Origin of the sequence: Micromonospora sp. NBC_01392 (assembly GCF_045040125.1) — a bacterium.
GTDB lineage: Bacteria > Actinomycetota > Actinomycetes > Mycobacteriales > Micromonosporaceae > Micromonospora.
Window position 1 is genome coordinate 3,689,902 of the sequence record NZ_CP109549.1, and the last position, 57,671, is coordinate 3,747,572.

Genomic DNA, 57,671 nt, shown 5'->3' on the forward strand with positions numbered 1-57,671 from the left:
CCGCCGGGCCGCCGTCTCCTCGTTCGGCATGAGCGGCACCAACACCCACATCGTGCTGGAACAACCCGCCGACGAACCGGCGGCCCCGGCCACGCCGGCCGACCGGACCGCACCGGTGCTGCTCACCGGCCGCACCCGTACCGCGCTGCGCCAGCAGGCCGAACGCTGGTCCCGGCGGCTCGCCACCGAGCCGGGCCTCGCGCCCGCCGACGTGGCCTGGACGTCGGTGGTCTCCCGGTCGCCGCTGGAGCACCGCGCCGTGGTGCTCGCCGCCGACCGGGACGAGCTGACCGTCGCGCTGGACGCGCTCGCCGACGACCGGTCCGCCCCGCCGCTGGTCACCGGTGCCGCCGGCCAGCCCGGCGAGGTCGCGTTCGTCTTCCCCGGCCAGGGCTCGCAGTGGATCGGCATGGCCGCCGGGCTGCTCGACACCGCGCCGGTGTTCGCGGCGAAGCTCACCGCCTGCGCCGAGGCGCTGCGCCCGTACGTCGACTGGTCGCTGCTCGACGTGCTGCGCGGCGCGCCGGACGCGCCGTCGCTGGACCGGGTGGACGTGGTGCAGCCGGCGCTGTTCGCGGTCGGCGTGTCCCTCGCCGCGCTGTGGCAGTCCTACGGCGTGCAGCCGTCCGCGGTGATCGGCCACTCGCAGGGCGAGATCGCCGCCGCGTACGTCGCGGGTGGGCTCAGCCTGGACGACGCCGCCGCCGTGGTGGCGCTGCGCAGCCGGGTCATCGCGGAGCTGGCCGGCGACGGCGGCATGGTGTCCGTGGCGACCACCGCCGACGAGGCGACCGAGACGATCACCCGCTGGGACGGGCGGATCTCCCTCGCGGCGGTCAACGGCCCGACCGCGGTGGTGGTCTCCGGCGACATCGCCGCGCTGGACGAGCTGGTCGCCCACTACGAGGCCCGGGACGTCCGGGTACGCCGGGTGCCGGTGGACTACGCCTCGCACTCCGCGCACGTCGAGCCGCTCCGCGACCAGCTCCTGGCCCGGCTCGCCGACGTGACCCCGCGCAGCGGCACGGTCCGGTTCCGCTCCACCGTCACCGGCGACTGGCTGGACACCGCCGGCCTCGACGCCGACTACTGGTACCGCAACCTGCGCCAGACGGTCCACTTCGACGACGCGGTCCGCCGCCTCGTCGACGCCGGCTACCGCACGTTCGTCGAGGTCAGCGCGCACCCGGTGCTCACCATGGCGGTGCAGGACAGCGCCGAGGCCGCCGGCGGCCCGGACGCCGCCACCGTCACCGGCACGCTGCGCCGGGACGAGGGCGGCCTGGACCGGTTCCACCGGTCCGTCGCGGCGCTGCACGTCGCCGGCGCGACGGTGGACTGGCAGCCCGCGTTCGCCGGCCGGCCCGGTCGCCTGGTCGACCTGCCCACCTACCCGTTCCAGCGGCAGCACTACTGGGTGCCCGCCGACGAGCCGGCCGTCCCGGCCGCCGGCGCCGCCCTGCTCGACCACCGGTTCTGGGACGCCGTCGACCGCGCCGACCTGGACGCGCTGCGCGACACCCTGGCCGTCGACGACGCCGAGGCGGCCGAGTCGCTGCGGACGCTGCTGCCCGTGCTCGCCGGCTGGCGACGCCGGCAGCAGCAGCACGACCAGGTCGACGGCTGGCGCTACCGGATCGAGTGGCAGGCCGCGCCCGAACCGGCCACCGCCGCGCTCGGCGGCACCTGGTTGCTGGCGGTGCCGACCGGCCTCGACGACGACCCGGCCGTGGCCGCCGTCCGCGACGCGCTCACCGCCGCCGGCGCCGACGTGCGCCCGCTGACCGTGGCACCCGACGCCGACCGGCCCGCGCTCGCCGCCGCGCTCACCGACGCCACGCGGGTCGACGCCACGGATGCCGACGTCACCGACGCCGACGCCACGGATGCCGACGCCACGGATGCCGACGTCACCGACGCCGACGCCGGCCGCGACGGCCGCGTCGACGTCGGCGGGGTGGTCTCGCTGCTGTCCTGGGCGCCCGCCACCGACCCGGACCCGCTCCTGCCCGGCCTGGCCGCCACGCTCGCGCTCACCCAGGCGCTCGGCGACACCGGCCTGGCCGCGCCGCTGTGGCTGGTGACCCGCAACGCGGTGGCCGCCACCGCGTACGACCGGGGCACCGACCCGGCCCAGGGCGCGGTCTGGGGGCTGGGCCGGGTGGCCGGCGTGGAGGCCCCGCACCGCTGGGGCGGCCTCGTCGACCTGCCCGCCGAACCCGACGCGCGCGCCGCCGGCCGGCTCGCCGCACTGCTCGCCGCGCCGGCCGGCGAGGACCAGCTCGCCGTGCGCGGCCCCGGCGTCCTGCGCCGCCGCCTGGTCCGCGCGCCGATCGGCGACCGCCCCCCGGTACGCCACTTCACGCCCACCGGAACCGTGCTGGTCACCGGCGGCACCGGCGGGCTCGGCGCGCGCGCCGCCCGCTGGCTCGCCGACGCCGGCGCCGCACACGTGGTGCTGGTCAGCCGGCGCGGCCCGGACGCGCCCGGTGCGGCCGAGCTGGCCGCCGAGCTGCGCGAGCGGGGCGCCCGCGTCACGGTCGCCGCCTGTGACCTCGCCGACCGGGCCGCCGTCACCGCGCTTGTCGACCGGCTGCGCGCCGAGGGTCCGCCGATCCGCGCCGTCCTGCACACCGCCGGCCTGCCGCAGACCACCCCGCTGGACGCCGTCACCGCCGCCGAACTGGCCGAGGTGACCGCCGGCAAGGTGGCCGGCGCGGCCCACCTGCACGACCTGCTCGCCGACGACGAGCTGGACGCGTTCGTCGTCTACTCGTCCATCGCCGCCACCTGGGGCAGCGCCGGGCAGGCCGGGTACGCGGCCGGCAACGCCTACCTGGACACGCTGGCGCAGCGGCGACGCACCGACGGGCTGGCCGGCACCGCCATCGCCTGGGGTTCGTGGGGCGAGGGCGGCATGCACGTGGCCGACTCCGACCGGGCGCTGCGCCGCCGGGGCGTGCCGCCGATGGACGCCGACGTCGCGATGAGCGCGCTGCGGCAGGCCCTCGACCACGACGACGTGACGCTCACGGTCGCCGACGTGGACTGGTCCCGGTTCGCGCCCGCGTACGCGTCCGCCCGGCGTCGGCCGCTGCTGGAGGGCGTACCGGAGGCGAAGGCCGCGCTCGACGGCGGCGCGCCGGCCGACGGCGACGCCGACGACGGACCGGCGGCGACGCTGCGGGCCCGGCTCGCCGGCCTGGATCCGGCCCGCCGCGAGGAGACGCTCGCCGACCTGGTCCGGGAACTCGCCGCCGACGTGCTCGGCCACGCCGACGCCGCCGCGATCCCGGCCACCACCGCGTTCCGGGACCTCGGCTTCGACTCGCTGACCGCGGTGGAGCTGCGCAACCGGCTGGTCACCGCCACCGGCCAGCCGCTGCCCACCACGCTGGTCTTCGACCACCCCACACCGGTGGCGCTGGCCCGGCTGCTGCGGGACACGCTGCTCGGCGCCGACCCGGCGCCCGCCGGGACCCCGGTCACCACCGTCGCGTCCGGCGAGGAGCCGGTGGCCGTGGTGGCGATGGCCTGCCGCTTCCCCGGCGGCGTCAGCGACCCGGACGCGTTGTGGCGGATCGTCGCCGACGGCGTGGACACGGTCGGCGACTTCCCCACCGACCGGGGCTGGGACCCGGACACTCTCGTCGACCCGGCGGCGGCGTCGGCCGGCACCACCTACACCGACCAGGGCGCGTTCGTGGCCGACGCCGGCCACTTCGACCCGGTGTTCTTCGGCATCTCGCCGCGCGAGGCCGCCGCCATGGACCCGCAGCAGCGGCTGCTGCTGGAGGCGTCCTGGGAGGCGATCGAGCGGGCCGGCGTGGTGCCGGAATCGCTGCGCGGCTCCCGGACCGGCGTGTTCGCCGGCACCAACGGACAGGACTACCGCGCGTTGGTGCTGGTCGCCCCGGACGAGAGCTTCGGCGGCACCGACAACGCGGCAAGCGTGGTGTCCGGCCGGGTGTCGTACGCGCTGGGCCTGGAAGGACCGGCCGTGTCGGTGGACACCGGCTGCTCGTCGTCGCTCGTCGCGTTCCACCTGGCCGTGCAGGCGCTGCGCCGCGGCGAGTGCGACCTGGCGCTCACCGGCGGCGTGACCGTGATGGCGACACCCGGGCTGTTCGTCGAGTTCTCCCGCCAGCGTGGACTGGCCGCCGACGGCCGGGTCAAGGCGTTCGCCGCCGGCGCCGACGGCACCGGCTGGGGCGAGGGCGTCGGCGTGCTGCTGCTGGAACGGCTCTCCGAGGCCCGCCGCAACGGTCACCCGGTGCTCGCCGTGGTGCGCGGCAGCGCGATCAACCAGGACGGCGCGTCGAACGGCCTGACCGCGCCGAACGGCCCGTCGCAGCAGCGGGTCATCCGCGCGGCGTTGGCGGACGCGGGTCTGTCCACGTCGGACGTGGACGTGGTGGAGGCGCACGGCACCGGCACCACACTCGGCGACCCGATCGAGGCGCAGGCGCTGCTCGCCACGTACGGGCAGGACCGGGCCGAACCGCTGCTGCTCGGGTCGATCAAGTCGAACATCGGGCACACCCAGGCCGCGGCCGGCGTCGCCGGGATCATCAAGATGATCCTCGCGATGCGGCACGGCGTGGTGCCGCCGACGCTGCACGTGGACGAGCCGTCGCCGCACATCGACTGGTCGGCCGGCGCGGTGGAGCTGGTGACCGAGGCGCGGGAGTGGCCGGCGGTGGACCGGCCGCGTCGGGCGGCGGTGTCGTCGTTCGGCATCTCCGGCACCAACGCCCACGTCGTCATCGAACAGGCCGACGAGCCCGACGCGCGGCCGGCGTCCGCCGCCCCGGGCCTGGTGGACGCCGACGTCCGGCTGTGGCCGGTGTCGGCCCGTACCCGGGCCGGCGTCGCCGCGCAGGCCGCCCGGCTCGCCGCCCACCTGCGCGCCGGCGGGCAGCTCGACCCGGCGGCGGTGGCCTGGTCCCTCGCCACCACCCGCTCGACGTTCGAGCACCGCGCCGCAGTGGTCGGCGCCACCGGCGACGAGCTGTTGACGGCGCTGGACGCGCTCGCGTCGGGCACCCCGACGGGAAACGTGGTGTCGGGTTCGGTCGTCGAGCACGGTCCGGGTCCGGTGTTCGTGTTTCCGGGTCAGGGTGGTCAGTCGGTGCGGATGGCGGCCGGTCTGGTGGGTCGGTGTGCGCCGTTCGATGCGCGGTTGGCGGAGTGTCAGCGGGCGTTCGCGCCGTTCCTGGACGTGGATCTCGTGTCGGTGTTGACCGGTGACGACGACGCCTGGCTGGACCGGGTGGAGGTGTTGCAGCCGGTGTTGTTCGCGGTCGGTGTGTGTCTGGCGGAGGTGTGGCGGGCTGCCGGGGTGGAGCCGTCGTTGGTGATCGGGCATTCGCAGGGTGAGATGGCCGCGGCGTGTGTGGCCGGGGTGCTCTCGTTGGACGACGCGGCGAGGGCGGTGATTCTGCGGGCGCGGTCCCTGGCCACTCTGGCGGGTTCCGGTGGGATGTTGGCGGTGGATCTGCCCGAGCGCGAGGTGGAGGCGCGGATCGAGGGGATCGCGGGCACGGTGGTGGCGGTGCTCAACGGTCCCGGTCACGTGGTGGTGTCCGGTCCGCCCGAGACGCTCGCCGAGCTGCGTCAGCGGTGGGAGGTCGAGGGGGTGCGGGCGAAGCCGGTGCCGTTCAACTACGCCTCCCACAACCCGGCCGTGGAGCGGATCCGCGACCGGATGCTCACCGATCTGGCGGGGTTGTCGCCGCAGGCGGGTCAGGTCCGGATGGTGTCGACGGTGACCGGTGACTGGGCTGACCCGGAGGGTATGGACGGCGACTACTGGTACACGAATCTGCGGCAGCCGGTGCGGTTCGAGCAGGCGGTGCGGACCGCCATCGCGGCTGGGCATCGCACGTTCGTGGAGGTGTCGGCGCATCCGGTGCTCACGATGCCGGTGACCGCGATCCTCGACGACGCCGACACGGTGGGGCACACGTTGTCGACGTTGCGTCGGGGTGACGACGATCCGACCCGGCTGCTGACCAGCCTCGCGGTCGCGCACACCCTCGGCCTGCCCGTCGACCTGACCCGCGTCCTCGCCCCCGCGACCACCGTCGACCTGCCCACGTACGCGTTCGACCGGAAGCGGTACTGGCTCACCACGACCGCCCGACCCACCCACGACGTCGCCTCCGCCGGCCTCCAGGACGCCGGGCACCCGCTGCTCAGCGCCGCGCTGCCGGTCGCCGACGACCGGACCGTGGTGCTCACCGGACGGCTGTCCACGCGTACCCACCCGTGGCTCGCCGACCACGTCGTCGGCCGGACCGTCGTCGTCCCCGGCACCGCGCTCGCCGACATGGTGATCCGGGCCGGCGACGAGGTCGACGCCGGTCAGGTCGGCGACCTCACGCTGATCAGCCCGCTCGTGCTGCCCGCCACCGGCGCCGTCCAGGTGCAGGTACGCGTCGGCGCGCCCGACGACGCCGGCGAACGGGCCGTCACGCTGCACTCCCGGCCCGCCGACGACGGCGACGCCGACTGGACCCGGCACGCCGAGGGTCTGCTGCTGCCGCAGCTTTCCGAACCCGAACCCGGGCCGGGGGAGTGGCCGCCGGCCGGCGCCGTCGAGGTCGACGCGGACCTGGACGCCTGGTACGCCCGCACCGCCGAGGCCGGCCTCACCTACGGGCCCGCGTTCCGCTGCCTGCACCGCGTCTGGCGGCGCGGCGACGAGGTGTACGCCGAGGTGGCGCTGCCCGAGGCGCAGGCCGCCGACGCGTCCCGGTTCGGCCTGCACCCGGCGCTGTTCGACGCGGCCCTGCACGCCACCGGCCCCACCGCACTGCTCGGCACGCCCGCCGAGGCCGGCAGCGGCTGGCTGCCGTTCACGCTCCGCGCGGTCACGCTGCACGCCCACGGCGCCACCCGGCTGCGGGTGACGATCCGCTCGCTCGGCCCGGACACGGTCGCCGTCACGCTCGCCGACCCGGCCGGCCGACCGGTCGCCACCGTCGAGTCGCTGACGTTCCGCCCGGTCGCCGCCGGCCAGGACGACGCCGCCGCCGCGCTGCGCCGCACCGCCGTGTTCCACCTGGACTGGACACCGCTGCCGGCCACCGACACCCCGGCCCCGAACCGCTGGGCGCTGCTCACCGGCGACCGCACCGACCCGGCCGGCGCCGGCCTCGCCGACCCGGCCGCCCACCACGAGGCCGTGCCTGCCGCGCGGACCGAAGCCGGCCACCACGGCGCCGATCCGGCCGGCGGCGGTCAGGTCGGCGCGCCCGGCGGCGACCCCGCCGGGCTGGCCGGAGCGCTGAGCGGAGCCGGTCACCGGGTGACCGTCCACCCCGACCTGGACGCGCTGCTCGCCGCCGTGGACGGCGACGACGACGTACCGGAGATCGTGGTCGACCTGCGCGGCGGCCCCGGCCCGGACCTGGAGCGGGTGGACGCGGACGCCCACTCCGCCGCCCGCGACACGCTCGCGCTGGTGCACCGGTGGCTGACCGAACCCCGCCTGGAGGCCGCTCGCCTGGTGCTCGCCACCCGGGGCGCGGTCGCCGCCGCGCCCGGCGAGGCCCCCCGCGACCCGGCCCGCGCCGCGGTGTGGGGGCTGGTCCGCTCCGCCCAGTCCGAACACCCCGGCCGGTTCACGCTGCTCGACCTGGACGACGCCGCCGCCACGCTCGACGCGGTGCCGGCCGCGCTCGCGTCCGGCGAACCGCAGCTCGCGCTCCGCGACGGCGCTGCCCTTACCCCCCGACTGGCCCGGGCCCGGGACACCGGTGTGCTGACGCCACCCGGCGACCGGCAGCCGTGGCGGCTCGACGTCACCGAGAAGGGCACGCTGGAGAACCTGGCGTTGCTGCCGGTGCCGGTCGAGGCCGGCGCGGTGCCGGCCGGGCACGTCGCGGTCGAGATGCGCGCGTCCGGCCTCAACTTCCGGGACGTGGTGCTGGCGCTCGGCATGGTCCCCGGCCAGGAGGTGCTCGGCAGCGAGGGCGCCGGCGTGGTCCGCGAGGTCGGCCCCGGCGTCACCGACCTGAAACCCGGCGACCGGGTGATGGGCATCTTCGCCGGCTCGTTCGCCACCGTCGCGGTCACCGACCACCGCATGGTCACCCGCATCCCGGACGGCTGGTCGTACGCGGAGGCGGCCGGCGTGCCGGTGGTCTTCCTCACCGCCTGGTACGGGCTGGTCGAGCTGGGCCGGCTCACCGCCGGCGAGTCGGTGCTGGTGCACGCCGCCACCGGCGGCGTCGGCATGGCCGCGGTGCAGATCGCCCGGCACCTCGGCGCCGAGGTCTACGGCACGGCCAGCCCCGGCAAGTGGCCGGTGCTGCGCGCCACCGGCCTCGACGACGCGCACATCGCCTCCTCCCGCTCCCTCGACTTCGTCGACGAGTTCCGGGCCCGCCGCGCCGGGCGGGGCGTCGACGTGGTGCTCAACTCGCTCGCCGGCGCGTACGTGGACGCGTCGCTGCGGATGCTCGACAGCGGCGGCCGGTTCGTCGAGATGGGCAAGACCGACCCGCGTGATCCGGCCCGGGTCGCCGCCGACCACCCCGGCGTCAGCTACCAGGGCTTCGACCTGATGGCGGCCGGCCCGGCCGTCGTCGGGCGGATGCTGGCGGAGCTGATGGCGCTGTTCGCCGCCGGCACGCTGCGCCCGCTGCCGCGCCGCACCTGGGACGTCCGGCGCGCGCCCGAGGCGTTCCGCTTCCTCAGCCAGGCCCGGCACGTCGGCAAGCTCACGCTGACCATCCCGCCGACGCCCCGGCTCGACGGCACCGTCCTGGTCTCCGGCGCCACCGGCACGCTCGGCGCGCTGCTCTGCCGGCACCTGGTCGCCGCACACGGCGCCCGGCACCTGCTGCTGGTCAGCCGGCGCGGCCCGGACGCCGAGGGCGCCGACGAACTGCTGGCCGACCTCAAGGCCGGCGGCGCGGAGGTGCAGCTCGTCGCCGCCGACCTGGCCGACCCGGAGGCGGTCGCCGACGTGCTGTCCCTGGTGGACAAGCGGCACCCGCTGCGCGCCGTGGTGCACACCGCCGGCGTGGTCGACGACGCCACCGTCGAGAAGCTCACCCCGGAGCGGCTCGCCGCGGTGCTGCGCCCCAAGGTCGACGCGGCCTGGAACCTGCACCGCGCCACCCGCGACCACGAGCTGACCGCGTTCGTGCTCTACTCCGCCGCCGCCGGCCTGATGGGCGGTCCGGGCCAGGGCAACTACGCGGCCGGCAACGCGTTCCTCGACGCCCTCGCCGAGCACCGGCGCGCGTCCGGCCTGCCGGCGGTCTCCCTGGTCTGGGGCCTGTGGGCCACCGCCAGCGGGATCACCGGCCACCTGGGCGCGGTCGACCGGCGGCGGCTGGAACGCAGCGGCCTGGTGGCGCTCACCGACCACGAGGCGCTGGCGCTGTTCGACGCCACCTGGCGTTCCGAGCGACCCACGCTGATGCCCGCGAAGATCAGCACGCAGGGCACCGGCGGCCCGGTCCATCCGCTGCTCACCGCGCTGGTCCGCGCCGGCACACGCCGCGGCACCGTCACCGAGGCGGCCGGCGGCCCGGCGTACGCGGAGACGCTGCGCGGCCTGTCCGGCGAGAAACGCGAACGGGCGCTGCGCGACCTGGTGCTGGCGCACGTCGCCGTGGTGCTCGGCGTCGGCGACCCGGCCGGGGTGGAGCCGGACCGCGCGTTCCGGGAACTCGGCTTCGACTCGCTCACCGCGGTCGAGCTGCGCAACCGGCTCGGCGCGGCCACCGGGCTGCGACTGCCGGCCACGCTGGTCTTCGACAACCCGACGCCGGCCGCGCTCGCCGCCCACCTCGCCACCCGGATCGCCGTGCCCGACGGCGCGACCGACGCCTCCGGCGGTGTCGGCCGGGACCTCGACCGGCTGGAGGCGGCGCTGGCCGGGCTCGACCCGGACGACGAGGCGTTCCGCGGCATCACCGAGCGGCTGCACAGCCTGCTGGACCGGTTGACCGCGCGGGAGACGACCGCCGACGACGGCGACCTGGAGTCGGCCACCACCGAGAACATCTTCGACCTGATCGACCGCGAGCTGGAGACGTCTTGACCGCCGGCCGCGACGACATCGGTACGCCGAGTGAGGGTAGGACCACGGTGAACAGCGAGGACGAGAAGTACGTCGAGTACCTGAAGCGTACGACCTCGGAGCTGCGGCGCACCCGGCGGCGGCTGCGGGCGTTGGAGGCCCGCGACACCGAGCCGGTCGCGGTGGTGGCGATGACCTGCCGCTACCCGGGCGGCGTCGGCTCGCCCGAGCAGCTCTGGGAGCTGGTCCGCGACGGCCGCGACGGGATCGGCCCGTTCCCCGCCGACCGGGGCTGGGACCTCGACCGGCTGTTCCACAGCGACCCGGACCACCCGGGCACCAGCTACGTGCGGGAGGGCGGCTTCGTCTACGACGCCGGGGACTTCGACGCCGACCTGTTCGGCATCAGCCCTCGCGAGGCGGTCGCCATGGACCCGCAGCAGCGGCTGCTGCTGGAGGCGAGCTGGGAGGCGTTCGAACGCGCCGGGCTGCCGCTGCCGGCGGTGCGGGGCAGCCGCACCGGCGTGTTCGTCGGCGCCGCCGCGCACGGCTACGACGCGATCCTCGCCCAGGCCGGGCAGGACGCCGAGGGCCACTCGCTCACCGGCAACTCGACGAGCATCGTCTCCGGCCGGATCGCGTACACGCTCGGCCTGGAAGGGCCGGCGGTCACCATCGACACCGCCTGCTCCTCGTCGTCGGTGGCGATCCACCTGGCCGTGCAGGCGCTGCGCAACGGCGACTGCGAACTGGCGCTGGCCGGCGGCGTCACCGTGATGCCCACCCCGGCGGTGTTCGTCGGCTTCAGCCGCCAGCGCGGCCTGGCCGCCGACGGCCGGTGCAAGCCGTTCGCTGCCGCCGCCGACGGCACCGGCTGGTCCGAGGGCGTCGGCATGCTGCTGCTGGCCCGGCTCTCCGACGCGCAGAAGCACGGCTACCCGGTGCTCGCGGTGATCCGGGGCAGCGCGGTCAACCAGGACGGCGCATCGAACGGGCTGAGCGCCCCGCACGGCCCGTCCCAGGTGCGGGTGATCCGGCAGGCGCTGGCCAACGCCCGGCTCACCCCCGAGCAGGTCGACGTGGTGGAGGCGCACGGCACCGGCACCACGCTCGGTGACCCGATCGAGGCGCAGGCGCTGCTCGCCACGTACGGGCAGGAGCGGGAGACGCCGCTGCTGCTCGGCTCCGTGAAGTCGAACCTGGGCCACACCCAGGCCGCCGCCGGGGTGGCCGGCGTGATCAAGATGGTGCTGGCCGTCCGGCACGGCGTCGTCCCGCCCACGCTGCACGTCGACGCGCCCTCGCCGCACATCGACTGGACCGCCGGCGCGGTCACGCTCGCCACCGAGGCGACGCCCTGGCCGGCCACCGACCGGCCGCGCCGCGCCGCGGTGTCCTCGTTCGGCGTGTCCGGCACCAACGCGCACACCATCATCGAGCAGGCGCCCGAGCCGGAACCGGCCGAGGACGAGCCGATCCCGACCCCGACCGCCCGGCCGGTGGTGCCGGTGCTGCTCTCCGCCCGGTCCGCCGACGCGCTCGCCGCCCAGGCCGGCCGCTGGGCGGCCTGGCTCGCCGCCGCACCCGACACGCGCCCGCTCGACGTCGCGTACGCCTCGGTGGTGTCCCGGTCCGTGCTCGACCACCGGGCGGTGGTCGCCGCCGCCGGCCCGGACGACCTGCTCGCCGCGTTGCGCGCGCTCGCCGCCGGCGAGCCGGCCGGCACCGTGCACACCGGAACCGGCACGCCCCGGGGCCAGCTCGCGGTGCTCTTCTCCGGGCAGGGCGCGCAGCGCGCCGGCATGGGCCGCGAGCTGTACGCGCAGTTCCCGGTGTTCGCCGCCGCGCTCGACGAGGTGTGCTCCTACCTGGACCGGGCGCTGCCCCGGCCGCTGAAGGAGGTGCTGTTCGACGACGGCGACCTGCTGGACCAGACCCAGTTCACCCAGGCCGGCCTGTTCGCGGTCGAGGTGGCGCTGTTCCGCCTCGTCGAGTCGTTCGGCCTGACGCCCGACCTGGTCGGCGGCCACTCCATCGGCGAGGTCACCGCCGCGCACGTGGCCGGCGTGCTGACGCTGGAGCACGCCGCCGCGCTGGTCGCCGCACGCGGCCGGCTCATGCAGGCGCTGCCGGCCGGCGGCGCGATGCTCGCCGTGGCCGCGCCCGAGGCCGACGTCCGCGCCACGCTGACCGACCCGGACGAGCCGGTCGACGTCGCCGCCGTCAACGGCCCGGCCGCCGTGGTGCTCTCCGGCACGGCGGACGCCGTGGACCGGCTGGCGGGGCTCTGGCGGGACCGGGGCGTCCGCACCCGCCGGCTGACCGTCAGCCACGCGTTCCACAGCCCGCTGATGGAGCCGGTGCTGGCGCGCTTCCGGGCGGTGCTGGAGCGGCTGACGTTCGCCGCGCCGACGCTGCCGGTGGTGTCCAACGTGACAGGCGAGCTGGCCGACCCGGACGAGATCCGCACCGCCGACTACTGGGTGCGGCACGTCCGGGAGGCGGTCCGCCACGCCGACGGCGTGCACGCGCTGCGCGCCGCCGGCGCCGACACGTTCCTGGAACTCGGCCCCCGCGCCGTGCTCACCCCGCTGACCGCCGACATCCTGCCCGGCGAGCCGGTCCGCGCCGTCGCCGCGCAACGCGGCGACCGTCCCGAGGTCGAGGCGCTGCTGGCCGCGCTGGCCGAGCTGCACGTGCACGGCCACCCAATCACCTGGACCGACTGGTTCGCCGGCACCGGCGCCCACCGGGTCGACCTGCCCACGTACGCGTTCCAGCGGGAGCGCTACTGGGCCGGTGACGGCACGGTCCGGCCGGACACCCGCCCGGACAGCGCGGACGGTGACTTCTGGGCCGCCGTGGAACGCGGCGACCTGCCGGCCGTGGCGTCCGAACTGGCCGTCCAGGACGACCCGGACGCGGTGGCCGCGCTCGGCCCGGCCGTGCCGGTGCTGTCGTCGTGGCGGCGCGCCCGGCAGCGCGACGCGGTGCTCGACGGCTGGTCGTACCGGGTCGAGTGGGAGGCGGTCCGTCCCGCGCCCGCCCCGACGCTGACCGGCCGCTGGCTGGTCGTCGCCGTCGACGACCCGGCGCCCTGGGCGGCGCCGCTCGCGGTGGCCGGCGCCGACGTCGACGTGCTCACCGTGCCCGCCGACACCGACCGTGGTGACCTGGCCGACCTGCTGCGCGGCCACGACGAGGCGGGCTGGCGGGGCGTGCTCTGCGTGCTGCCCGGCCCGGACGCGCCGCGACCCGACGCGCCCGCCGTGCCGGCCGGGACCGCGCTGCTGCTCACGCTGGTGCAGGCGCTCGCCGACACCGGCCGGGCCGGCCGGCTCTGGTGCGTCACCCGGGGCGCGGTCTCGGTGGGCGGCGGCGAACCGCTCACCGACCCGTACGCGGCGGCGGCCTGGGGCCTCGGCCGGACGGTCGCGCTGGAACAACCCGACCGCTGGGGCGGCCTCGTCGACCTGCCCGCCGACGCCACGCCGGAGCGGGTCGACGCCGACGCGCTGCGCGCGGTGCTCGCCGACGGCGGTCACGACGAGGTGGCCGTCCGGCCGCACGGCACGTTCGGCCGCCGGCTCGTCCCCGCCACCGTCCCCGCCGGCCCCGGCTGGCGGCCGACCGGCACGGTGCTGGTCACCGGCGGCACCGGCGCGCTCGGTCGGCAGGTCACGCGGTGGCTGCTCGCCGCCGGCGCGACCGAGGTGGTGCTCGCCTCCCGGCGCGGCCCCGACGCGCCCGGCGCCGCCGACCTGGCCGCCGAGCTGCCCGGCGCCCGGGTGGTGCGCTGCGACGTCACCGACCCCGCCGCCGTCACCGCGCTGGTCACCGACCTGCCCGCGCTGACCGCAGTGGTGCACGCCGCCGGCGTCGTCGACGACGGCATCCTCGACGGCCTCGACCTGACCCGCCTGGCGGCCGTGCTGGACGGCAAGGTCCGCGCCGCCCGGGTGCTGCACGACGCCACCGCCGACCGCCGGCTCGACGCGTTCGTGTTGTTCTCCTCGCTGGCCGGCGTGATCGGCAGCGCCGGGCAGGGCAACTACGCGGCGGCCAACGCCTTCCTGGACGCGTTCGCCGCCTGGCGCCGCGACCTCGGGCTGCCGGCCACCGCGATCGCCTGGGGCGCCTGGTCCGCCGACGGCATGGCCGCCGCCAGCGCCGAGCTGACCGCGCGGCTGACCCGGGGCGGCGTCAACCCGCTGCCGGCCGAGCCGGCCGCCGCCGCGCTGGGCCGGATCGTCGGCGCCGCCGCGCCGGCCGTCACCGTCGCCGACGTCGACTGGGGACGCCTCGCCGCCGTACGCGGCCGGCCCGCGCCGCTGCTCGCCGGCCTGCCCGGCGTGCCCACCGGACCCGCCGTGGTCGCCCCGGCGGTGGTGGTCGGCCGGTCCCTGCCGCAGCTCACCGAACTGGTCCGCACCCAGGCCGCGCTGGTGCTCGGCCACCCGGCCGGCCGGCCGCTGCCCGACCGCACGTTCCGCGACCTGGGCTTCGACTCGCTCACCGCGGTCGAGCTGCGCAACCGGCTCGCCGCCGAGACCGGCATGACGCTGCCCGCCACGCTGGTCTTCGACCACCCCACGGTCGCCGAACTCGCCGCCCACCTGCACGGCCGGGCCGACGACCACACCGGCGGCGCGGTCGTCGCCGCCGACGTCGACAGGCACCGTGAACCCGTCGCCATCGTGGCGATGAGCTGCCGCTTCCCCGGCGGCGTGGCCAGCCCCGAGCAGCTCTGGGACCTGGTCGCCGGCGGCACCGACGCGCTCTCGCCGATGCCCGAGGAACGCGGCTGGAACGTCGCCGAGCTGTACCACCCCGACCCCGAGCACCTCGGCACCAGCTACGTGCGGGAGGGCGGCTTCGTCGACTCCGCAGGCGAGTTCGACCCGGCGTTCTTCGGCATCAGCCCCCGTGAGGCGCTGGCCATGGACCCGCAGCAGCGGTTGCTGCTGGAGGCGAGCTGGGAGGCGTTCGAACGGGCCCGGCTCGACCCGGCCGCGCTACGCGGCAGCCGCACCGGCGTCTACGTCGGCACCAACGGGCAGGACTACGGCTCGCTGCTGCTGGCCTCCGGGGACGGCGACGAGAACTACCTCGCCACCGGCGTCTCCGCCAGCGTCATCTCCGGCCGGCTCGCGTACACCTTCGGGTTGCACGGCCCGGCCGTCACTGTCGACACCGCCTGCTCGGCGTCGCTTGTGGCGCTGCACCTCGCCGCGCAGGCGTTGCAGGCGGGGGAGTGCGACCTCGCGCTCGCCGGCGGCGCCACGGTGATGGCCACGCCCGGCATCTTCGTCGGCTTCTCCCGGCAGCGCGGCCTGGCCGCCGACGGGCGCTGCAAGCCGTTCGCCGGCGCCGCCGACGGCACCGGCTGGGGTGAGGGCGTCGGCCTGCTGGTGCTCCAGCGGCTCTCCGACGCCCGCCGCGACGGCAACCCGGTCCTCGCCGTGGTACGCGGCAGCGCGGTCAACTCCGACGGCGCGTCCAACGGGCTCACCGCCCCCAACGGGCCGGCCCAGCAGCGGGTCATCCGGCAGGCCCTGGCGAACGCCGGGCTCGCCCCCGACCAGGTCGACGCCGTCGAGGCGCACGGCACCGGCACCACGCTCGGCGACCCGATCGAGGCGCAGGCGCTGATCGCCACCTACGGGCAGGCCCGCGACGCCGACCGGCCGCTCTGGCTCGGCTCGGTCAAGTCGAACCTGGGCCACACCCAGGCCGCCGCCGGTGTGGCCGGCGTGATCAAGATGGTGCTGGCGCTGCGCCACGGCGTGCTGCCGCCCACCCTGCACGTCGACGAGCCCACCCCGCACGTCGACTGGTCCGCCGGCACGGTCGCGCTGCTCACCGAGGCCCGCCCCTGGCCGGACGGCGACCGGCCCCGCCGGGCCGGCGTCTCCTCGTTCGGCATCAGCGGCACCAACGTGCACACCATCCTGGAGCAGGCGCCGCCGGAGGAGACCGCGTCGGACGACGACGCCGGACCGGCCGGGGAGCCGCCCTGGACGCTGTCCGGGCGGAGCGCCGCCGCGCTCGCCGCCCGCGCCCGCGACCTGCGGGCGCACCTCGACGCCGTGCCGGACGCCGCGCTGCCCGACCTGGCCTGGTCGCTGGCCACCACCCGCAGCGCCCACGAACACCGCGCGGTGGTGCTCGCCGCCGGCCGCGACGACCTGACCGCCGCGCTGGGCGCGCTCGCCGAGGGCCGTCCCGCGCCGGACACCGTCACCCGCGCCCCGGGTACGCCGGGCGACGTGGTCTTCGTCTTCCCCGGTCAGGGTTCGCAGTGGACCGGCATGGCCGCCGAGCTGCTCGACACCGCCCCGGTGTTCGCCGAGACGTTCGCCGCCTGCGCGGCGGCGCTGCGCCCGCACGTCGACTGGTCGTTGACCGACGTGGTGCGCGGCGTGCCCGGCGCGCCGTCGCTGGAGCGGGTGGACGTGGTGCAGCCGGCGCTGTTCGCGGTCGGCGTGTCCCTGGCCGCGCTGTGGCGCTCCTACGGCGTCCACCCGTCGGCCGTGGTCGGCCACTCCCAGGGCGAGATCGCCGCCGCGTACGTCGCGGGTGGGCTCAGCCTGGAGGACGCCGCCGCCGTGGTGGCGCTGCGCAGCCGGATCATCGCCGGCATCGCCGGTGACGGCGGCATGGTCTCGGTCGCCACCACCGCCGACGAGGTGACCGCGACGATCAGCCGCTGGGACGGCCGGGTCTCGCTCGCCGCGATCAACGGCCCGACCGCGGTGGTGGTCGCCGGCGACTCCGCCGCGCTCGACGAGCTGGTCGCCCACTACCAGGGGCGGGACGTGCGGGTGCGCCGGGTGCCGGTGGACTACGCCTCCCACTCGGCGCACGTCGAACCGCTGCGCGAGCGGCTGCGCGAGCTGCTCGCCGGTCTGCGCCCGCGTACCGGCGAGATCCGGTTCCGGTCCACCGTGACCGGCGAGTGGACCGACACCGCCGGCCTGGACGCCGACTACTGGTACCGCAACCTGCGGCAGACGGTCGGCTTCGACGCCGCCGTCCGCGACCTCGCCGCCACCGGCCACCAGACGTTCGTCGAGGTCAGCGCGCACCCGGTGCTGACCATGGCGATGCAGGAGAGTGTCGAGTCGGCCGCCGCCGACCCGGCCGCGGTCACCGTGACCGGCACGCTGCGCCGCGACGAGGGCGGCCTGGCCCGCTTCCACCGCGCGGTCGCCGAGGTGTACGCCGGTGGCGCCGCCGTCGACTGGCGGCCCGCGTTCGCCGGCCGCCCCACCCGCCGGCTCGACCTGCCCACGTACCCGTTCCAGCGGCAGCTCTACTGGCCGCGCCCGGCCGCCGCCGCGACGGCCGAGACCACGGCCGGCACGGTCGAGGTGGACGAGGTCGACGCCCGGTTCTGGGCGGCCGTCGAGGCCGAGGACCCGGCCGCGGTCGGCGCCGAGCTGGCCGACGTCGCCGAGGTGTCCGAGGACGCCCTCACCGCGCTGCTGCCCGCGCTCGCCGCCTGGCGTCGCCGCCACCGCGACCAGGCCACCATCGACTCGTGGCGCTACCGCGACGGGTGGCTTCCGGTCGCCCCCGATGGTCCCGCCGCGCCGACCCTCACCGGCGCCTGGTGGCTGGTCACCGCCGCCAGGGCCGACGCGGATGCCCCCGCCGACGCGGCGGTCGGCTTCGTGGCGGACGCGTTGCGTCGGCACGGCGCCGCCGTCGTCGAGATCGCGCTGACCGGCGCGCCCGACCGGGACGCGCTCACCGACCGACTGCGCGACACGCACCGGGACACGCCGCCCGCCGGCGTGGTGTCGCTCCTGCCGCTCGACGAGACGCCGCTGCCCGGCCACCCGCACGTGCCGGCCGGGTTTGCCGGCACCGTCACGCTCACCCAGGCGCTCGGCGACGCGGGCGTCCGCGCGCCGCTGTGGACGCTCACCCGGGGCGCGGTCGCCACCGGCCCCGGCGACCCACTGACCCACCCGACGCAGCAGCTCGCCTGGGGCTTCGGCCGGATCGCCGCGCTGGAACACCCGGACCGCTGGGGCGGCCTGATCGACCTGCCCGACAGCCCGGACGACCGCACCGCCGTCCGGCTCGCCCGCGTCCTCGCCGGCGTCGACGGGGAGGACCAGGTCGCGCTGCGCCCCACCGGCGCGTACGGGCGGCGGCTGCGGCGGGCCCCGCTCGGCGACACCCCCGCCCCGCGCGACTGGCGACCCACCGGCACCGCGCTGGTCACCGGCGGCACCGGCGCGCTCGGCGGGCACGTGGCCCGCTGGCTCGCCGCCAACGGCGTCGACCACCTGGTGCTGCTGAGCCGGCGCGGCCGGTCCGGCGACGGCGTCGCCGAGCTGGAGGCCGAGCTGACCGCGTCGGGCGCCCGGGTCACGGTGGCGGCCTGCGACGCCGCCGACCGGGACGCGCTCGCCGCCGTGCTGGCCGACGTGCCCGCCGAGCATCCCCTCCGCGCCGTCGTGCACACCGCCGCCGTGCTCGACGACGCGGTGATCGGCGCGCTCACCCTCGACCAGCTCGACCACGCGCTCGCCGCCAAGGTCACCGCCGCGGTCAACCTGCACGAGCTGACCCGCGACCTCGACCTCGACGCGTTCGTGCTGTTCTCCGCGATGGCCGGCACGGTCGGCAGCTCCGGCGTCGGCAACTACGCCCCCGGCAACGCCTACCTCAACGCGCTCGCCGAACACCGCCGCGACCTCGGCCTGCCGGCCACCTCCATCGCCTGGGGCGCCTGGGGCGGCGGCGGCATGGCCGACGGCGAGTTCGGCCGGATGCTGCACCGGCACGGCGCGCCCGAGATGTCGCCCCGGCTCGCGATCTCCGCGCTGCACCAGGCGCTCGCCCACGACGAGACGTTCCTGACCATCTCCAACATCGCCTGGGACCGGTTCCGGGTCGCGCTCACCGCCACCCGCCCGGCCCCGCTGATCGCCGAGATCCCCGAGGTGCGGCGGCTCGCCGCCGAACGGGAACCGGAGGAGACCACCGAGGTCGAGCCGGTCGGCGCGTTCGCCCGGATGGCGTCCGCGCAGCGCCGGCAGGCGCTGCTCGACCTGGTCCGTGACCAGGCGGCCACGGTCCTGAAGTACGACGGCGGTCAGGCCGTCGACCCGCACCACGCGTTCCGGGACCTCGGCTTCGACTCGGTCACCGCGGTCGAGCTGCGCAACCGGCTCGGCACCGCCACCGGGCTGCGCCTGCCGGTCACGCTGGTCTTCGACTACCCGACCGCCACCGTGCTGGCCCGCCACCTCGACGAGGAGCTGGGCGGCGGCGCCGAGACCGAGGCGGTCGCCGGCCCCGCGCCGCTGGCCGACGACGAGCCGATCGCGGTCGTCGCCATGTCCTGCCGGTTCCCGGGCGGCGTCACCGACCCGGAGCGGTTCTGGCAGTTGCTGCACGCCGGCCGGGACGCCGTCTCGGACCTGCCCGGCGACCGAGGCTGGGACATCGACCGGCTCTACGACCCCGACCCCTACTCCGCCGGCACCTCCTACGTCCGCACCGGCGCGTTCCTCTACGACGTGGCCGACTTCGACGCCGGCTTCTTCGGCATCTCACCGCGTGAGGCCGTGGCCATGGACCCGCAGCAGCGCCTGCTGCTGGAGACGTCGTGGGAGGCCATCGAGCGGGCAGGGGTTGACCCGGGTGGCTTGCGGGGTTCACGAACAGGGGTGTTCGTCGGCACGAACGGACAGGACTATGGGGCCCTGTTGATGGTGTCCGCGGACGAGGTCGAAGGGTTCGCGAGCACCGGGAACGCGGCGAGCGTGGTCTCGGGGCGGGTGGCGTACGTGTTGGGGTTGGAAGGACCTGCGGTCTCGGTGGACACGGCGTGTTCGTCGTCGCTGGTCGCGCTGCACCTGGCGGCGGCCGCGCTGCAACGCGGCGAGTGCGACCTGGCGCTCGCCGGTGGCGTGACCGTCATGTCGACCCCGGGGCTGTTCGTCGAGTTCTCCCGCCAGCGCGGCCTGGCCGCCGACGGGCGGTGCAAGGCGTTCGCCGCCGCCGCCGACGGAACCGGATGGGGGGAGGGCGTGGGGATGCTCCTGGTCGAACGGCTCTCCGACGCCCGCCGCAACGGGCATCCGGTGCTCGCCGTGCTGCGCGGCAGCGCGGTCAACCAGGACGGCGCGTCCAACGGGCTGACCGCCCCGAACGGCCCGTCGCAGCAGCGGGTGATCCGGGCGGCGCTGGCCGCCGCGCGGCTGTCCCCGGCCGACGTGGACGTGGTGGAGGCGCACGGCACCGGCACCACGCTGGGTGACCCGATCGAGGCGCAGGCGCTCATCGCCACGTACGGGCAGGGCCGCGCCGACGTCGAACCGCTGCTGCTCGGCTCGGTGAAGTCGAACATCGGCCACACCCAGGCCGCCGCCGGTGTCGCCGGCGTGATCAAGATGATCCTGGCCATGCGGGCCGGGGTGGTCCCGATGACGTTGCACGTGGACGCGCCCTCGCCGCACATCGACTGGTCGGCCGGCGCGGTGGAGCTGGTCACCGAGAACCGGCCCTGGCCGGGCAGCGGGTCCGGTCGTCGGGCGGCGGTGTCCTCGTTCGGCATCTCCGGCACCAACGCGCACGTCATCCTCGAGCTGCCCGACGAGGCGTCGACCGAGGCGACCGCCGTCCGGCCCGGCCTGCTGGACGCCGCCGTCACCGCCTGGCCGGTGTCGGCGCGGACCCGCGACGGGCTCGCCCGGCAGGCCCAGCGGCTGTCCCGGCACCTGCGCGCCGACCCGGCCGACCCCGCCGTGGTGGCCTGGTCGCTGGCCACCACCCGGTCGGCGTTCGACCAGCGGGCCGTGGTGCTCGGCTCGTCGGTCGAGGAGCTGCTGTCCGGTCTGGACGCGCTGGCGTCCGGCGCGCCCGCCGGCAACCTGGTGGCCGGCGCGGTCGCCGGTCACGGTGCCGGTCCGGTGTTCGTGTTCCCGGGTCAGGGCGCGCAGTCGGCGCGGATGGCTTCCGGTCTGGTCGGTCGGTGCGCGCCGTTCGACGCGGCGTTGGCCGAGTGTCAGGTGGCCCTCTCTCCGTACCTCGACGTCGATCTGGTGTCGGTGCTGACCGGTGACGACGAGTCGTGGTTGGACCGGGTCGAGGTGGTGCAGCCGGTGCTGTGGGCGGTGGGTATCGCCCTGGCCGCGGTGTGGCGGCACGTCGGGGTCATGCCGCAGGCGGTGGTCGGTCACTCCCAGGGCGAGATCGGCGCGGCGTGCGTCGCCGGGATCCTGTCCCTGGATGACGCGGCGAAGACGGTGGCGTTGCGGTCCCGGGCGCTGTCCGCGCTGCGGGGCACCGGCACGATGGCGTCGGTCGACCTGTCCGCCGACGAGGTGACGGCCCGGCTGGGTGGCTTCGACGGTGTCGGGGTGGCGGCGGTCAACGGCCCGGCGACGGTGGTGGTGTCGGGTCCGCCGCAGGCGGTCGCGGATCTGGTCGAGTCGTGTCAGGCCGACGGCATCCGGGCCCGGTTGATCCCGGTCGACTACGCGTCGCATTCGGCGGCCGTGGAGGAGGTCGCGCAGCAGCTCCGCACCGACCTGGCCGGCGTGACGCCGCAGGCCGGTCACACGCGTCTGGTGTCCACGTTGACCGGGGAGTGGGTGGACCCGGCGACGATGACGGCCGACTACTGGTACGACAACCTGCGCCGCACGGTCCGGTTCGACTCGGCGGTGCGCGCCGCCGTCGAGGCCGGTCACACCACGTTCGTGGAGATCAGTCCGCATCCGGTGCTGACCATGCCGGTGACCGCGATCCTGGACGACCTCGGCACCGCCGGGCACACGTTGTCCACGCTGCGTCGGGGCGAGGACGACCCGACCCGGCTGTTGACCAACCTGGCCACCGCGCACAGCGTCGGCCTGCCCGTCGACCTGACCAGCGTGCTCGCCGGCACCGACACCGTCGCGCTGCCCACCTACGCGTTCGACCGCGCCCGCTACTGGCCCCGCGCCAGCCTCGACGCGCCCGCCGCCGGGGAGAGCCCGACCGGCGCCGACGCCGCCTTCTGGGCCGCCGTCGACAACGAGGACCTCGCGGCGCTCGCCGACCTCACCGCCGCCGACGCCGCCGAATCCCTCGACCGCCTCGGCGCGGCCCTGCCGCTGCTCGCCGACTGGCGCCGCCGGCAACGCGACCGGTCCACGCTCGACGACCTGCGCTACCGCGCCGCCTGGCAGCCGTACGGCGGAATTCCGGTCGGCTACCTCACCGGCGTCTGGTGGGTCGTCGCCGACGAGGCCGGCACCACCGAGGCGGAGACGGCGGTGGCCGAACTGACCCGGCGCGGCGCGGACGCCCGGCTGGTGCTGCTGCCCGCCGACGACACCGACCGCGCCGCCGTCGCCGCCCGGCTCACCGCCGCCGGCCCCGACCCGGCCGACCGGGTGCTCTCCCTGCTCGCGCTCGCCGACGGCCCGGTCGACGCCACCGAGCCGGTGCCGCCGTTCCTGGCCCGCTCGCTGGCGCTGATCCAGGCGCTCGGGGACCTCGACGTGGCCGCGCCGCTGTGGTGCGTCACCCGGGGCGCCGCCGGCACCACCCGCGACGGCGGCGCCGGCCGGCCCGAACAGGCCCTGCTCTGGGGTCTCGGCCGGGTCGTCGCGCTGGAACACCCGGAACGCTGGGGCGGCCTGGTCGACGTGCCGGCCACGCTCGACGACCACGGCTGGGACCTGCTCTGCGCCGCGCTCACCGGCCCCGACGGGGAGGACCAGCTCGCCGTCGACGGCGTCACGCTGCTGGTCCGCCGGCTCGTCCGGGCGCCCGGCGGCGGCGTCGACCCCGCACCCGACCACGCCGGCACCACGCTGGTCACCGGCGGCACCGGCGCGCTCGGCGGGCAGGTGGCCCGCTGGCTCGCCGACCGGGGCGCGACGCACCTGATGCTGGTCAGCCGACGCGGCGCCGACGCGCCCGGCGCCGCCGACCTGGTCCGGGACCTCACCGACCGGGGCGCCCGGGTCACGGTCGCCGCCTGCGACGTCGCCGACCGGGCCGCGCTCGCCAAGCTCCTCGACGAGGTACCCGCCGACGCGCCGCTGACCGGCGTCGTGCACACCGCCGGCATCCTCGACGACGGGGTCCTCGACGGTCTCACCGCCGACCGGATCGCCGACGTGCTGCGACCCAAGGTGCTCGGCGCGCTGCACCTGCACGAGCTGACCGCCGAGAAGGACCTGCGCGCCTTCGTGCTCTTCTCCGCGCTGCCCGGCCAGCTCGGCGCCGCCGGGCAGGGCAGCTACGCCGCCGCGAACGCCTACCTCGACGCGTTGGCCGAGCAGCGGCACCGGCGGGGCCTGCCGGCCACCTCCGTCGCCTGGGGACCCTGGGCCACCGGCGGCATGGCCGACGCCGACCCCGCCGTGGCCGAACGCCGGCGGCGCAGCGGCGTCGCCCGGCTCGACAGCGACCTCGCGCTCGCCGCGCTCGCCGGCTGCCTCGCCCGCCGCGAACCGGTCACCGTGGTCGCCGGCATCGACTGGGCCCGGTACGTGCCCGGCTTCACCGCGGTCCGGCCCAGCCCGCTGCTCACCGGCATCCCGGAGGCGCTCCGCGCCACCGCCGAGCGCGCCGACGACGCCGGCCCCACCGCCGAGTCGCTCGCCGCCCTGCTCGCCGGGCAGAGCGAGGCGGAACGCCGCAAGACGCTGCTCGACCTCGTGCGGGGCCAGGCGGCGGCGGTGCTCGGACACGCCTCGGATGCCGCCGTCGAACCCGACCGGGCGTTCCGGGACCTCGGCTTCGACTCGCTGACCGCGGTGGAGCTGCGCAATCGGCTCACCGCCGCCACCGGCGTCCGGCTGCCCGCCACGGTGGTGTTCGACTACCCGACCGCCGCGTTGCTCGCCGACTACGTCCGCGCCGCCGTCGTGGACGGGGGAGTGGCCGCCGCCGCGCCGGTCTTCGGCGAACTGGAGCGGCTGGAGGCGGCGCTGTCCGGCGCCGCCCCCGACCGGGGCGCGCGGCTGCGGATCACCGAACGGCTCCGGACGCTGCTGGCCTCGCTCAACGAGGTGGACGCCCCGGCGGACGGCGACGGCGTCGCCGGCAAGCTCCAGGACGCCACCCCGGACGAGGTCTTCGACTTCATCGACCGCGAGCTGGGGGTGTCCTGACGTGACCACTGCCGGCTCGGGGCAACACAGGGAATGGGCGGACCATGGCTGACGAGGCGAAGCTTCTCGACTACCTCAAGCGGGTCACCGCCGACCTGCACCAGGTGCGGCAGCGGCTGCGCGAGGTGGAGGCCGGCGAGCAGGAGCCGGTCGCGATCGTCGGCATGAGCTGCCGCTTCCCCGGTGGCATCCGCACCCCGGAGCAGCTGTGGGAGGTGGTGGCGTCCGGCCGGGATGTGATGACCGAGTTCCCCACCGACCGGGGCTGGGACCTCGACGCGCTGCACGCCGGCGACCCCGAGGACGCCGGCACCTCGTACGCGCGCCACGGCGGCTTCGTCACCGACCTGGCCGACTTCGACAGCGGCTTCTTCGCCATCTCGCCGCGCGAGGCGCTCGCCATGGACCCCCAGCAGCGGTGGCTGCTGGAGACCACCTGGGAGGTCTTCGAGCGGGCCGGCATCGACCCGCACACGCTGCGCGGCAGCCGTACCGGCGTGTTCGCCGGCAGCACCGGCCAGGACTACGGCACGGTGTTGATGACCGCCGCCGCGCAGGGCCTGGAAGGGCACCTGATGACCGGCAACGCCGGCAGCGTGGTGTCCGGCCGGATCGCCTACACGTTCGGCCTGGAAGGGCCCGCGGTCACCGTCGACACCGCCTGCTCGTCGTCGCTGGTGGCGATGCACCTGGCCGGGCAGGCGCTGCGGCAGCGGGAGTGCACGCTCGCCGTCGTCGCCGGCGTCACCGCCATGTGTACGCCGGGCGCCTTCGTCGAGTTCTCCCGCCAGCGCGGACTGGCCGCCGACGGCCGGTGCAAGGCGTTCGCCGCCGCCGCCGACGGCACCGGCTGGTCCGAGGGCGTCGGTGTGCTGCTGCTGGAACGCGTCTCCGACGCCCGCCGCAACGGCCATCCGATCCTCGCCGTGCTGCGCGGCAGCGCGGTCAACCAGGACGGCGCGTCGAACGGGCTGAGCGCCCCGAACGGCCCGTCGCAGCAGCGGGTGATCCAGCAGGCCCTGGCCAACGCCGGGCTCGCCGCCGGCGGCGTGGACGTGGTGGAGGCGCACGGCACCGGCACCCGGCTCGGCGACCCGATCGAGGCGCAGGCGCTGCTGGCCACGTACGGGCAGGACCGGGGCGACGCCGCGCCGCTGCTGCTCGGCTCCGTCAAGTCGAACCTGGGGCACACGCAGGCGGCGGCCGGCGTCGCCGGGGTGATCAAGATGGTGCAGGCGATGCAGCATGGGCTCGTCCCGCCCACGCTGCACGTGGACGCGCCGACGCCGCAGGTCGACTGGGACACCGGCGCGGTCGAGCTGGTCACCGAGGCCACCCCGTGGCCGGCGGTGGACCGGCCCCGCCGCTCGGCGATCTCCTCGTTCGGCGTGTCCGGCACCAACGCGCACACCATCCTCGAACAGGCGCCGCCGGACGAGCCCGCCCCGGCCGACGACGCGCCGACACGTACCCGCCCGGTCGTACCGGTGCTGGTGTCCGCCCGCGACGACGCCGCGCTCGCCGACCAGGCCGGCCGCTGGGCCGCGCGGCTGGCCGCCGACCCGGCGTCGACCGCGCTCGACGTGGCGTTCTCGTCGGCGACCGCGCGGGCGGCGCTGGACCGGCGGGCCGTGCTGGCCGCCACTGACCGCGACGACCTGCTCGCCGGCCTGCGGGCACTCGCGGCCGGAACGCCGACGGCCACCACGGCGACCGGCGCGGCCACCGACCGGCAGGGTCTGGCGGTGCTGTTCTCCGGGCAGGGTGCGCAGCGTGCCGGCATGGGTCGGGAGTTGTCCGAGGCGTTCGGTGTGTTCGCGTCCGCGTTGGACGAGGTGTGCGGGCACCTGGACCCGTTGCTGCCGCAGCCGTTGAAGCCGGTGCTGTTCGGTGATGCCGATCTGTTGGATCAGACCCAGTTCACGCAGGCGGGTCTGTTCGCGGTCGAGGTGGCCCTGTTCCGCCTGATCGAGTCGTTCGGGGTGACCCCGGACTTCGTGGGTGGGCACTCGATCGGTGAGGTCACCGCCGCCCACGTGGCGGGGGTGTTGTCGCTGCCGGACGCGTGCGCGCTGGTCGCCGCGCGGGGCCGGCTCATGCAGGCGTTGCCGGCCGGCGGTGGAATGTTGGCGGTCGCCGCGCCGGAGGCGGAGGTGGCCGCGTCGATCGAGGCGCACCCCGCGCTGGGGATCGCGGCGGTGAACGGGCCGTCGTCGACGGTGGTGTCCGGTCCGGTCGACGCGCTGGACGAGATCGAGCGGACCTGGCGGGACCGGGGTGTGCGGGTTCGTCGGTTGACGGTGTCGCACGCGTTCCACAGTCCGCTGATGGAGCCGATGCTTGCCGAGTTCCGCACCGTGCTGGACGGGTTGACGTTCGCCGCGCCGCTGCTGCCGGTCGTGTCCAACGTGACCGGCGCGCTCGCTGGGTCCGACGAGATCACCAGTGTCGACTACTGGGTGCGGCACGTGCGGGAGGCGGTGCGTTACGCCGACGGGGTGACCGCGCTCAGGGCGGCCGGGGCGGACACGTTCCTGGAGGTCGGTCCGCAGAGCGTGCTCACCGCGCTGACCGCCGAGATCCTGCCCGACGACGACACCGTCGTCGCAACCTCGGTGCAGCGCCGGGACCGGGACGAGACCGGTGCGCTGCTGGCCGGCCTGGCGGAGCTGCACGTGCAGGGCGTGCGCGTCGACTGGACGCCGTGGTTCGCCGGCACCGGCGCGACCCGCGTCGACCTGCCCACCTACGCGTTCCAGCGCCAGCGCTACTGGCCGGAGGCCGGCGGCGGCTGGACCGGCGACGTCACCGCGGTCGGCCTGCGCCCCGCCCGGCACCCGCTGCTCGGCGCCGCCGTCGGCGTCGCCCACGCCGAGGGCTTCCTGTTCACCGGCCGGCTGTCCCGGCGTACCCACCCGTGGATCGCCGACCACGTCGTCTTCGACACCGTGCTGCTGCCCGGCACCGGCTTCGTCGAGCTGGCCCTCCAGGCCGGCGCGCACGTCGGGGCCGACCACGTCCGCGAACTGACCCTCGAAGCGCCGCTGATCCTGCCGGAGACCGGCGGCGTCGACATCCAGCTCTGGATCGGCCCGGCCGACGAGACCGGCTGCCGGTCCGTGTCGCTGCACTCCGCGCCCGACCACGACCGGCCCGGCGACGAGCCGACCGACCGGGACACCGCCGACGGCGACCCGCGCACCTGGACCCGCAACGCCAGCGGCGTCCTCGCCGACCGGCCGGCGCAACCCGGCGTACCCGGCTGGTCCGACCTGGCCGCCTGGCCGCCGCCGGACGCCACCGAGGTGCCCACCGACCAGCTCTATCCGCACCTGGCCGCCCAGGGCTACGACTACGGCCCGTCGTTCATCGCGCTGCGCACCGCCTGGCGGCGCGGCGACGACCTCTTCGCCGACCTGACGCTGCCCGAGGCGCCGGCCGCCGAGGCCGGCGGCTACGGCGTGCACCCGGCGCTGCTCGACGCCGCGCTGCACACGCTCGGCCTCACCAGCGCCGCCGGGGAACCCGCCGGCCCCGGCCTGCCCCCCGGCCACGGCCGGCTGCCGTTCTCCTGGAACGACATCGCGCTGCACGCCGCCGGCGCCGCCGCCGCCCGGGTCCGGGTCCGGCACACCGGCCCGGACAGCGTGTCGCTGCTCCTCGCCGGCGTCGACGGCGCCCCCATCGCCTCGGTCGGCTCGCTGGTCCTGCGGCCGGTCACCGCCGACCAACTCCGCACCGCCGGCGGCGGCGGACCCGAGTCGCTGTACCGGATCGACTGGACCCCGCTGCCGCTGCCCACCGGACCGGCCGCCGGCACGTGGGCGGTGCTCGACACCGACGCCGCGCTCGCCGACGCGGTGGCCGCCACCGGGACGGCCGTCACCGCGTACCCCGATCTCGCGGCCCTGACCGGCGCGCTCGACGACGACGCCGACGCGCCCGGCGTGCTTGTCGCGTCGTTCCTCGACCCGCGCGGCGAGCGCGACGTGCCCCGCTGGGTCGCCGAGGTGACCCACCGGGCGCTCGACGTGCTCCAGCGGTTCCTCGCCGACGACCGCTACGAGGCCACCCGGCTGGTCGTGCTCACCCGCGGCGCGGTCGCCACCGACCCGGACGCCGACCTCACCGACCTGGCCGGCGCCGCCGTCATCGGCCTGGTGCGCTCCGCCCAGTCCGAGAACCCGGGCCGGTTCGTGCTGGTCGACGTGGACGACCCGGCGACCGCCGCCGCCGCGCTGGTCGCGGCGCTGGACACCGACGAACCGCAGCTCGCCATCCGCGCCGGCGTCGCGGCCGGCGCCCGGCTCGCCCGGGTGCCCGCGCCCGCCGAGCCGGCCGACCCGGCGTTCGACGCCGACGGCACCGTGCTGATCACCGGCGCCACCGGCACGCTCGGCCAGCTCATGAGCCGACACCTGGTGACCCGGCACGGGGTGCGGCACCTGGTGCTCACCAGCCGGCGTGGCCGGGACGCCGCCGGCATCCCGGAACTCTGCGACGAACTGGCCGCGCTCGGCGCCACCGTCACGGTCGCCGCCTGCGACGTCGCCGACCGCGACGCGGTCGCCGCGCTGCTCGCCGACCTCCCCGCCGACCACCCGCTCACCGCCGTGGTCCACGCCGCCGGGGTACGCGACGACGGCGTCATCTCCTCGCTCACCCCCGACCGGGTCGACGGCGTGCTGCGCCCCAAGGTCGACGCCGCCTGGCACCTGCACGAGCTGACCGCCGACCTCGACCTCACCGCGTTCGTCTCGTACTCCTCGCTCGCGGCCACCGCCGGCGGCCCCGGCCAGGGCAACTACGCCGCTGCCAACGCGTTCCTCGACGGGCTGGCCCACCACCGCCGCGCCCGCGGCCTCGCCGCGCTCACCCTCGCGTGGGGCCTCTGGGCCGACCGCAGCGGCATGACCACCGAACTGGACGACGTCCACCTCAACCGCATCTCCCGCTCCGGCGTGTCCGCGATGGAGGCGGAGGAGGGGCTGGCGCTCTTCGACGCCGCCTGCCGCGTCCCGGTCGCCGCGCTGGTGCCCGCCCGACTCGACCTGGCCGCCATGCGGGCCCAGTTCGCCGGTGCCGTCCCGCCGCTGTACCGGGCGCTGATCCGCGCCGGTCGGGGCGCCGCCGCCGCGCCGGCCACCGGCGCGTCGTTGGTGCAGCAGCTCGCCGCGCTCGACGACGCCGACCGGCGGGCCGCGCTGCTGGAGATCGTCCGGGGGCAGGCCGCCGCCGTGCTCGGCTACCCCGATCCGGCCGCCGTCGACCCGCGCCGCGCGTTCAGCGACCTCGGCTTCGACTCGCTCACCGCCGTCGAGATGCGTAACCGGCTCGGCAACGCGTTCGGCCTGCGGCTGCCCGCCACGCTGGTCTTCGACTACCCGAGCCCGCAGGAACTCGCCGCCCACCTGGACACCGAGATCGCGGGCGTCCCGGTCCCGGCCCGCCCGGCGACCGCCCCGGTCACCGTCGGCGACGACGAGCCGCTGGCCATCATCGGCATGGCCTGCCGGCTGCCCGGCGGCGTGTCCACCCCGGACGACCTGTGGCGGCTCGTCGCCGACGGCGTCGACGCGATCACCGACCTGCCCGGCGACCGGGGCTGGGACCTGGACACGCTCTACAGCCCCGACCCGGACGCCGCCGGCACGTTCTACGCCCGCGGCGGCGGCTTCCTCGCCGACGTCGACCGGTTCGACCCCGGCTTCTTCGGCATCAGCCCGCGCGAGGCGCTCGCCATGGACCCGCAGCAGCGGCTGCTGCTGGAGACCACCTGGGAGACGTTCGAGTCCGCCGGCATCGACCCGACCGGGGTACGCGGCAGCAGCACCGGCGTGTTCGTCGGCACCAGCGGCCAGGACTACGGCTCGCTGCTCGCGTTCGCCCCGGAGGAAACCTCCGGGTACGCGCTCACCGGCATGACCAGCAGCGTCATCTCCGGCCGGGTCGCCTACACGTACGGGCTGGAGGGGCCGGCGGTCTCGCTGGACACCGCCTGCTCGTCGTCGCTCGTCGCGCTGCACTGGGCCGGGCAGGCGCTGCGCCGCGGCGAGTGCGACATGGCGCTGGCCGGCGGCGTCATCGTGATGGCCACCCCGACCGCGTTCGTGGAGTTCTCCCGCCAGCGCGGACTGGCCGCCGACGGCCGGTGCAAGTCGTTCGCCGCGTCCGCCGACGGCACCGGCTGGGCCGAGGGCGTCGGCCTGCTGCTGGTGCAGCGCCTCTCCGACGCCCGCCGGCAGGGCCGGCACGTGCTCGCGGTCGTGCGCGGCAGCGCGGTCAACTCCGACGGCGCGTCCAACGGGCTCACCGCCCCGAACGGCCCGTCGCAGCAGCGGGTGATCCGGGCGGCGCTGGCCGCCGCGCGGCTGTCCCCGGCCGACGTGGACGTGGTGGAGGCGCACGGCACCGGCACCACGCTGGGTGACCCGATCGAGGCGCAGGCGCTGCTCGCCACGTACGGGCAGGACCGGCCCGCCGACCGGCCGCTGCTGCTCGGCTCGATCAAGTCGAACATCGGCCACGCCCAGGCCGCCGCCGGCGTCGCCGGTGTGATCAAGATGGTGCAGGCCATGCGGCACGGCACCGTGCCCCGCACGCTGCACGTGGACGAGCCGTCCCCGCACATCGACTGGGACGCCGGCGCGGTGGAACTGGCCACCGAGGCGCGGCCCTGGCCGGCGGGCGACCGCCCGCGCCGGGCGGCGGTGTCGTCGTTCGGCATCTCCGGCACCAACGCGCACGTCATCGTGGAACAGGGCGACGAACCGACCGCCCCGGCCGCCACCGGCGCCGGCCTGCTGGACACCGCCGCGACGGTGTGGGCGGTGTCCGCACGGTCCCGCGCCGCGCTGGGCGGGCAGGCCGCCCGCCTGGCCGAGCACGTCCGCGCGCGGGGCGACGTGGACACCGCGGCGGTGGCCTGGTCGCTGGTCGCCACCCGGTCGGCGTTCGACCAGCGGGCCGCCGTGGTCGGCTCGTCGGTCGAGGAGCTGCTGTCCGGCCTGGACGCGCTGGCGTCCGGCGCGCCCGCCGGCAACCTGGTGGCCGGCGCGGTCGCCGGTCACGGTGCCGGTCCGGTGTTCGTGTTCCCGGGTCAGGGTGCGCAGTCGGCGCGGATGGCTTCCGGTCTGGTCGGTCGGTGCGCGCCGTTCGACGCGGCGCTGGCCGAGTGTCAGGTGGCCCTCTCTCCGTACCTCGACGTCGATCTGGTGTCGGTGCTGACCGGCGACGACGAGTCGTGGTTGGACCGGGTCGAGGTGGTGCAGCCGGTCCTGTGGGCGGTGGGTATCGCCCTGGCGGCCGTGTGGCGGCACGTGGGTGTCAACCCGCAGGCCGTGGTCGGTCACTCGCAGGGTGAGATCGGCGCCGCGTGTGTGGCGGGGATCCTGTCCCTGGACGATGCCGCGAAGACGGTGGCGTTGCGGTCGCGGGCGTTGTCGGTGCTGCGCGGCACCGGCACGATGGCGTCGGTCGACCTGTCCGCCGACGAGGTCACCGCGCGACTGGCGGGAGCGGCCCCGGGCGACGGCGTCACGCCGGGCGACGGTCCGTTCCCCGGCGTGGGGATCGCGGCCGTCAACGGCCCGGCGACGGTCGTGGTGTCCGGTCCGCCGCAGGCGGTCGCGGACCTGGTCGAGTCGTGTCAGGCCGACGGCATCCGGGCCCGGTTGATCCCGGTCGACTACGCGTCGCACTCGGCGGCCGTGGAGGAGGTCGCGCAGCAGCTCCGCACGGAGCTGGCCGGCGTGGCGCCGCAGGCCGGTCACACGCGGCTGGTGTCGACGTTGACCGGGGACTGGGTGGACCCGGCGACGATGACGGCCGACTACTGGTACGACAACCTGCGGCAGACCGTGCGCTTCGACACCGCCGTGCGTACCGCGATCGAGGCCGGTCACACGACGTTCGTGGAGATCTCGCCGCATCCGGTGCTGACGATGCCGGTGACGGCGATCCTGGACGACCTCGGCACCGCCGGGCACACGTTGTCCACGCTGCGGCGGGGTGAGGACGACCCGACCCGACTGTTGACCAACCTGGCCACCGCGCACAGCGTCGGCCTGCCCGTCGACCTGACCAGCGTGCTCGCCGGCACCGACACCGTCGCGCTGCCCACCTACGCGTTCGAGCAGCAGCGGTTCTGGCTCGACCCGCCCGCCCACCGGGCCCAGGACGTCGCCTCCGCCGGCCTCCAGGACGCCGGTCACCCGCTGCTCAGCGCCGCCGTCACGTTCCCCGACAGCGAACGGCTGGTCTTCACCGGGCGGCTGTCCGTCCGCACCCACCCGTGGCTCGGCGAGCACCGCGTGATGAACGCGATCCTGCTGCCCGGCACCGCGTTCGTCGAACTGGCCGCGCACGCCGGCGACCAGGCCGGCGCGCCGGTGGTCGAGGAACTCACCCTGCTCGCCCCGCTCGTGCTGCCGGAACTCGGGTCGCTCCAGATCCAGCTCACTGTCGGCGAGCGCGACGAGACCGGCCGCCGCCCGGTGCAGCTGCACTCCCGCCCGTACCGGGACGGCTCCGACGAGATCCTCGCCGACGTGGCCTGGACCTGCCACGCCACCGGCCTGCTCGCCCCGCGCGGCGCCGAACCGCCCGCGTTCGACCTCGGTGTGTGGCCGCCGCCCGGCGCCACCCCGGTCGCCTCCGACTCCTTCTACGCCGGCCTCGAAGCCACCGTCTTCGGCTACGGCCCGGTCTTCCGCGGCCTGCGCGCCGCCTGGACCCGGGGCGACGAGGTCTTCGCCGAGGTGGCGCTCCCCGCCGACCACCACGCCGAGGCCGGCCGGTTCGGGCTCCACCCGGCGCTGCTCGACGGCGCGCTCCAGGCCATGTCCATCGGCGGGTTCCTCGGCCGGATGGGCGACGGCGCCGACGCCAGCGTGCCCCGGCTGCCGTTCGCCTGGACCGGTGTCACGCTGCTCGCCGCCGGCGCCACCGCACTGCGGGTCCGCGTCGCCGCGGCCGGCGACGTCGGCGTCACGTTCCAGGTCGCCGACGCCACCGGCGCCCCGGTCCTGCACGCCGACTCGCTGATCATGCGCCGGGTCACCGGCGACGCGCTCGGCGCGGCCCGCTCCGGCCGGCACGAGTCGCTGTTCCAGGTGGACTGGCCGGTGCTGCCGGTGACCGCCGGACCGTCGCCGGTCGCCACCGGATGGGTGGTGCTCGGCGACGACCTCGCGCTCAACGCCGCCGCCGAGGCTGCCGGTGCCCGCGTCCGCCCCGACCTCGCCCCGGAATCCTTCGCCGAGCTGCTCGCCGGTGGGGAACCCGCCCCCGGGACGCTGATCGTGCCGGTCGGCGGCGCCGGCGACGGCGCCGGCCCCGAACTGGCCGCGCAGGCCCGCGCCACCACCCACCGCCTGCTCGGCACGCTCCAGGCCTGGCTCGCCGACGACCGGTTCGCCGACACCCGCCTGGTGCTGGTCACCCGCGGCGCCGTCGCCACCGGCGACCCGGCCGAGGTCGACCTGCGGTCGGCGCCCGCCTGGGGACTCGTCCGCACCGCCCAGCTCGAACACCCCGACCGGATCCACCTCGTCGACCTGGACGCCGACCCGGCCGGCGCCACGCTGCTCGCCGCCGCGATCGGCACCGGCGAGCCGCAGCTCGCCGTGCACGCCGGCCAGGTCCGCGCGCCGCGCCTGGCCCGCGTACCGGCCGGGCTGGAGCCCCGGCCCGGCGGCGTCGACCCGGACGGCACCGTGCTGATCACCGGCGGCACCGGCGTGCTGGGCCGGCTGCTGGCCCGCCACCTCGCCACCACCCACGGCATGCGGCACCTGCTGCTCGCCGGGCGGCGCGGCGCGACCGCCGACGGCATCGACGACCTGGTCACCGAGCTGGCCGACGTCGGCACCGAGGTCACGGTCGCCGCCTGCGACGCCGCCGACCCGGACGCGCTCGCCGCGCTGCTCGACGGCATCCCCGCCGCGCATCCGCTCACCGCCGTGGTGCACGCCGCCGGCGTGCTCGACGACGGCGTGCTGGAGTCGCTCACCCCGGACCGCATCGACGCGGTCAGCATCCCCAAGATCGACGCGGCGTGGCACCTGCACCGGCTCGCCGCCGGCCGGGATCTCGGCGCGTTCGTGTTGTTCTCGTCCGCCGCCGCCACGCTCGGCAGCGCCGGCCAGGCCAACTACGGCGCGGCCAACGCGTTCCTCGACGCGCTCGCCGCGCACCGGCGGGCCCAGGGCCTGCCCGGCATCTCGCTCGCCTGGGGCCTCTGGGAGCAGGCCAGCGGCATGACCGGTCACCTCGCCGACGCCGACGTGCGGCGGATGACCGAGCAGGGCGCCGCCGGGCTGGCCACCGAGCAGGCGCTGCACCTGTTCGACGCCGCCTGGCGGCTGGACACCGCCGCCGTCGTACCGATGCGGTTGGACGTGGCGGCGCTGCGCGGCCAGGCCGAGTCGGGCCTGCTCGCGCCGCTGCTGCGCGGCCTGGTCCGGGTGCCGCTGCGCCGTTCGGTCGACGCGGGCGGCGCCGGCACCGGCGGCGTGCCGCTCGCCCAGCGGCTCGCCGGCCTGGCCGACCCGGAACGGCGCAAGGTGCTGCTCGACGTGGTCCGGGCGAACGTGGCCGCCGTGCTCGGCCACGCCGGGCCGGAAGCCGTCGACCCCGGCCGCCTCTTCACCGACCTGGGCTTCGACTCGCTGACCGCGGTCGACCTGCGCAACCGGCTCAACACGCTGTCCGGGCTGCGGTTGCCCGCCACGCTGGTCTTCGACTACCCGACGCCGCACGCCCTCGCCGAGAAGCTGGCCGGCGAGATCGCCGCCGACGCGGCGCCCTCCACCCAGCCGCTGTTCCAGGGCATCGACGCGGTCGAGTCGCTGCTCACCACGCTGGCGCTCGACCCGGCGACCCGGGACCGGTTCGCCACCCGGATGCGTGACCTGCTCGCCAAGGCCACCGACCTCGCCGGCCCGGCCGAGGAACCGGAGCGGCCCGACCTCGACGCGGCGAGCGACGACGAGATCTTCGACTTCATCAGCAAAGAGTTTGGAATCTCCTGACATGACCACCGCGGATCAAGGCAGGGACGCGATGAGCGACGACGACAAGCTGCGGTACTTCCTCAAGCGGGTGACCGCCGACCTGCACGACACGAAGCGCAAGCTGCAGACCGTCGAGGCACGGGACACCGAACCGCTCGCCATCGTGTCGATGAGCTGCCGGTTCCCCGGCGGCGTCCGGTCCCCGGAGGACCTGTGGGACCTGGTCGCCGACGGGCGCGACGCGCTCACCGAGTTTCCCGACGACCGGGGCTGGGACCTCGACGGGCTGTACGACCCCGACCCGGACAAGCCCGGCAAGAGCTACACCCGGGTCGGCGGGTTCCTCGACCGCGCCGGTGACTTCGACCCGGCCCTGTTCGGCATCTCGCCCCGCGAGGCGCTCGCCATGGACCCACAGCAGCGGCTGCTGCTGGAGACGTCCTGGGAGGCGATCGAGCGGGCCGGCATCGACCCGCTGTCGCTGCGCGGCAGCGCCACCGGCGTCTTCGTCGGGCTGAGCACGTCCAACTACGGGATGGGCCTGCCGTACGTGCCGGACGGCGTGGACATGTACCTCGGCACCGGCAACACCACGAGCGTCGCCTCCGGCCGGATCTCGTTCACGCTCGGCCTCAACGGCCCGGCCGTCACCGTCGACACCGCCTGCTCGTCGTCGCTCGTCGCGCTGCACCTGGCCGGGCAGGCGCTGCGCCGCGGCGAGTGCGACCTGGCGATCGCCGGTGGCGTCACCGTGATGGCCACCCCGGGCGTGTTCATCGTCTTCTCCCGCCAGCGCGGCATGTCCGTCGACGGCCGGTGCCGCGCGTTCGCGGCCGGCGCCGACGGCACCGGCTGGGGCGAAGGCGGCGGCGTGGTCGTGGTGGAGCGGCTCGCCGACGCCGAACGCAACGGCCACCCGATCCTCGCCGTGATCCGCGGCAGCGCGCTCAACCAGGACGGCGCGTCCAACGGCCTGACCGCCCCGAACGGCCCCTCCCAGCAGCGGGTCATCCGGGCCGCGCTGGCCGACGCCCGGCTCGGCGCGGCCGACGTCGACCTGGTGGAGGCGCACGGCACCGGCACCACGCTCGGCGACCCGATCGAGGCACAGGCGCTGCTCGCCACGTACGGGCAGGACCGGCCCGCGGACCGGCCGCTCTGGCTGGGCTCGGTGAAGTCGAACATCGGCCACACGCAGAGCGCCGCCGGCGTGGCCGGACTGGTCAAGATGGTGATGGCGCTGCGGCACGGCACGCTCCCGGCGACGCTGCACGTGGACGAGCCGTCCCCGCACGTCGACTGGGACTCCGGCGCGGTGGAGCTGATCACCGAGAACCGGCAGTGGCCGGAACTGGGCCGGCCCCGCCGTGGCGGCGTCTCCTCGTTCGGGGTCAGCGGCACCAACGCCCACGTCATCGTCGAGGAGTACCGCCCCTCCGCCGCCGAGCCGGCCGAGGCGCCCGCCGACGACGCCCCCGCGCCGCGCCGCGCCGGCCTGCTCGCCGCCGGCCCCACCGCCTGGCCGGTGTCGGCCCGGACCCGGGGCGCGCTCGCCGGGCAGGCCGCCCGACTGGCCGCGCACCTGCGCGCCCACCCCGCCGACCCGGCTGCGGTGGCGTGGTCGCTCGCGACCACCCGGTCCACGCTCGACCAGCGCGCCGTCGTCGTCGGCGCGGACCCCGCCGACCTGCTCGCCGGCCTGGACGCGCTGGCCGCCGGCCTGCCGGCCGGCAACCTGGTCACCGGTACGGCGTCCGCCGCCGGCGCCGGCCCGGTCTTCGTCTTCCCCGGCCAGGGCGCCCAGTCCGCCGGGATGGCCGCCGGCCTGGTCGGCCGGTGCGCGCCGTTCGACACCGCGCTGGCCGAGTGCCAGACGGCGCTGGCCCCCCACCTGGACGTCGATCTCGTGTCGGTGCTGACCGGCGACGACGAGTCCTGGCTGGACCGCGTCGAGGTGGTGCAACCGGTGCTGTGGGCGGTCGGGGTGGCGCTCGCCGCCGTCTGGCGCGCGGCCGGTGTGACGCCCGACGCGGTGATCGGCCACTCGCAGGGCGAGATCGGCGCGGCGTGCGTCGCCGGGATCCTGTCCCTGGACGACGCGGCGAAGACGGTGGCGTTGCGGTCGCGGGCGCTGTCCGCGCTGCGGGGCACCGGCACGATGGCGTCGGTCGACCTGTCCGCCGACGAGGTGACCGCCCGGCTGGGTGGCTTCGACGGTGTCGGGGTGGCGGCGGTCAACGGCCCGGCGACCGTGGTGGTGTCCGGTCCGCCGCAGGCGGTCGCCGATCTGGTGGACGCCTGTCAGGTCGACGGCATCCGGGCCCGGTTGATCCCGGTGGACTACGCGTCGCACTCCGCGGCCGTGGAGGACGTCGCCCAGCAGCTCCGCACCGACCTGGCCGGCGTGACGCCGCAGGCCGGTCACACCCGGCTGGTGTCCACGTTGACCGGGGAGTGGGTGGACCCGGCGACGATGACGGCCGACTACTGGTACGACAACCTGCGCCGCACGGTCCGGTTCGACTCGGCGGTGCGCGCCGCCGTCGAGGCCGGTCACACCACGTTCGTGGAGATCAGTCCGCATCCGGTGCTGACCATGCCGGTGACCGCGATCCTGGACGACCTCGGCACCACCGGGCACACGTTGTCCACGCTGCGGCGGGGCGAGGACGACCCGACCCGCCTGCTGACCAACCTGGCCACCGCGCACAGCGTCGGCCTGCCCGTCGACCTGACCAGCGTGCTCGCCGAGACGGACACCGTCGCGCTGCCCACCTACGCGTTCGACCACCAGCGGCTCTGGCTCGACGGCAGCGGCGGCCCCGAGCGGGAGGACCAGGCGACCGACCACGGCACCCCGGACGACAGCGGCTTCTGGGCCGCCGTCGAACGCGACGACCTGTCCGGCCTCGCCGAGGTGCTCGCCGGAGACGACCTCCCCGCCGGGCAGGCGCTCGACGCGCTCGCCCCGGCGCTGCCGGTGCTGCACCGCTGGCGGCGGCAGCAGCGTCGCCAGTCCGACATCGACAGCTGGCGCTACCAGGACACCTGGAAGCCGCTCACCGGCATCACCAACCGCGGCATGGCCGGCACCTGGCTGGTCGTGCTGCCCACCGGCGACATCGTCGAACCCTGGCAGGAGGCGTGCGTCGACGCGTTCGCCGCCGCCGGCGCCACCGTCGTCCCGCTGCCGGTCAGCACCACCGACGTCGACCGCGACCTGCTCGGCAAGCTGCTGCGCGAGGCGCTCACCACCGGCGCGGACGGCACGCTCACCGAGGTGACCGGCGTGGTGTCGCTGCTCGCGTTCGACGAACTCGTCCATCCGATGCATCCGTCCGTGCCCGGCGGATTCGCCGCCACCGTCGCGCTGGTCCAGGCGCTCGGCGACATCGGCCTGGCCGCCCCGATGTGGTCGGTCACGTCCGGCGCCGTCTCGGTCGGCCGCGCCGAACTGCTCCGCTCGCCCGGCCAGGCGATGATCTGGGGCTTCGGCCGGGTCGCCGCGCTGGAACATCCGCAGCGTTGGGGCGGACTCGTCGACCTGCCGGAGGCGGTCGACGAGCGCAGCGCCGGCCTGCTGGTCGCGGCGCTCACCGCCGCCGGCGAGGAGGACCAGATCGCGGTACGCCCCGGCGGACTGCTCGGCCGGCGGCTCACCCGCGTCCCGCTCGGCGACAGCCGTCCCGCGCACCCGTGGCAGCCCTCCGGCACCGCGCTGGTCACCGGCGGCACCGGCGCGCTCGGCGGGCACGCCGCCCGCTGGCTCGCCCGCAGCGGGGTGGAGAACATCGTGGTGGCCAGCCGGCGCGGCATGGACGCCCCCGGCGCCGCCGAACTCGTCGCCGACCTCACCGCGCTCGGCGCCACCGCCAGCGTGGTCACCTGCGACGCCGCCGACCGGGACGCGCTGGCCGCGCTGATCGACGGCATTCCCGCCGACCGGCCGCTGAAGGCCGTGGTGCACGCCAGCGCGGTGCTCGACGACGCCCTGATCAACGACCTGCGCATCGACCAGATCGAACGGGTCCTCGCGGCCAAGGTGGACGTCGCGTACCACCTGCACGAGCTGACGCTCGACCTCGACCTCGGCGCGTTCGTGCTGTTCTCCTCGTTCGCCGGTTCGGTGGGCAGCTCCGGCGTCGGCAACTACGCCCCGAGCAACGCGTTCCTCGACGCGCTCGCCCAGCACCGGCGCGGACTCGGCCTGCCCGGCACGTCCATCGCCTGGGGCGCCTGGGCCGGCGGCGGCATGGCCGACGGCCCGTTCGGCGAGCTGCTGCACCGGCACGGCGTACCCGAGATGCCGCCGGAGGCCGCGATCGCCGCGCTGCACCAGGCCGTCGACCACGGCGAGGCGTTCCTCACCGTCGCCGACATCGCCTGGGAACGGTTCTCCGTCGCGTTCACCGCCACCCGGCCCGGCCCGCTGATCAGCGACCTGCCGGACGTCCGCCGGCTGCGCACGGTGGAGCGGACCGCCGGCGGCGAGGTGCCCGACGGCCCGGAGTCGCTGCGCGACCGGCTCGCCGGGCTGCCCGCCGGCGACCGGATGGCGGTGCTGCTCGCGCTGGTCCGCAGCCAGGTAGCGGCCGTGCTCAACTACCCGTCCGGTGAGTCGGTGGACGAGCACCGCGCGTTCCGCGAACTGGGCTTCGACTCGGTCACCGCGGTCGAGCTGCGCAACCGGCTCGGCCTGGCGAGCGGGGTGGCGCTGCCGGTCACCCTGGTCTTCGACTACCCGACGCCGACCACGCTGGCCGAGTACCTCTACGCCGAGGTGGCCCAGGACGACGTGGTCACCCCGACCGCGCTGCTCGACGACCTCGACCGGATCGCCGACGGCCTCGACGTGGTGGCCCGCGACGAGGCCGCCCGGGTCCGGGCCACGGTCCGCCTCCAGGCCATGCTCACCCGGCTCGGTCAGGGCAGCGGCGGCGACGACGACCTCGGCCGTCATCTCGGCGACGCCAGCGACGACGAGCTGTTCGCCATGGTGGACCGCGACCTCGGTCTCTCCTGACCCGCACCGGCTCACTCCCGTCCCCTGCGAGGAAGCGGCTACCGATGGCCAATGAAGACAAGCTCCGCGACTACCTCAAGCGGGTCATGGCGGACCTGCACGACACCCGCCGCCGACTCAGCGAGGCCCAGTCCCAGGAACTGGAGCCGGTGGCGATCGTCGCGATGAGCTGCCGGCTGCCCGGTGGCGTCCGCGACCCGCAGGACCTGTGGGAGTTGCTGACCGACGGCCGGGACGCGGTCGCCCCGTTCCCCGACGACCGGGGCTGGGACCTCGACCGGCTCTACCATCCCGACCCCGACCACCCCGGCACCTCGTACGCCCGCGAGGGCGGCTTCCTCGACGGGGCCGGGGACTTCGACGCCGCGTTCTTCGGCATCAGCCCCCGCGAGGCGCTCACCATGGACCCGCAGCAGCGGCTGCTGCTGGAGACCGCGTGGGAGGCCGTCGAGTCCGCCGGCATCGACCCCGCCACGCTGCGCGGCAGCCGTACCGGGGTGTTCGTCGGCACCAACGGGCAGGACTACGGCACGCTGCTGATGATGTCGCCCGACGGCGACGAGGGCCACTCGATGACCGGCGGGGCGGCGGCGGTCGCCTCCGGCCGGGTGTCGTACACGCTCGGCCTGGAGGGCCCGGCCGTCTCCATCGACACCGCCTGCTCGTCCTCGCTTGTCGCGCTGCACCTGGCCGCGCAGGCGCTGCGGGCGGGGGAGTGCGAGCTGGCGCTCGCCGGTGGCGTCACCGTGATGGCCACCCCCGGCCTCTACATCGGGTCGAGCCGGCAGCGCGCGCTCTCCCCGGACGGGCGGTGCCGCTCCTTCGCCGCCGCCGCCGACGGCGCCGGGTTCTCCGAGGGCGTCGGCTGGCTGCTGGTGGAGCGGCTCTCCGACGCCCGCCGCAACGGGCACCCGGTGCTCGCGGTGCTGCGCGGCAGCGCGGTCAACCAGGACGGCGCGTCGAACGGGCTGACCGCCCCGAACGGGCCCGCCCAGCAGCGCGTGATCAGCCAGGCGCTCACCGCCGCCCGGCTGGCCACCGCCGACGTGGACCTCATCGAGGCGCACGGCACCGGCACCAACCTGGGTGACCCGATCGAGGCACAGGCGCTGCTGGCCACGTACGGGCAGGACCGCGGCGACGCCGGGCCGGCGCTGCTCGGCTCGGTGAAGTCGAACATCGGGCACGCCCAGGCCGCCGCCGGCGTGGCCGGGGTGATCAAGGTGGTGCTGGCCATCCGGCACGGACTGGTGCCGGCGACGCTGCACGTCGACGAGCCGTCCCCGCACATCGACTGGTCGTCCGGCGCGCTGGAGCTGGTGACGTCGGCGCGGCCGTGGCCGGAACGCGACCGGCCCCGCCGGGCGGCGGTGTCGTCGTTCGGCATCTCCGGCACCAACGCGCACGTCATCGTGGAGCAGGCGCCGGAGGCGCCCGCGCCGCCCGCCGCCGTCCCCACCCCGGGACTGCTCGCCGCCGACGTCACCGCCTGGCCGGTCTCCGCCCGGACCCGGGGCGGCCTCGCCGGGCAGGCCGGCCGGCTGGCCGCGCACCTGCGCGCGCACCCGGCCGACCCGGCGACGGTGGCCTGGTCGTTGGCCACCACCCGGTCGGCGTTCGACAAGCGGGCCGTGGTGCTCGGCTCGTCGGCCGAGGAGCTGCTGTCCGGTCTGGACGCGCTCGCGGCGGGTACGCCGTCGCCGGCGGTCGTGACCGGCACCGCGGAGCGGCCCGCCGGTCCGGTGTTCGTGTTCCCGGGTCAGGGCGCGCAGTCGGCGCGGATGGCGGCGGGCCTGGTGGGCCGGTGCGCGCCGTTCGACGCGGCGCTGGCCGAGTGCCAGGTGGCCCTCTCTCCCTACCTCGACGTCGATCTGGTGTCGGTGCTGACCGGCGACGACGAGTCGTGGCTGGACCGGGTCGAGGTGGTGCAGCCGGTCCTGTGGGCGGTGGGCGTCGCCCTGGCCGCGGTGTGGCGGCACGTGGGTGTCAACCCGCAGGCCGTGGTCGGGCATTCCCAGGGGGAGATCGGCGCCGCGTGTGTGGCGGGAATCCTGTCCCTGGATGACGCCGCGAAGACGGTGGCGTTGCGGTCGCGGGCGTTGTCGGTGCTGCGCGGCACCGGCACGATGGCATCGGTCGACCTGTCCGCCGACGCCGTCACCGCACGGCTGGCCGGAAGCGCGACGGCGTCTGCCGGCGCGGGATCGACCCGCGACAGGACCGGCCCGGCCGCGAACGGATCACGCTTCGCGGGCGTGGGAATCGCGGCGATCAACGGCCCGGCGACCGTGGTGGTCTCCGGTCCGCCGCAGGCGGTCGCGGACCTGGTCGAGTCGTGTCAGGCCGACGGCATCCGGGCCCGGCTGATCCCGGTCGACTACGCCTCGCACTCCGCGGCCGTGGAGGACGTCGCCCAGCAGCTCCGTACCGACCTGGCGGACGTGACGCCGCAGCCCGGTCACACCCGGCTGGTGTCCACGCTGACCGGGGACTGGGTGGACCCGGCGACGATGACGGCCGACTACTGGTACGACAACCTGCGGCAGACCGTGCGCTTCGACACCGCCGTGCGTACCGCGATCGAGGCCGGTCACACGACGTTCGTGGAGATCAGTCCGCATCCGGTGCTGACCATGCCGGTGACCGCGATCCTGGACGACCTCGGCACCGCCGGGCACACGTTGTCGACGCTGCGGCGGGGTGAGGACGACCCGACCCGGCTGTTGACCAACCTGGCCACCGCGCACAGCGTCGGCCTGCCCGTCGACCTGACCAGCGTGCTCGCCGGCACGGACACCGTCGCGCTGCCCACCTACGCGTTCGACCACCAGCGGTACTGGCCCGCCCCGCCCCGCTTCGTCACCGACCGCGACGGCGAACCCGACCCCGACCGCTGGCACTACCGGGTCACCTGGACCCCGCTGCCCGACCTGCCGCTGACCCGGCTCACCGGCGCCTGGCTGGTCCCGGTACCCGCCGACCTGGCCGACGACCCGCTCGTCACCGGCGTGCTCGGCGCGCTCGGCAACGTCGGCGCCAACGCCGTACCCGTGCCCGTCGACCCGGCCGACGACCCGGCCGCGCTCGCCGACCGGCTGCGCGCCGCGCTGCCCGCCGACGGACCCGCCGCCGTGCTCTCCCTGCTCGGCCTCGACGGACGCGCCCACCCCGAGCACCCGGCCACCACGCTCGGCGTCACCGGCACCGCCCACCTGGTCCAGGCGCTCGGCGCGCTCGGCGTCGAGGGGCCGCTCTGGTGCGCCACCCGCCGCGCCGTCACCACCGGCGACACCGATCCCGCCCCCGACCCGGCCGCCGCCGCCGTCTGGGGCCTCGGCCGGGCCGTCGCGCTGGAACACCCGGCCCGCTGGCGCGGCCTGGTCGACCTGCCCGACCGGCTCGACGCCACCACCGCCGCGCTGCTCGGCGCGGTGCTCGGCGCCGACGGGCCCGAGGACCAGATCGCCGTCCGCGACACCGGCGCCCACGCCCGCCGGCTCACCCGCGACATCGACCTCGCCGACGACACCGTCCGGCTCCGCGACACCGTGCTGATCACCGGCGGCACCGGCGGGCTCGGCGGGCATCTGGCCCGCTGGGCCGCCCGCGCCGGCGCCGCGCACGTGCTGCTGGCCAGCCGCCGCGGCCCCGACGCTCCCGGCGCCGGCGACCTCGCCGCCGAGCTGACCGACCTCGGGGTACGCGTCACCGTGGCCCGCTGCGACGTCACCGACCGCGACCAGCTCGCCGCGCTCCTCGCCGACCTGCCCGACGACGCGCCGCTGCGGGCCGTGCTGCACACCGCCGCCGTGCTCGACGACGGCATCGTGGACACCGTCACCCCGGCCCGCCTGCACACCGTCGCCGCGCCCAAGAGTGCCGCCGCCGACCATCTCGACGCGCTCACCCGCGACCACGAGCTGGACGCGTTCGTGCTCTTCTCCTCCGTCGCCGGCACCACCGGCAACGCCGGCCAGGGCGCGTACGGCGCGGCCAACGCCCACCTCGACGCGCTCGCCCACCGGCGTCGCGCCGACGGGCTGCCGGCGCTCTCCGTGGCGTGGGGCGCCTGGGCCGGCGCCGGCCTGCCCGCCGACAACGAACGCGCCCAGCAGCGGCTGCGCCGCGGCGGCATGGTCGCCATGGACCCGGAGTCGGCCGTCGCCGCGCTGGCCCGGGCGCTGGGCCGCGACGAGCCCGCAGTGGTCGTCGCCGACGTCGACTGGGGTCGCTTCGCGCCCGCGTTCGCGCTGGTCCGGCCCAGCCCGTTGCTCGGCGACCTGCCCGAGGTCCGGGACGCGCTGCGCCCGGCGGAGACGCCGGCCACGCCCGAACCGGTCGACCAGCCCGGCTCGGCGCTGGCCCGGCAGCTCGCCGGCCGCACCGCCGCCGAACGTACCGAGACGCTGCGCGACCTGGTCCGCCAGTGCGCCGCCACCGCGCTCGGCTACGGCGCCGCCGACGACGTGCCGGTCACCCGCCCGTTCCGCGACCTCGGCCTCGACTCGCTGACCGCGGTGGACCTGCGCAACCTGCTCGCCACCGCGACCGAGCTGCGGCTGCCCGCCACGCTGGCGTTCGACTACCCGAACCCGGCGGTGCTCGCCGGGCACCTCGACGAGCTGCTCACCGGCGCCGGCGCGCCGGTCGACGGGCCGGCCGCCGTGGCCACCCCCGACGAGCCGCTGGCCGTGGTGGCGATGAGCTGCCGCTTCCCGGGCGGCGCGGACGACCCGGAACGGCTGTGGCAACTGCTCGCCGCCGGCGGCGACGCCATCGGCGACTTCCCCACCGACCGGGGCTGGGACCTCGACCGGCTCTTCGACACCGACCCGGCCGTCGAGGGCACCAGCTACGCCCGCCAGGGCGGCTTCCTGCCCGACGTCGCCGACTTCGACCCGGGCTTCTTCGGCATCAGCCCGCGCGAGGCGCTCGCCATGGACCCGCAGCAGCGGCTGCTGCTGGAGACCTCGTGGGAGGCGATCGAACGCGCCGGCATCGACCCGCGGACGCTGCGCGGCACCCCCACCGGCGTCTTCGTCGGCACCAACTACCAGGACTACCGCAACCTCATGCTCACCGCGGAGGGCGCCGAGGGGCACCTGATGACCGGCAACGCCGGCAGTGTGCTGTCCGGCCGGGTGTCGTACACGCTCGGGTTGGAAGGACCGGCCGTGTCCGTCGACACCGCCTGCTCCTCGTCGCTTGTCGCGCTGCACTGGGCCGGCCAGGCGCTGCGCGCCGCCGAGTGTTCCCTGGCGCTGGTCGCCGGCGTCACCGTGATGTCCACCCCCGGCGTGTTCGTCGGCTTCAGCCGGCAACGCGGACTCTCCCCGGACAGCCGGGTCAAGGCGTTCGCGGCCGGCGCCGACGGCACGAGCTGGGGGGAGGGCGTCGGCGTGCTGCTGGTCGAGCGGCTCTCCGACGCCCGCCGCAACGGCCACCCGGTGCTCGCCGTGGTGCGGGGCAGCGCGGTCAACCAGGACGGCGCGTCCAACGGGCTCACCGCCCCCAACGGGCCGGCCCAGCAGCGGGTCATCCGCGCGGCGCTGGCCAACGCCCGGCTCGACGCGGGCGACGTGGACGCGGTCGAGGCGCACGGCACCGGCACCCGGCTCGGCGACCCGATCGAGGCGCAGGCGCTGCTCGCCACGTACGGGCAGGGCCGCCCCGAGGACCGGCCGCTGCTGCTCGGCTCGATCAAGTCGAACATCGGCCACACCCAGGCCGCCGCCGGTGTCGCCGGCGTGATCAAGATGATCCTCGCGCTGCGCCACGGCTACCTGCCGCCGACGCTGCACGTCGACGCGCCCAGCGACCAGGTGGACTGGACGACCGGCTCGGTGGACCTGCTGACCGAGGGGCGGCCCTGGCCGCTGACCGGCCGGCCGCGCCGCGCCGCCGTCTCCTCGTTCGGCATCAGCGGCACCAACGCCCACACCATCCTGGAGCAGGCCCCCGAGCCGCCGGTGCCGACCGGTGAGCCGGCGGAGCCGCCGGTGGTGCCGGTGCTGCTGTCCGCGCGTACCGCCGCGTCGCTGGCCGCGCAGGCCACCCCGTGGGCCGACCGGCTCGCCGGGCCGACCGCGCCCCCGCTTGTCGACGTCGGCTGGTCCTCGGCGGTGTCCCGGGCCGCGCTGGACCACCGCGCGGTGGTGCTCGCCACCGACCGGCGGGCGCTGCGCGCCGGGCTCCGTGCGCTGGCCACCGGCGACGACTCGCCCGCGCTGGTCACCGGCGCGGTGACCGGTCGGCCCCGGGTGGCGTACCTGTTCTCCGGGCAGGGCGCGCAACGCCCCGGCATGGGCCGCGAGCTGGCCGCCGCGTACCCGGTGTTCGCCGACGCGCTGACCGAGGCGTGCGCCGCGCTCGACCCGCACCTGCCCCGGCCGTTGCGCCCGCTGCTCGACGCCGACCCCGGCACCGACACCGCGGCGTTGCTGGACCGCACCGAGTTCACCCAGCCGGCGCTGTTCGCCGTCGAGGTGGCGCTGTTCCGGCTGCTCACCGCGTGGGGCCTGCGCCCGGACGCGGTGGCCGGGCACTCCATCGGCGAGTTCGCCGCCGCCCACGCCGCCGGCGTGCTCACCCTCGCCGACGCCGCCGAACTGGTCGCCGCCCGGGGCCGGCTCATGCAGGCCCTGCCCGCCGGCGGCGCCATGCTCGCGGTCGCCGCGAGCGAGGACGACGTCCGCGCCACGCTCGCCGACGGGCTCGCGCTCGCCGCGGTCAACGGCCCCGCCGCCGTCGTGGTCGCCGGCCCCGCCGACGCCGTCGACCGGGCCGCCGCCGACTGGACTGCCCGGGGGGTACGCACCCGACGGCTCACCGTCAGCCACGCGTTCCACAGCCCGCTGATGGAACCGGTGCTCGACGAGTTGGCCGCGCTCGCCGCCCGGCTGCCGCACCACCCGCCGACCGTGCCGCTGATCTCCACCGTCACCGGCGCGCCGGTCGACGTGGCCGGCATCGGCGCGCCCGGCTACTGGGCCCGGCACGCCCGCGACACCGTCCGCTTCGCCGACGCGGTCACCGCGCTGCGCGAGCACGGCTGCACCGCGTACCTCGAGGTCGGCCCGGACGCGGTGCTCACCGCGCCGGCCCAGGGCGTGCTGGCCGCCCACGGGCCGGTCCCGTCGGTGCTGCCCACGCTGCGCCGGGACCGGCCGGAACCGCTCACCCTGCTGCGCGCGGTCGCCGCGTTGCACGTGCACGGCGTGGGCGTGGACTGGCCCGCGCTCCACGCCGACGCCGACCCGCAGCCGGCCGACCTGCCCACCCACGTGTTCGACAGGCAGCGTTACTGGCCGCAGCCGCCGGCCTGGCTGACCGCGCCGCCCGCCGAGGACACCGCCGTGGAACGCCGGTTCTGGGCGGCCGTCGAGGCCGAGGACCTGGACGGCCTGCTCACCGAGCTGGACGTGGCCCCGGACCAGCCGTTCGACGCGGTGCTGCCGGCGCTGTCGGCGTGGCGGCGACGCGGTCGGGAACGGTCGGTGGTGGACGGCAGCCGCTACCGGGTGCGCTGGGAGCCGGTCGACGCCGCCACCGGGCCCGCGCCGGACGGTCCGGGCCGCTGGCTGGTGCTGCTGCCCGCCGACCGGGCCGCCGAACCGGACCTGGTCACGCTGGCCGGCGCGCTCGGCCCGGCGGCCACCACCGCGCCGGTGGACACCGCCGCCGACGCCGACGAACTGGCCACCCGGCTGACCGACCTGGTCACCGCCGCCACCAGCGACGGGCCGACCCGCGTCCTGTCCCTGCTCGGGCTGGACGAGACGCCGCACGCCGAGCACCCGACGCTGCCGCGCGGCCTGGCCGCCACCGTCGGACTGCTCCAGGCGCTCACCGACCTGGACGCGCCGGCCCGGCTCTGGTGCGCCACCCGGGGCGCGGTCGACGTCGGCGACGCCCCGCCCAGCCCCCGGCAGGCGGCGCTGTGGGGCCTCGGCCGGGTCGCCGCGCTGGAACAGCCCGCCCGCTGGGCCGGCCTGGTCGACCTGCCCGCCACCGTGGACGACGACACCGCCCGCCGGCTCGCCACACTGCTGACCACCACCGCCGAGGACCAGCTCGCGGTACGCGCCGACGGGACGTACGCCCGGCGGCTCGCCAGCGCGCCCACCGACGGTGACCCGACGCCGTGGCAGCCGCGCGGCACCGTCCTCATCACCGGCGGCACCGGCGCGCTCGGTGGGCACGTGGCCCGCTGGGTGGCCGACGCCGGTGCCGAACGGATCGTGCTGACCAGCCGGCGCGGCGTCGACACGCCGGGCGCGGCGGACCTGCTGGCCGAGCTGACCGCGTCCGGCGTCGACTGCCGGGTCGCCCGCGCCGACGCCGCCGACCGGACCGCCATGACCGCGCTGCTCGCCGACCTGCGCGCCGACGGGCCGCCGCTGCGCGCGGTGGTGCACGCCGCCGGCGTCAGCGAGGTGGTGCCGCTGGCCGAGACCACGCTGGAGGACCTGGCGTACGTCATCGGGCCGAAACTGGCCGGCGCGGAACTGCTCGACGAGCTGCTCGACGGCGTCGAACTGGACGCGTTCGTGCTCTTCTCCTCCATCGCCGCCACCTGGGGCAGCGGCGGGCAGGGCGGATACGCGGCCGGCAACGCCGCGCTGGACGCGTTCGCCGAGCGACGGCGGGCGCGCGGGCTACCCGCCACGTCGGTGGCCTGGGGGCCGTGGACCGAGTCCGGCATGTTCGACGACGACGCGCCGGAGCAACTGCGCCGCCGCGGCCTGCGGGTGCTGCCGCCCGAACCGGCGATGGCCGGGCTGCGGCACGCGCTCGCCGCCGACGACACCTGCGTCACCGTCGCCGACGTGGACTGGGCCACGTTCCACCCGCTGTTCACCGCGCTGCGGCCCAGCCCGCTGCTGGCCGACCTGCCGGCCGTGCGGGCGCTCGCCACCGCCGCCGCCGAGCCGGTCGCGGCGGCCGGGCCGGAGAGCCGGGACCGGCTCGCCGAGCTGCGCGCGCTGCCCGCCGACGACCGCCGGGACGCGCTGCTGGACCTGGTACGCACCGACGCGGCGAAGGTGCTCGGCCACCCCTCGGTCGACGCGGTCGAGCCGGAACGGGGCTTCCTCGACCTCGGGTTCGACTCGCTGACCGCGGTGGAGCTGCGCAACCTGCTCACCGCCGCGACCGGGCGGGAGCTGCCCACCACCGTGGTGTTCGACTACCCGACCCCGGCCGGGCTGGCCGCGTACCTCGACGACGAGCTGTTCCCCGGCGGCGACGAGCCGGCCGGCGGCGCCGACGAGGAGACGGTCCGGCGGGTGCTCGCGGCCATCCCGCTGGACCGGCTGCGCCAGGCCGGCCTGCTCGACCAGTTGCTGCGCCTCGGCCACGACACCGCCGCGCCGGCCGCCGACCCGGCCCCGGACGTGCCGGCGGCCGAGATCCACGACCTCGACGTCGCCGGACTGGTCCGGATGGCGCTCGAAGGATCCGACTCGTGACCCGGCCGGCCGCAGGGAGGGCCCGATGAGCGTCTCGCTGGACGAGGTGGTCGGCGCGCTGCGCGCGTCGCTGCTGGACAACCAGAAACTCAAGCAGCAGAACCAGCAACTCGCCGACCGGCTCACCGAACCGGTGGCGATCATCGGGATGAGCTGCCGTTTCCCCGGCGGGGTGCGCTCGCCCGAGCAGCTCTGGGAGCTGGTCGACGCCGGCCGCGACGCGATGGCGCCGTTCCCCGCCGACCGGGGCTGGGACCTCGACGCGCTCTACGACACCGACCCGGCCAGCCGGGGCACCTCCTACGTCCGCGACGGCGGTTTCCTGCCCGACGCCGGCGACTTCGACCCGGCGTTCTTCGGCATCAGCCCGCGTGAGGCCCTCGCCATGGACCCGCAGCAGCGGCTGCTGCTGGAGACCGCGTGGGAGGCGTTCGAATCCGCCGGCGTCGACCCCACCGCGCTGCGCGGCGCGCCCACCGGCGTGTACGCGGCCACCAGCAGTCAGGGCGACTACGCGGCGCTGCTCACCGGCGTCGGCGGCGGCGTCGAGGGCTACCTCGGCACCGGCAGCGCGGCGGCGGTGGCCAGCGGCCGGATCGCGTACGCGCTGGGCCTGGAGGGCCCGGCGATCACCGTGGACACCGCCTGCTCGTCGTCGCTCGTCGCGCTGCACCTGGCCTGCCAGGCGCTGCGGCTGGGGGAGTGCACGCTGGCGCTGGCCGGCGGCGTGTCCGTGATGGCCACCCCCACCGTGTTCGTGGAGTTCTCCCGGCAGCGCGGCCTGTCCACCGACGGCCGGTGCAAGTCGTTCGCCGCCGCCGCCGACGGCACCGGCTGGTCCGAGGGCGTCGGCATGCTGCTCGTCGAACGGCTCTCCGACGCCCGCCGCCACGGCCACCCGGTGCTCGCCGTGGTGCGTGGCACCGCGGTCAACCAGGACGGCGCCAGCAGCGGCCTCACCGCGCCCAACGGCCCCGCCCAGCGGAAGGTGATCCGGGCCGCGCTGGCCAACGCCGGGCTCACCGCCGCCGAGGTGGACGTGGTGGAGGCGCACGGCACCGGCACCACGCTCGGTGACCCGATCGAGGCGCAGGCGCTGCTGGCGACCTATGGGCAGGACCGGTCCACGCCGCTGCTGCTCGGCTCCGTCAAGTCGAACATCGGCCACACCCAGGCCGCCGCCGGCGTCGCCGGGATCATCAAGATGGTGCTCGCCATGCGGCACGGCCGGCTCCCGGCCACGCTGCACGTCGACCGGCCCACCCCGCACGTCGACTGGACGGCCGGCGCGGTGGAGCTGCTGACCGACGCGCGGCCCTGGCCGGCGACCGGTCAGCCGCGCCGGGCCGGCGTCTCCGCGTTCGGCGTCAGCGGCACCAACGCCCACGCCGTCATCGAACAGGTCGAGGACCCGCCGACCCCGCCGGCCGGACGTCCCGCCCCGCCGGCGCCCTGGGTGGTCTCCGCGCGCTCCGGGCCGGCGCTCGCCGGGCAGGCCCGCCGGCTGCTGGAGCACCTCGACGCCCACCCCGACCTGCGCCCGGCCGACGTCGCGTACGCGCTGCTCACCACGCGGGCGGCGCTGCCGCACCGGGCCGCGGTCACCGGCGACGACCCGGCGGCGCTGCGCGCCGGGCTGCGTGCGGTCGCCGAGGACCGGCCCGCGTCCGGCGTGGTCCGCGGCGTGGCCCGGACCGCCGGCAAGCTCGCCGTCCTCTTTCCCGGGCAGGGCGGCCAGCGGCCCGGCATGGGCGCCGAGCTGCACCGCCGGTTCCCGGTCTTCGCCGCCGCGTTCGACGAGGTGGCCGCCGAACTCGACAGGCACCTGAGCCGGCCGCTGCGCGAGGTGGCGTTCGCCGCGCCGGACACCCCCGAGGCGGCGCTGCTGGACCGCACCGAGTGGACCCAGCCCGCGCTCTTCGCCTACCAGGTGGCCGCGTACCGGCTGGTCACCGCGCTCGGCCTGCGCCCGGCGCACCTGCTCGGCCACTCCGTCGGCGAGCTGGCCGCCGCGCACGTCGCCGGCGTGCTGTCGCTGCCCGACGCGGCCACGCTGGTGGCCGCCCGGGCCCGGCTCATGCAGGCGCTGCCGGCCGGCGGCGCGATGCTCGCGGTCCGCGCGTCCGCCGCCGAGGTGACGCCGCTGCTCGACGCACGGGTGGCGCTGGCCGCGGTGAACGGCCCCGAGTCGGTGGTGCTCTCCGGCGACGAGGACGCGGTGCTCGCCGCCGGGGAACGGCTCGCCGCCCAGGGCCGCCGGACCCGCCGGCTGCGGGTCGGCCACGCGTTCCACTCGGCCCGGATGGACGACATGCTGGCCGAGTTCCGGGTGGTCGCCGAGAAACTCACCTGGCAGCCGCCGAGCGTGCCGCTGGTCTCCGACCGCACCGGCGAGCCGCTCACCGACGCGCAGGCCACCGACCCGGGCTACTGGGTCGAGCACGTCCGCGACACGGTGCGGTTCTCGTCGGCGGTGGCCACGCTCGCCGCCGCCGGGACCGGCACCTTCCTGGACCTGGGCCCGGACGCCGCGTTGACCGCGCTGGCCCGCGAGTGCCTGCCCGACGCCGAGCCGGCCGCGTTCGTGCCGGTCGCCCGGCGCGAGCTGTCCGAACCGGCCGGCCTGCTCGCCGCGCTCGCCGCCGTGGACCTGCGCGGCGCCGGCGTACGCTGGCCCGCGCTGTTCGCCGGCACCGACGCGACCCGGGTCGACCTGCCCACGTACGCGTTCGCGCACGAGCGGTTCTGGCCCGACCCGATCCGGCTCGACCTGGGCCCGCGCCCCGCCGACCCGGCCGACGGCGAGTTCTGGGCCACCGCCGAGGACGGCGACCCGGCCGCGCTGGCCGCCCTGCTCGGTCTCGACGACGACGCCGCCGGCCCGCTCGGCGACCTGCTGCCGGCGCTGACCGGATACCGGGACCGTCGCCGCCGGACGGCCACCCTGGACGGACTGCGCTACCGGACCGGCTGGACCCCGGTCGACCCGCCGACCGGCGCCGCGCCGACCGGCCCGTGCCTTGTCGTCGGCCCACCCGGCGACCTGCTCGACGCCGTGACCGACGCGGTACGCGCCGAGGGCCTGGACCCGGTGCCCGTACCGGCGCCGCCCGGCGTCGACCCGGTCGCCGCGCTGCGCGACCGCCTGGCCGCCGTCCCCGTGCCTCCGGTTCGGGTGGTCTCGCTGCTGCCCGCCGCGACCACGGCCGGGTCGGCGGCCAACGGAGGGACCACGACCGGACCGGCCGCCGCCGGTGGCACCACGGCCGGAACGGCGGCGGCGCCCGGCGCGGCCGGACTGCCGTCCACCACGGGCGGGCACGTCCTCGCCGGGACCGTCGCGCTGGTGCGGGCGCTCGCCGACGCCGGGGTCACCGCGCCGCTGTGGTGCGTCACCCGGGGCGCGGTCGCCGTCGACGCCGACGACCCGGCGCCCGACCCGGCGGTCGCCACCGTCTGGGGCCTCGGCCGGGTGCTGGCGTTGGAACACCCCCGGCTCTGGGGCGGCCTGCTGGACCTGCCCGCCGAACCGGCCGGCCCGGACGCCGCCCGGCTCGCCCGCGTGGTGGCCGGGGACGGCGTCGAGGACCAGCTCGCGATCCGCGCCGGTGGCCTGCGCGCCCGCCGGTTGGAACGCGCGCCGGCCGGCGTCGACCGGCCGTGGCGGCCGGACGGCGCGGTGCTGGTGCACGGCGACGCCCCGGTCCGCCGTCCGTACCTGCTGCGCCGGCTCGCCGAGGCGGGCGCGACCCACCTGCTGCTGGCCGGCCCACTCTTGCCGGCCGACACCGACCGGGCCGGCCCGAACGGTGTCGAGCGGACCACGGAGGGCGTCGAGCGGACCACCGTCGACGGCGTCGAGCGGATTACGGTGCACGGTGTCGAGGTGACCACCGTGGCCGGTCCGGACGCGCTGTCCGCCGCGTTGGCGCGACTGGCCGCGGCCGGCACGCCGGTGCGTACCGTGCTGCACGTGGCCGACGCCGGCGGGGCCGGCGAGCCGGTCGCGGCGGCCGACCCGGACCGGTTGGCCGACACCGTCGGCGCGCACCTGGCCGCGGTGACCCGGCTCGACGCCGCCTGCGCCGACCACCCGGTCGACCAGTTCCTGATCTTCGTCTCCACGGCCGCCACCTGGGGCAGCGGCGGCGCCGCGGTCACCGCCGCGACCGGCGCCGGCCTGGCCGCCCTCGCCGCCCGCCGCCGCTCCGCCGGTCGACCGGCCACCGTGCTGGCGTGGGCGCCGTGGCACGGCGAGGTCGCCGACCCCGAGCAGCTCCGCCGCCGGGGCGTCCGCCCGCTGGACCCCGGCGTGGCCCTCGACGCGCTGGACCGGGCCGTCGCCGCCGGCGGCGACGAGGTCGCCGTCGCGGACGTCGACTGGCCGGCGTTCGTGCCCGCGTTCACCGCGGTCCGGCCGGCCCCGCTGCTGCGCGGCGTGCCGGACGCGATGACCGAACCGACCGCCCCGGCCGCCGGGACCGGCTCCGACCCGGCGACCGCGCTGCGGGACCGGCTGGCCGCCGTGCCCGCCGCCGACCGGCGCCGGATCCTGCTGGACCTGGTCCGGGCGCAGGCCGCCACCGTCCTCGGACACGCCGGGCCGGGCGCGGTCGAGCCGGACCGGGACTTCCTGGAGCTGGGCTTCGACTCGCTCACCGCGCTGGAGCTGCGCGACGCGCTGCGCCAGGAGACCGGCGCGGAGCTGTCCGCCACCCTGCTCTTCGACCACCCCACCCCGGTCGCGCTGGCCGGCCACCTGCTCGGCGCGATCCTCGGCGGGCCGGCCGCCGACGCGCCGGCCGACGCGGCGTCACCGGAGGGCGCGGGCGGCCTGCTCGGCGGGCTGTTCCGGCAGCCCAAGGCGCGCGCCGACGCGGCCGGCTACGCCGAGCTGCTGGTCAAGCTGGCCCAGTTCCGGCCCAGCTTCCGCACCCCGGAGGAGCTGACCCGACCGGCGGCCGTCATGCGGCTGGCCGACGGGCCGGCCACGCCGGTGGTCTGCTGTTGCACCATGTCGCTGCTCTCCGGCGCGCACGAGTACGCCCGCGTCGCCGCCGGAATGCGTGGCCGGCGGGACGTGTGGGCGCTGCCCAACCCCGGCTTCGGCGTCGGCGAGGAGCTGCCCGCCGACCTCGACGCGCTGCTGCGGGTGCACGCGGACACCGTGCTGCGCGCGGTCGGATCCGGCGACTTCGTGCTGGCCGGCCACTCCGGCGGCGCGATGGTGGCCAACCTGCTCGCCGCCGAGCTGGAGCGGCAGGGCCGTGCCCCGGCCGCGGTGGTGCTGATGGACACCTACCCGGCCGGCAGCGAGGTGCTCGGCGGCTGGACCTCGCAGCTGCTCGACGGGATGGTCGAGCGGGACAGCGCGTACACCCCGATGGACGACCACCGGGCCACCGCGTGGGCCGGCTACCTGCCGTTGTTCCTGGACTGGAACCCCACGCCGATGGCCGCGCCGACGCTGCTCGTACGCGCCGGCGAGCCGCTGGGGGAGTGGACCGGGGAACCCGACGGGTGGAAGTCGGTGTGGCCGTACCCGCACGAGACGCGGGACGCGGCCGGCGACCACTTCACCATGGTCGGCGAACGCGGCCCGGAACTCGCCGCCACCGTCGACGCGTGGCTCACCGAGCGGGGGCTGTGAGGCCGCCCCTTGGCTGCCCCTAACGCCCCCTATCGCGGTGGCGGACAACTGTCTTACCAGGAACCAGGACGGGAGCATGACGACGTGGACGAGGCAGTGGTGGTCGACGGGCTGGTCAAGAAGTACCGGCCCGACATGCCGCCGGCGGTGGACGGACTGAGTTTCTCGGTCGCCGCGGGCGAGGTCTTCGGTCTGCTCGGGCCGAACGGCGCGGGAAAGACCACGACGATCGGGGTGCTGACGACCCGGGTGCGGGCCACCTCCGGTCGTGCCCTGGTCTGCGGCGCGGACGTGTCCCGCGCGCCGGCCGTGGCCCGGCAACTGCTCGCGGTGGTGCCGCAGCGGGTCAACCTGGACCGGTCGCTCACCGTCCGGCAGAACCTGCTGTTCCACTCCGCGTACCACCGGGTGTCCCGGGCCCGCCGTGTGAAGCGGGCCGACGAGCTGCTGGAACAGATGGGTCTGAAGGACTTCGCGAAGGCCCGCACCGACTTCCTCTCCGGCGGCCTGGCCCAACGCACCATGATCGCCCGGGCGCTGATGCACGCCCCACGGGTGCTCTTCCTCGACGAGCCGTCCGCCGGTCTCGACCCGCAGTCCCGGCTGTTCGTGCACGAGCGGATCGCCGACCTGAAGCGGTCCGGGGTCACCGTCGTGGTGACCACGCACGACATGGAGGAGGCGGAGAAGCTCTGCGACCGGGTCGGCATCGTCGACCACGGCAAGCTGCTCACCCTGGACACGCCGACCGCGCTGACCCGGACGCTGCCCGGCAGCAGCACGCTGACGCTCGTGGTCGCGCCCGGCGCCCCGGCCGAGGCGGTGCAGACCGCGCTGACCGACGTGCCGGACGTGGAACGCGTCGAACGGCTGCGCGCGGGCGGCGCGGCGGAGCTGCCGATGTTCCCCGGCATGCCCCCGATGCCGACGCCGGAGGATCCGGACGCGCCGCTGTCGTTCCGGGTCTACACCGCCGGTGCGCCGGCCAACGCCGTGCCGATGGCGTTGAAGGTCCTCACCGACCTCGGCTGCGAGGTCCGTGACCTCAGCGTCGGCCAGCCCAGCCTGGAGGACGTCTTCATCCACCTGACCGGAAGGGACCTTCGGTGACCGTCACCGCCCCCGCCGCGCCGGCGCCGCCGGCCGTCACCGCACCCCCGCCGGTACGCCTGCGCGACCAGCTCACCACGTTCCGGGCGGTGCTCTGGCGCGACGTCTTCGTCACCAGCCGGGAGCTGGGCGGGTTCCTGGCCCAGGTCTTCCTCCAGCCGCTGTTCATGCTGTTGATCTTCGGCAAGGTGCTCAAGGATCTCGGCTACGCCAGCGACGACTTCGCCAACGTGCTGCTGCCCGGCGTCATCGCGCTCAACGCGTTCCTGATCGGGCTGGAGAACACCGCGCTGCCGATGGTGATGGACTTCTCCTTCACCCGGGAGATCGAGGACCGGCTGCTGTCGCCGATGGCGATCCCGCTCGTCGCGTTCGAGAAGATCGTCTTCGGTGCGATCCGGGGCCTGGTCGCCGGGCTGGTGCTCATCCCGGTCGGCATGCTGATCCTCGGCGTCACCTGGCCGCTGTCCACGCTGCTGCCGGTGATCGGCGTGCTGGCCGCCGGCGCGCTGGTCGGCGCCGCCCTGGGCCTGACGTTCGGCACCCTGGTCCCGCCGCACCGCATCCAGATCATGTTCACGGTCACGCTGACGCCGCTGATGTTCACCGGCGCCACCCAGTTCCCGCTGCGGGCGCTGGACTCGCTGCCCTGGTTCCAGGTGGTCTGCGCGCTCAACCCGCTCACCTACGTCAGCGAGGCCACCCGGTCGCTCGTCGCGCCGCCCGGGGTCGAGTCGGTGCCGCTCTGGCTGGACCTGGTCGTGCTCGCCGGGGTGTTCGTGGTCTTCACCGCCGTCGGCATCCGCGGCTTCATGCGCCGGGCGATGGACTAGGGGCCGGCCGCGATGAACCCCGACGACGCCCCGCTGCTGCTGGTCAGCTCCGGCAGCGCGGGGCTGTTCAACCCGCTGCTCACGCTGGCCGGCGAGCTGAAGCGCCGGGCCGCCCGACCGGTCCGGTTCGCCTGCACCGACGAGCGGCGGGCCGAGATCGAGGCGCTGCCCGGCGACGGCGACGTGCGGTTCGTCTCGCTCGGCCCGCCCCGGGTGGAGGTCCGCCCGGAGCACTGGGACGACGAGACGCACCGCCGGATGTCCACCGGCTCCCGGGTGGTGAACTTCGCCAGCTACGTCGACGCGTCCACCGACTTCGACCACCTGCACGAGCTGTACGAGCGCTGCCTGGCGGTCATCGACGAGGTGCGGCCGGCGCGGGCGGTGGTGGAC

9 protein-coding genes (2 of these 9 only partly in view) are annotated in these 57,671 nt (G+C 76.5%); all 9 read left to right on the forward strand.

The window, feature by feature from the left end; translation table 11 throughout:
- Nucleotides 1-10,063, forward strand: the 3' portion of a protein-coding gene (locus tag OG767_RS16115; protein WP_405094231.1) for a type I polyketide synthase. It extends 1,328 nt beyond the left edge of the window; only the last 10,063 of its 11,391 coding nucleotides appear in the window; the start codon falls outside the window, past its left edge; the stop codon is at nucleotides 10,061-10,063.
- A gap of 47 nt (nucleotides 10,064-10,110) precedes the next feature.
- Nucleotides 10,111-24,177, forward strand: a complete 14,067-nt coding sequence (locus OG767_RS16120; protein ID WP_405089291.1) for a type I polyketide synthase — start codon at nucleotides 10,111-10,113, stop codon at nucleotides 24,175-24,177.
- 44 nt (nucleotides 24,178-24,221) lie between these two features.
- Nucleotides 24,222-35,210: an SDR family NAD(P)-dependent oxidoreductase gene (locus OG767_RS16125; RefSeq protein WP_405089292.1), complete on the forward strand. Its 10,989-nt coding sequence runs from the start codon at nucleotides 24,222-24,224 to the stop codon at nucleotides 35,208-35,210.
- A 31-nt stretch (nucleotides 35,211-35,241) separates the two neighbouring features.
- A complete protein-coding gene (locus OG767_RS16130; RefSeq protein ID WP_405089293.1) occupies nucleotides 35,242-40,215 on the forward strand; it encodes a type I polyketide synthase in 4,974 nt (1,657 codons plus the stop codon).
- A gap of 44 nt (nucleotides 40,216-40,259) precedes the next feature.
- Nucleotides 40,260-49,685 (forward strand): type I polyketide synthase, encoded by a 9,426-nt coding sequence (locus OG767_RS16135; RefSeq protein ID WP_405089294.1) that lies wholly within the window; start codon nucleotides 40,260-40,262, stop codon nucleotides 49,683-49,685.
- A gap of 25 nt (nucleotides 49,686-49,710) precedes the next feature.
- Complete coding sequence (locus OG767_RS16140; protein WP_405089295.1) at nucleotides 49,711-55,335, forward strand: type I polyketide synthase; 5,625 nt, start codon at nucleotides 49,711-49,713, stop codon at nucleotides 55,333-55,335.
- 84 nt (nucleotides 55,336-55,419) lie between these two features.
- Nucleotides 55,420-56,445 carry an ABC transporter ATP-binding protein gene (locus tag OG767_RS16145; protein WP_281940984.1) on the forward strand — a complete coding sequence of 342 codons (1,026 nt, stop codon included), beginning with the start codon at nucleotides 55,420-55,422 and terminating at the stop codon, nucleotides 56,443-56,445.
- Nucleotides 56,442-57,278 (forward strand): ABC transporter permease, encoded by an 837-nt coding sequence (locus OG767_RS16150; RefSeq protein ID WP_405089296.1) that lies wholly within the window; start codon nucleotides 56,442-56,444, stop codon nucleotides 57,276-57,278. Before OG767_RS16145 ends, OG767_RS16150 begins: the two co-directional genes overlap by 4 nt.
- 12 nt (nucleotides 57,279-57,290) lie before the next feature.
- On the forward strand, nucleotides 57,291-57,671 hold the beginning of the coding sequence (locus OG767_RS16155) for a glycosyltransferase (RefSeq protein WP_405089297.1). Its footprint extends 972 nt past the window's final position; only the first 381 of its 1,353 coding nucleotides appear in the window; the start codon lies at nucleotides 57,291-57,293; the stop codon falls past the right edge of the window.

What these genes read in the sequence shown, in the direction of transcription:
- OG767_RS16125 (WP_405089292.1), top strand. Translation starts at nt 24,222, where the DNA reads ATGGCTGACGAGGCGAAGCTTCTCGACTACCTCAAGCGGGTCACCGCC.
- OG767_RS16130 (WP_405089293.1), top strand. Translation starts at nt 35,242, where the DNA reads ATGAGCGACGACGACAAGCTGCGGTACTTCCTCAAGCGGGTGACCGCC.
- OG767_RS16135 (WP_405089294.1), top strand. Translation starts at nt 40,260, where the DNA reads ATGGCCAATGAAGACAAGCTCCGCGACTACCTCAAGCGGGTCATGGCG.
- OG767_RS16140 (WP_405089295.1), top strand. Translation starts at nt 49,711, where the DNA reads ATGAGCGTCTCGCTGGACGAGGTGGTCGGCGCGCTGCGCGCGTCGCTG.